General features: G+C 28.2%; 64 protein-coding genes, 4 tRNA genes and 1 pseudogene (2 of these 69 running past the window's edge). 25 read left to right on the plus strand and 44 right to left on the minus strand.

What is annotated here, in order from left to right:
* Positions 1-413, plus strand: the 3' portion of a protein-coding gene (murI, locus tag ACD570_RS01855) for a glutamate racemase (RefSeq protein WP_200282504.1). 331 nt of this gene lie to the left of the window's left edge; only the last 413 of its 744 coding nucleotides appear in the window; the start codon falls outside the window, past its left edge; the stop codon is at positions 411-413.
* A 9-nt stretch (positions 414-422) separates the two neighbouring features.
* Positions 423-1,181, plus strand: coding sequence for a type I methionyl aminopeptidase (gene map / locus ACD570_RS01860; protein WP_239820153.1), 759 nt, complete (start codon positions 423-425; stop codon positions 1,179-1,181).
* 5 nt (positions 1,182-1,186) lie between these two features.
* Here the strand turns inward: map and ACD570_RS01865 are convergent, their stop codons facing one another.
* The 13 genes from ACD570_RS01865 to dnaG all read right to left on the minus strand — a co-directional run bounded on the left by ACD570_RS01865 (position 1,187) and on the right by dnaG (position 13,185).
* The gene (locus ACD570_RS01865; protein WP_417904342.1) at positions 1,187-1,687 is read right to left on the minus strand and encodes a flagellar FLiS export co-chaperone; all 501 of its coding nucleotides are present in this window, start codon (positions 1,685-1,687) and stop codon (positions 1,187-1,189) included.
* 57 nt (positions 1,688-1,744) lie between these two features.
* Positions 1,745-2,338: an ABC-type transport auxiliary lipoprotein family protein gene (locus ACD570_RS01870; protein ID WP_337206821.1), complete on the minus strand. Its 594-nt coding sequence runs from the start codon at positions 2,336-2,338 to the stop codon at positions 1,745-1,747.
* Positions 2,338-3,228, minus strand: a complete 891-nt coding sequence (locus ACD570_RS01875; protein WP_337207013.1) for an MlaD family protein — start codon at positions 3,226-3,228, stop codon at positions 2,338-2,340. Before ACD570_RS01875 ends, ACD570_RS01870 begins: the two co-directional genes overlap by 1 nt.
* A 2-nt stretch (positions 3,229-3,230) precedes the next feature.
* Positions 3,231-3,953 carry an ABC transporter ATP-binding protein gene (locus ACD570_RS01880; RefSeq protein ID WP_200282492.1) on the minus strand — a complete coding sequence of 241 codons (723 nt, stop codon included), beginning with the start codon at positions 3,951-3,953 and terminating at the stop codon, positions 3,231-3,233.
* Complete coding sequence (locus ACD570_RS01885) at positions 3,953-5,065, minus strand: ABC transporter permease (protein ID WP_200282490.1); 1,113 nt, start codon at positions 5,063-5,065, stop codon at positions 3,953-3,955. The genes ACD570_RS01880 and ACD570_RS01885 overlap by 1 nt, the downstream gene beginning before the upstream one ends.
* A gap of 2 nt (positions 5,066-5,067) precedes the next feature.
* Entirely contained in the window at positions 5,068-6,966 is a 1,899-nt protein-coding gene (tkt, locus tag ACD570_RS01890) for a transketolase (RefSeq protein ID WP_337204916.1), read from the minus strand.
* Positions 6,967-6,976: 10 nt separating this feature from the next.
* A complete protein-coding gene (locus ACD570_RS01895) occupies positions 6,977-7,816 on the minus strand; it encodes a polyprenyl synthetase family protein (RefSeq protein ID WP_200282486.1) in 840 nt (279 codons plus the stop codon).
* Entirely contained in the window at positions 7,813-8,907 is a 1,095-nt protein-coding gene (locus ACD570_RS01900) for a PDZ domain-containing protein (protein WP_337207019.1), read from the minus strand. Before ACD570_RS01900 ends, ACD570_RS01895 begins: the two co-directional genes overlap by 4 nt.
* Positions 8,904-9,209 carry a YbaB/EbfC family nucleoid-associated protein gene (locus ACD570_RS01905; protein ID WP_200282481.1) on the minus strand — a complete coding sequence of 102 codons (306 nt, stop codon included), beginning with the start codon at positions 9,207-9,209 and terminating at the stop codon, positions 8,904-8,906. Before ACD570_RS01905 ends, ACD570_RS01900 begins: the two co-directional genes overlap by 4 nt.
* On the minus strand, positions 9,209-10,489 hold the full coding sequence (locus tag ACD570_RS01910) for a UDP-N-acetylmuramoyl-L-alanyl-D-glutamate--2,6-diaminopimelate ligase (protein ID WP_337209525.1): 1,281 nt from the start codon (positions 10,487-10,489) through the stop codon (positions 9,209-9,211). Before ACD570_RS01910 ends, ACD570_RS01905 begins: the two co-directional genes overlap by 1 nt.
* On the minus strand, positions 10,473-11,027 hold the full coding sequence (locus tag ACD570_RS01915) for a histidine kinase (RefSeq protein ID WP_239820146.1): 555 nt from the start codon (positions 11,025-11,027) through the stop codon (positions 10,473-10,475). The genes ACD570_RS01910 and ACD570_RS01915 overlap by 17 nt, the downstream gene beginning before the upstream one ends.
* Complete coding sequence (locus tag ACD570_RS01920; protein WP_200282472.1) at positions 11,014-11,286, minus strand: NifU family protein; 273 nt, start codon at positions 11,284-11,286, stop codon at positions 11,014-11,016. The genes ACD570_RS01915 and ACD570_RS01920 overlap by 14 nt, the downstream gene beginning before the upstream one ends.
* Before the next feature lie 84 nt (positions 11,287-11,370).
* Complete coding sequence (gene dnaG, locus ACD570_RS01925; protein WP_337207024.1) at positions 11,371-13,185, minus strand: DNA primase; 1,815 nt, start codon at positions 13,183-13,185, stop codon at positions 11,371-11,373.
* 70 nt (positions 13,186-13,255) lie between these two features.
* Here dnaG and ACD570_RS01930 point away from each other — a divergent pair, with 70 nt between their 5' ends.
* The 4 genes from ACD570_RS01930 to aroC are packed head-to-tail and all read left to right on the plus strand — an operon-like array spanning position 13,256 to position 16,418.
* Positions 13,256-14,242, plus strand: a complete 987-nt coding sequence (locus ACD570_RS01930) for a CDC27 family protein (protein WP_337207026.1) — start codon at positions 13,256-13,258, stop codon at positions 14,240-14,242.
* Positions 14,229-14,669: a ribonuclease HI gene (gene rnhA / locus ACD570_RS01935; protein WP_200281260.1), complete on the plus strand. Its 441-nt coding sequence runs from the start codon at positions 14,229-14,231 to the stop codon at positions 14,667-14,669. Before ACD570_RS01930 ends, rnhA begins: the two co-directional genes overlap by 14 nt.
* A complete protein-coding gene (gene rnc, locus ACD570_RS01940) occupies positions 14,656-15,333 on the plus strand; it encodes a ribonuclease III (RefSeq protein WP_337202157.1) in 678 nt (225 codons plus the stop codon). The genes rnhA and rnc overlap by 14 nt, the downstream gene beginning before the upstream one ends.
* The gene (gene aroC / locus ACD570_RS01945; protein ID WP_337207028.1) at positions 15,330-16,418 is read left to right on the plus strand and encodes a chorismate synthase; all 1,089 of its coding nucleotides are present in this window, start codon (positions 15,330-15,332) and stop codon (positions 16,416-16,418) included. Before rnc ends, aroC begins: the two co-directional genes overlap by 4 nt.
* Positions 16,419-16,503: 85 nt before the next feature.
* Here the strand turns inward: aroC and ACD570_RS01950 are convergent, their stop codons facing one another.
* Positions 16,504-17,487 carry an MnmA/TRMU family protein gene (locus ACD570_RS01950; RefSeq protein WP_337196715.1) on the minus strand — a complete coding sequence of 328 codons (984 nt, stop codon included), beginning with the start codon at positions 17,485-17,487 and terminating at the stop codon, positions 16,504-16,506.
* Positions 17,488-17,613: 126 nt separating this feature from the next.
* Here ACD570_RS01950 and ACD570_RS01955 point away from each other — a divergent pair, with 126 nt between their 5' ends.
* The gene (locus tag ACD570_RS01955) at positions 17,614-17,814 is read left to right on the plus strand and encodes a hypothetical protein (protein WP_337198416.1); all 201 of its coding nucleotides are present in this window, start codon (positions 17,614-17,616) and stop codon (positions 17,812-17,814) included.
* A gap of 46 nt (positions 17,815-17,860) precedes the next feature.
* On the plus strand, positions 17,861-18,742 hold the full coding sequence (locus ACD570_RS01960) for a hypothetical protein (RefSeq protein ID WP_337196711.1): 882 nt from the start codon (positions 17,861-17,863) through the stop codon (positions 18,740-18,742).
* 20 nt (positions 18,743-18,762) lie between these two features.
* Here the strand turns inward: ACD570_RS01960 and ACD570_RS01965 are convergent, their stop codons facing one another.
* The 3 genes from ACD570_RS01965 to exbB are packed head-to-tail and all read right to left on the minus strand — an operon-like array spanning position 18,763 to position 20,208.
* Entirely contained in the window at positions 18,763-19,404 is a 642-nt protein-coding gene (locus tag ACD570_RS01965) for an energy transducer TonB (RefSeq protein WP_337196709.1), read from the minus strand.
* Positions 19,401-19,790: a TonB system transport protein ExbD gene (exbD, locus tag ACD570_RS01970; RefSeq protein ID WP_337196708.1), complete on the minus strand. Its 390-nt coding sequence runs from the start codon at positions 19,788-19,790 to the stop codon at positions 19,401-19,403. Before exbD ends, ACD570_RS01965 begins: the two co-directional genes overlap by 4 nt.
* Positions 19,783-20,208: a TonB-system energizer ExbB gene (gene exbB / locus ACD570_RS01975; RefSeq protein WP_417904343.1), complete on the minus strand. Its 426-nt coding sequence runs from the start codon at positions 20,206-20,208 to the stop codon at positions 19,783-19,785. The genes exbD and exbB overlap by 8 nt, the downstream gene beginning before the upstream one ends.
* A 163-nt stretch (positions 20,209-20,371) precedes the next feature.
* Here exbB and ACD570_RS01980 point away from each other — a divergent pair, with 163 nt between their 5' ends.
* The 4 genes from ACD570_RS01980 to ACD570_RS01995 all read left to right on the plus strand — a co-directional run bounded on the left by ACD570_RS01980 (position 20,372) and on the right by ACD570_RS01995 (position 24,478).
* Complete coding sequence (locus tag ACD570_RS01980) at positions 20,372-21,109, plus strand: DUF4261 domain-containing protein (RefSeq protein WP_200281115.1); 738 nt, start codon at positions 20,372-20,374, stop codon at positions 21,107-21,109.
* A gap of 65 nt (positions 21,110-21,174) precedes the next feature.
* On the plus strand, positions 21,175-21,591 hold the full coding sequence (locus ACD570_RS01985) for a PepSY-like domain-containing protein (protein WP_200281138.1): 417 nt from the start codon (positions 21,175-21,177) through the stop codon (positions 21,589-21,591).
* 241 nt (positions 21,592-21,832) lie between these two features.
* The gene (locus tag ACD570_RS01990; protein WP_200281141.1) at positions 21,833-23,107 is read left to right on the plus strand and encodes an aromatic amino acid transport family protein; all 1,275 of its coding nucleotides are present in this window, start codon (positions 21,833-21,835) and stop codon (positions 23,105-23,107) included.
* 6 nt (positions 23,108-23,113) lie between these two features.
* Positions 23,114-24,478 (plus strand): L-serine ammonia-lyase, encoded by a 1,365-nt coding sequence (locus ACD570_RS01995; RefSeq protein WP_337207032.1) that lies wholly within the window; start codon positions 23,114-23,116, stop codon positions 24,476-24,478.
* 4 nt (positions 24,479-24,482) lie between these two features.
* On the opposite strand, the gene ACD570_RS02000 is transcribed toward ACD570_RS01995, so the two are convergent.
* The 7 genes from ACD570_RS02000 to ACD570_RS02030 form a co-directional block, all read right to left on the minus strand.
* Entirely contained in the window at positions 24,483-24,995 is a 513-nt protein-coding gene (locus ACD570_RS02000) for a hypothetical protein (RefSeq protein ID WP_337207034.1), read from the minus strand.
* Positions 24,973-25,956 (minus strand): bifunctional diaminohydroxyphosphoribosylaminopyrimidine deaminase/5-amino-6-(5-phosphoribosylamino)uracil reductase RibD, encoded by a 984-nt coding sequence (gene ribD / locus ACD570_RS02005; protein ID WP_337202188.1) that lies wholly within the window; start codon positions 25,954-25,956, stop codon positions 24,973-24,975. The genes ACD570_RS02000 and ribD overlap by 23 nt, the downstream gene beginning before the upstream one ends.
* Before the next feature lie 79 nt (positions 25,957-26,035).
* Positions 26,036-26,123, minus strand: a tRNA-Ser gene (locus tag ACD570_RS02010).
* 19 nt (positions 26,124-26,142) lie between these two features.
* A tRNA-Cys gene (locus tag ACD570_RS02015) sits at positions 26,143-26,216 on the minus strand.
* Between the two features lie 18 nt (positions 26,217-26,234).
* Positions 26,235-26,323: transfer RNA gene (locus ACD570_RS02020), tRNA-Leu, on the minus strand.
* A gap of 8 nt (positions 26,324-26,331) precedes the next feature.
* A tRNA-Gly gene (locus ACD570_RS02025) sits at positions 26,332-26,406 on the minus strand.
* A 52-nt stretch (positions 26,407-26,458) separates the two neighbouring features.
* Complete coding sequence (locus ACD570_RS02030; RefSeq protein WP_337196705.1) at positions 26,459-27,211, minus strand: hypothetical protein; 753 nt, start codon at positions 27,209-27,211, stop codon at positions 26,459-26,461.
* Positions 27,212-27,286: 75 nt separating this feature from the next.
* Between ACD570_RS02030 and mutY the strand changes: the two genes are divergently transcribed.
* Positions 27,287-28,306: an A/G-specific adenine glycosylase gene (mutY, locus tag ACD570_RS02035; RefSeq protein WP_239820137.1), complete on the plus strand. Its 1,020-nt coding sequence runs from the start codon at positions 27,287-27,289 to the stop codon at positions 28,304-28,306.
* A 313-nt stretch (positions 28,307-28,619) separates the two neighbouring features.
* Positions 28,620-29,477, plus strand: a complete 858-nt coding sequence (locus ACD570_RS02040; protein ID WP_417904344.1) for an SPASM domain-containing protein — start codon at positions 28,620-28,622, stop codon at positions 29,475-29,477.
* On the opposite strand, the gene ACD570_RS02045 is transcribed toward ACD570_RS02040, so the two are convergent.
* From ACD570_RS02045 to ACD570_RS02060, 4 genes are read right to left on the minus strand one after another with little or no spacing between them, the layout of a single operon-like run.
* Entirely contained in the window at positions 29,455-30,276 is an 822-nt protein-coding gene (locus ACD570_RS02045) for an ABC transporter substrate-binding protein (RefSeq protein ID WP_337207038.1), read from the minus strand. The genes ACD570_RS02040 and ACD570_RS02045 overlap by 23 nt on opposite strands.
* Complete coding sequence (locus tag ACD570_RS02050) at positions 30,273-31,049, minus strand: ABC transporter ATP-binding protein (RefSeq protein ID WP_337206575.1); 777 nt, start codon at positions 31,047-31,049, stop codon at positions 30,273-30,275. Before ACD570_RS02050 ends, ACD570_RS02045 begins: the two co-directional genes overlap by 4 nt.
* Complete coding sequence (locus ACD570_RS02055) at positions 31,049-32,023, minus strand: iron ABC transporter permease (RefSeq protein WP_337199745.1); 975 nt, start codon at positions 32,021-32,023, stop codon at positions 31,049-31,051. Before ACD570_RS02055 ends, ACD570_RS02050 begins: the two co-directional genes overlap by 1 nt.
* Positions 32,013-34,133: a TonB-dependent receptor gene (locus ACD570_RS02060; protein WP_417904345.1), complete on the minus strand. Its 2,121-nt coding sequence runs from the start codon at positions 34,131-34,133 to the stop codon at positions 32,013-32,015. Before ACD570_RS02060 ends, ACD570_RS02055 begins: the two co-directional genes overlap by 11 nt.
* Positions 34,134-34,317: 184 nt before the next feature.
* On the opposite strand from ACD570_RS02060, the gene ACD570_RS02065 reads away from it, so the two are divergent.
* Positions 34,318-35,073 (plus strand): HugZ family heme oxygenase, encoded by a 756-nt coding sequence (locus ACD570_RS02065; protein WP_239820132.1) that lies wholly within the window; start codon positions 34,318-34,320, stop codon positions 35,071-35,073.
* 13 nt (positions 35,074-35,086) lie between these two features.
* Here the strand turns inward: ACD570_RS02065 and prfA are convergent, their stop codons facing one another.
* The 6 genes and pseudogenes from prfA to ACD570_RS02095 form a co-directional block, all read right to left on the minus strand.
* Entirely contained in the window at positions 35,087-36,154 is a 1,068-nt protein-coding gene (gene prfA / locus ACD570_RS02070; RefSeq protein ID WP_239820131.1) for a peptide chain release factor 1, read from the minus strand.
* A 12-nt stretch (positions 36,155-36,166) separates the two neighbouring features.
* Positions 36,167-36,430, minus strand: a complete 264-nt coding sequence (gene rpsT / locus ACD570_RS02075) for a 30S ribosomal protein S20 (RefSeq protein ID WP_137621647.1) — start codon at positions 36,428-36,430, stop codon at positions 36,167-36,169.
* Between the two features lie 78 nt (positions 36,431-36,508).
* Positions 36,509-37,009 (minus strand): phosphatidylglycerophosphatase A, encoded by a 501-nt coding sequence (locus ACD570_RS02080; RefSeq protein WP_200281192.1) that lies wholly within the window; start codon positions 37,007-37,009, stop codon positions 36,509-36,511.
* A 9-nt stretch (positions 37,010-37,018) separates the two neighbouring features.
* Positions 37,019-38,176, minus strand: coding sequence for a sulfate adenylyltransferase (locus ACD570_RS02085; protein ID WP_337207043.1), 1,158 nt, complete (start codon positions 38,174-38,176; stop codon positions 37,019-37,021).
* Positions 38,157-39,041 carry a response regulator transcription factor gene (locus ACD570_RS02090; RefSeq protein WP_200281198.1) on the minus strand — a complete coding sequence of 295 codons (885 nt, stop codon included), beginning with the start codon at positions 39,039-39,041 and terminating at the stop codon, positions 38,157-38,159. The genes ACD570_RS02085 and ACD570_RS02090 overlap by 20 nt, the downstream gene beginning before the upstream one ends.
* Positions 39,038-40,154: pseudogene (locus ACD570_RS02095) on the minus strand (bifunctional 2-C-methyl-D-erythritol 4-phosphate cytidylyltransferase/2-C-methyl-D-erythritol 2,4-cyclodiphosphate synthase). Before ACD570_RS02095 ends, ACD570_RS02090 begins: the two are co-directional and overlap by 4 nt.
* Positions 40,155-40,285: 131 nt before the next feature.
* On the opposite strand from ACD570_RS02095, the gene ACD570_RS02100 reads away from it, so the two are divergent.
* From ACD570_RS02100 to ACD570_RS02110, 3 genes are all read left to right on the plus strand, one after another.
* Positions 40,286-41,392: a P-loop NTPase gene (locus ACD570_RS02100; RefSeq protein ID WP_417904346.1), complete on the plus strand. Its 1,107-nt coding sequence runs from the start codon at positions 40,286-40,288 to the stop codon at positions 41,390-41,392.
* A gap of 133 nt (positions 41,393-41,525) precedes the next feature.
* Positions 41,526-42,539, plus strand: coding sequence for an aldose epimerase family protein (locus ACD570_RS02105; RefSeq protein WP_337198408.1), 1,014 nt, complete (start codon positions 41,526-41,528; stop codon positions 42,537-42,539).
* A 229-nt stretch (positions 42,540-42,768) separates the two neighbouring features.
* Positions 42,769-43,164, plus strand: coding sequence for a hypothetical protein (locus ACD570_RS02110; protein WP_417904347.1), 396 nt, complete (start codon positions 42,769-42,771; stop codon positions 43,162-43,164).
* Positions 43,165-43,179: 15 nt separating this feature from the next.
* Here ACD570_RS02110 and ACD570_RS02115 read toward each other — a convergent pair whose 3' ends face one another.
* A complete protein-coding gene (locus ACD570_RS02115) occupies positions 43,180-43,710 on the minus strand; it encodes a hypothetical protein (RefSeq protein ID WP_417904348.1) in 531 nt (176 codons plus the stop codon).
* A gap of 625 nt (positions 43,711-44,335) precedes the next feature.
* Between ACD570_RS02115 and ACD570_RS02120 the strand changes: the two genes are divergently transcribed.
* Positions 44,336-45,499 carry a tetrahydrodipicolinate N-succinyltransferase N-terminal domain-containing protein gene (locus tag ACD570_RS02120; protein WP_200281215.1) on the plus strand — a complete coding sequence of 388 codons (1,164 nt, stop codon included), beginning with the start codon at positions 44,336-44,338 and terminating at the stop codon, positions 45,497-45,499.
* A 99-nt stretch (positions 45,500-45,598) separates the two neighbouring features.
* On the opposite strand, the gene rplQ is transcribed toward ACD570_RS02120, so the two are convergent.
* The 7 genes from rplQ to infA all read right to left on the minus strand — a co-directional run bounded on the left by rplQ (position 45,599) and on the right by infA (position 48,907).
* A complete protein-coding gene (rplQ, locus tag ACD570_RS02125) occupies positions 45,599-45,952 on the minus strand; it encodes a 50S ribosomal protein L17 (protein WP_134237776.1) in 354 nt (117 codons plus the stop codon).
* Between the two features lie 3 nt (positions 45,953-45,955).
* Positions 45,956-46,969, minus strand: a complete 1,014-nt coding sequence (locus ACD570_RS02130) for a DNA-directed RNA polymerase subunit alpha (protein ID WP_200281219.1) — start codon at positions 46,967-46,969, stop codon at positions 45,956-45,958.
* Positions 46,970-46,981: 12 nt separating this feature from the next.
* Positions 46,982-47,608: a 30S ribosomal protein S4 gene (gene rpsD / locus ACD570_RS02135; protein ID WP_137620237.1), complete on the minus strand. Its 627-nt coding sequence runs from the start codon at positions 47,606-47,608 to the stop codon at positions 46,982-46,984.
* Positions 47,609-47,635: 27 nt separating this feature from the next.
* Positions 47,636-48,028, minus strand: coding sequence for a 30S ribosomal protein S11 (gene rpsK, locus ACD570_RS02140; protein ID WP_002779544.1), 393 nt, complete (start codon positions 48,026-48,028; stop codon positions 47,636-47,638).
* A gap of 9 nt (positions 48,029-48,037) precedes the next feature.
* Positions 48,038-48,403, minus strand: coding sequence for a 30S ribosomal protein S13 (rpsM, locus tag ACD570_RS02145; protein WP_002779545.1), 366 nt, complete (start codon positions 48,401-48,403; stop codon positions 48,038-48,040).
* 2 nt (positions 48,404-48,405) lie between these two features.
* On the minus strand, positions 48,406-48,519 hold the full coding sequence (gene rpmJ / locus ACD570_RS02150; protein WP_002781429.1) for a 50S ribosomal protein L36: 114 nt from the start codon (positions 48,517-48,519) through the stop codon (positions 48,406-48,408).
* Between the two features lie 169 nt (positions 48,520-48,688).
* Complete coding sequence (gene infA, locus ACD570_RS02155) at positions 48,689-48,907, minus strand: translation initiation factor IF-1 (protein WP_002781436.1); 219 nt, start codon at positions 48,905-48,907, stop codon at positions 48,689-48,691.
* Between the two features lie 145 nt (positions 48,908-49,052).
* Here infA and ACD570_RS02160 point away from each other — a divergent pair, with 145 nt between their 5' ends.
* The gene (locus ACD570_RS02160) at positions 49,053-50,129 is read left to right on the plus strand and encodes an NAD(P)-dependent alcohol dehydrogenase (protein WP_337202189.1); all 1,077 of its coding nucleotides are present in this window, start codon (positions 49,053-49,055) and stop codon (positions 50,127-50,129) included.
* Here ACD570_RS02160 and ACD570_RS02165 read toward each other — a convergent pair whose 3' ends face one another.
* Positions 50,130-50,576 (minus strand): lipocalin family protein, encoded by a 447-nt coding sequence (locus ACD570_RS02165; RefSeq protein ID WP_200281222.1) that lies wholly within the window; start codon positions 50,574-50,576, stop codon positions 50,130-50,132.
* A 130-nt stretch (positions 50,577-50,706) separates the two neighbouring features.
* On the opposite strand from ACD570_RS02165, the gene ACD570_RS02170 reads away from it, so the two are divergent.
* A complete protein-coding gene (locus tag ACD570_RS02170; protein WP_200281225.1) occupies positions 50,707-51,294 on the plus strand; it encodes an NAD(P)H-dependent oxidoreductase in 588 nt (195 codons plus the stop codon).
* A 266-nt stretch (positions 51,295-51,560) separates the two neighbouring features.
* Here the strand turns inward: ACD570_RS02170 and tupA are convergent, their stop codons facing one another.
* Positions 51,561-52,370 (minus strand): tungstate ABC transporter substrate-binding protein TupA, encoded by an 810-nt coding sequence (gene tupA, locus ACD570_RS02175; protein WP_200281228.1) that lies wholly within the window; start codon positions 52,368-52,370, stop codon positions 51,561-51,563.
* A gap of 91 nt (positions 52,371-52,461) precedes the next feature.
* Here tupA and tupB point away from each other — a divergent pair, with 91 nt between their 5' ends.
* The 4 genes from tupB to ACD570_RS02195 form a co-directional block, all read left to right on the plus strand.
* Positions 52,462-53,148 (plus strand): tungstate ABC transporter permease TupB, encoded by a 687-nt coding sequence (gene tupB / locus ACD570_RS02180; protein ID WP_200281230.1) that lies wholly within the window; start codon positions 52,462-52,464, stop codon positions 53,146-53,148.
* Complete coding sequence (tupC, locus tag ACD570_RS02185) at positions 53,149-54,129, plus strand: tungstate ABC transporter ATP-binding protein TupC (RefSeq protein WP_337207051.1); 981 nt, start codon at positions 53,149-53,151, stop codon at positions 54,127-54,129.
* Positions 54,130-54,235: 106 nt separating this feature from the next.
* The gene (galU, locus tag ACD570_RS02190; protein WP_200281236.1) at positions 54,236-55,060 is read left to right on the plus strand and encodes a UTP--glucose-1-phosphate uridylyltransferase GalU; all 825 of its coding nucleotides are present in this window, start codon (positions 54,236-54,238) and stop codon (positions 55,058-55,060) included.
* Positions 55,054-56,187, plus strand: partial view of a glucose-6-phosphate isomerase gene (locus tag ACD570_RS02195; RefSeq protein ID WP_200281239.1) — the 5' portion only. 87 nt of this gene lie beyond the right edge of the window; only the first 1,134 of its 1,221 coding nucleotides appear in the window; it begins with the start codon at positions 55,054-55,056; the stop codon falls past the right edge of the window. The genes galU and ACD570_RS02195 overlap by 7 nt, the downstream gene beginning before the upstream one ends.

A 56,187-nucleotide genomic window follows, 5' to 3' on the forward strand; every position in this document is an offset into this window, starting at 1 on the left:
TTTTAGTGATTGCAACAAAAGCAACTATTCAATCACAAGAGTATCAAAAGCGTTTAAGTGAACAAGGTTTTACTCAGATAAAAGCTTTAGCAACTGGACTTTTTGTTCCTATGGTCGAAGAGGGTATTTTTGAGGGAGAATTTTTAAAAAGTGCTATGAAATATTATTTTGAAAAAGTTCAAACTCCAGATGCTTTAATTCTTGCTTGCACCCATTTTCCTTTTTTAATGAAGCCTTTGAGTAGTTATTTCGGTCAAAATACAAAATTAATACATTCAGGTGATGCTATAGTTGATTTTTTAAAAGAAAAACAAAAACTGATTTATAAAAAAGATAAAGCTTTTTTGCATTTTTATGCTTCAAGCGATGTGCAATCTTTAAAAAATACTGCTAAAATTTGGTTAAATTTATAAGGATAGATAATGATAGAATTGAAAAAACCTTCGGAAATAGAAAAACTTAGAAACGCAAATCAAATTGTCGCAAAAACTTTGGATTTTTTAGAAAAAGAAATAAAAATTGGAATGAGTTTAAAACAAATTGATCAAATGGCAGAAGAATATATATTAAGTTTGGGCGCTAAACCTTCTTTTAAAGGACTTTATGGCTTTCCAGGTGCAATTTGCACTTCTTTAAATCAAGTTTGCATTCATGGAATTCCTGATGATAAAATTCTTAAAGAAGGTGATATTTTAGGTATAGATGTTGGCACAATGCTTGATGGATATTATGGGGATGCTGCTAGAACTATTGCTATTGGCAAAATTTCTTCCAAAGATGAAGCTTTAATTGCTTGTGCTAAAGATGCTTTATATTATGCAATTGATATTATTAAAGATGGAATGCGTTTTAAAGAACTTTCAGCTGCTTTGGGTGAATTTATCGCTTCAAGAGGTTTTGTTCCATTGCGTGGATATTGTGGGCATGGGATAGGTCGAAAACCCCATGGAGAACCTGAAATTTTAAATTATTTAGAAAAAGGGGCTAATGCCAAAAGTGGGCCTAAGATAAAAAACGGAATGGTTTTTTGTATAGAGCCTATGATATGCCAAAATGATGGAACTCCAAAACATTTTAATGGAAAATGGGATGCTGGCAGTGTTGATGAGTTAAACACTGCACATTATGAGCATTGTGTTGCAATTATTAATGGACGAGCAGATATTCTTTCTGTTTTATAAAATGATTATCTAAAAAGATTTTTAAAATCCATACTTGAGTCATACATTCCAGCATTGTCTATATTTTGACCCATGATAATTGCATTAGCAAGATCAGCTAAAATGTTTTTTATCTCATCTCTTTTATCTTGAGTATAAGCTAAAACACCTTCATATCCAGCTTTTTCTAAGATTAAAAGAGGATTTGAAATTTCAAATTCAAAAAGTTTTTTGCCAACATAAACATTAAAAATATTTCCAAAAAGGGCAGTTCCCATAAAAGAACAATTTTGAATAAGTTGCGAAGTAGTTGCATCTAAGGTACGTTTTTGTAAATTATCAATTTGATCATCGAGTCTTTGAGTGATACTTTGTTCAATTTTTTTAAGAGTAAGCTCTAATACTTGTAAGGCACCAATAAAATCATTTGCATCGTTTATTTGTGAGCAAATTTGATTTGCTTTAAATTCTCCTATTGCCTCAACTTCCCCTAAGTATTTTTTTAATATATCTAATTCATTTTTCATTTTTTGCCTTTCAAAAAAATATTGCTATTTTTTTAAAAGCAAAAAGTGTTCCTACTTTCAATCAATGTTGGAATTGATCCATAAAATAATATCTTTAGTTAAAGAATTTAAATTTTTTTCAAAAGATTGATAAATATTTGAAATATTATTTTGATTAATATTTTCTTTACAATTAAAAAATTGATGAGCAATAATTTCATTTTTTTTAACATCTATAAGATTAACACTTACAGTAATTTGTGTATAGTTTTGTTTTAAATCAATAATTTGTTCAAAAGAATCAATTCTACTTTCAAGAACATAATCAGCATTTAATGAACTTTGTGATGAAATAACAGTCTTAAATATTTTAGTTTTCTCTAGTTTTGATAAAAGAAAAGATTTGTAAAAATTGCTAGGCAAATCTGCCCAGAAATGATAAGCATAAGTATTGCTTATATTGTTTTTTGTATATATGATTGATTTTGAATTAAGATATAGGGGTAAATAAGCATTTCTAATTTTTAAAATCTTGTTTGTTTTTTTAAAGGAGATATTAGATGAGATTTCATCGTTTTTTAAAATAAACATTTGGGTTTTATCAATTTGATTATTTATAGAACATCCATAAAAAATAAAACTTAAAATAAGTATATACAAATATTTTTTCATTATCTTTCTCCAGGCCCTAGTTGAGGTTTTTCTTGTTTGAATAAAATATCAGAAGGACTTCTTTGTAAATTTTTTATTAAAATATCACTTTCTAATAATACTTTATTGAGAAGTTCTAAATTTTGATCAATATTTTGTTTTAAATCATCATAAGAATCTATTTTTGAATCAGCTTTTTTAACAAAAGAATTCAAAGCAATTGTTGCTTCTTTGACGCTCTTTAAAATTTCATTAAAATTTTTAGCAGTAAAACTTATATTATCCGCCATCTGTCCCAATTTGAAACTAGCATCTGTAATATTTTGACTCATTTTTTGTGAGTTTTTGTTAAGATGGGAACTTATTTGAGCTAAATTATTTAAAATGAGTCCTAAATTTTTTAAATTTTGTTCGTTTAAAAGTTCTTTAGTTTTTAAATCAGCCGTTTTAACCAAAGAAAAAATATGTTCACTTTGCTTGTCTATAGTAGCTAAAAAGCTTTCTTTAAATTGAATTACAGGGAGCTTTTTATTGTGATTAATAAGTTCTGGACTTTCTTTACTTCCTCCTTGAAGTTGTATAAATTTAAGCCCAGTGATTCCTTGAAGTTGTAAAGTCGCGTATGTATCTTGTTTAATAGGAGTATTTTTTTTCACTTTAATTAAAATTTTAACCCCTAAATTATCTCGTTCTTCTATACTTATTTTTTCTACACTTCCTACTTCTACACCTAAAAGTCTTACAGGTGCTTTGATTCCAAGTCCTGCTACAGATTCTTGCGTATAAATTTCATAGTATTTAAAACTTTCTTTTTTGGAGTATCCACCAAGCCAAAGTATAAATACCAAACTAGCAAAAAATAATCCAAATATAAAAATTCCTACAAAAAAATAATTAACTCTATTTTCCACTTTTACTCCATAAATTTTTTAAAAAGTTTTTCATTTTGCATTTTAAGATCTTCATAAGTTCCATAAAAACCTACTTGAGTATTTTCTAAAATGATAAAGCGATCTAGTAAAGTTTTCATGCTATCTTTATCATGAGTTACTAACACAATACTAAGATTAAAAATTTGTTGTAATTCTAAAATAAGTTCATCAAATTCTCGGCTACTATGTGGATCTAATCCTGAAGTAGGTTCATCAAGAAAAAGCAATTTGCTATCCAAGGCTAGTGCTCTTGCAATAGCTACTCTTTTTTGCATACCTCCGCTTAATTGGCTTGGAAATTGCTTTAAAACATTTTCATTTAATCCAACCATTTTAAGTTTCATAAAAACTAATTCTTTGATAGAATTTTCATCTAGTTGAGTATATTCTTTCAAAGGAATGGCTATATTTTCATAAACATTTAAAAAACTAAAAAGAGCAGCAAATTGAAAAACTACTCCCCATTGTTTTTGTAAATTTAGAGCATTTTTTTCACTTATATTTTTAAGTTTAAATCCTAAAATTTCATATTCTCCTTCATCAAAATGTTCTAAAAGCAACATTTGTTTTAATAAAACAGATTTACCGCTTCCGCTTCCACCTAAAATACCAAAAATTTCATTTTTTTTAACTTCAAAATTTATATTATTGTGGATTATTTTTTGATCAAATTTAGTTATGATATTGCGTGCCTTAATAATCATTAAATTCCAGCCATAGTTAAAATAATTGAAAATAAAGCATCAAATGCTATTACCCAAAAAATAGTACTTACAACACTTTTTGTGGTATAAATTCCTATGCTTTGTGTAGTATTTTTTACTTTAAAGCCATTAAAACAAGCAATCGCGCCAATTAAAAAACCAAACATTGGAGCTTTTGCAAGACCTATAATGATTTGTTTTAATTCTACTGCTTCTTTAAAGCGTCTTATAAATTCTGAAAAAGAAATATCAAGGTTTATTTTTGCTATTATCATTCCACCTAAAATACTTACGGCATCACTTAAGGCAACTATCAAAGGCATGGAGATAATTAAAGCCATAACGCGAGGAATGATAATAAAATCAAAAGATCTAAATCCCATTGTATTCATTGCAGCAATTTCATCTGTTATTTTCATAACTCCAATTTGAGCTGTATAAGAACTCGCACTTCTTCCAGCTATTATAATAGCTGTAATTAAAGGAGCGAGTTCTCTTGTGGCTGAAATTCCTATTAGATCAACAATAAAAATATTAGCTCCAAATTGTGCTAATTGATAAGCTGCTTGATAAGCAAGAACGATTCCAATTAGCATTGCAGTGAGAATAACAATAGGTAAAGCGTTAAATGCCGAATTTTCTATATGATACAAAAAAGATACAAAACGAAAATTTTTAGGATTTTTAAAACATAATATAAGAGCGACAAAAAAAGCACCTATAAAATTGATAAAATCTTTTAAAATTATAAGAAAATTAATACTAAGAATTCCTAAGGATATAAATATTTTTTTAAAATCAAATGAGTTTTGCTTTATATTATTCTCTATTCTTTGATAATTTTTTTCACAAAGTTGAAATAGCTTTTCAAAGCGAGAATTTAATCCCTGTTTTAATACAGAGATATTATTTTTTTTAAGGTCAAATTCTAAAGCAAGAAAGAATCTTACTCCAGCCATATCAATTTCTTCTAGATCGCTAAAATCAAAAACACACTGTGTATTTGAAATTTTAGATAAAAAATCGTGAGTTTTTAATTTTGTAATACTTGTTTTATTCCAAATTCCAAAAATCAATATCTTATCTTTTTGAAATTTGAAATTTGCATTCATTTTTATTGATTAATTATAAAATTTAAAAGTTTAGAAACGCTAAAACCAAAATGTTCAAATACATCCTTATCTTTTCCACTTTCTCCAAAACTTTCTATGCCATAAACTCTGTGGCAAAATTTATAAAGCTCATTAGAATTTGCTGCTTCAACTCCTATAACTTCACCTTGTAAAATTCTTTTTTTATAGTCATTTTCTTGCTGATTGAAGAGTTCAAAACAAGGCATTGAAGCAACATTACAAGTAATATTTTGTTTTGCAAGCTCATTGGCAACATCTAAACAAAGCGAAACTTCGCTACCGCTAGAAAGTAAAGTGAATTTAGGATTGTCATTTTCTTTTAATAAATAAGCTCCATTTTCAACATCTCCAAAAACAGGTTCACTTAAAGCTTTAAGTTTTTGACGTGAAAGCACAAAAGCACTTGGCATTTGTTTATTTAAAGCTATTTTCCAAGCTTTAACATTTTCAACCCCATCAGCAGGTCTAAAGGTTAAGAAATCAGGCATAGCTCGAAAAGTGCTTAATTGTTCAATAGGTTGGTGAGTAGGACCATCTTCTCCAACTCCAATGCTATCGTGAGTAAAAATAAAAAAGTGTTTTATTTTCATCAAAGCAGCAATTCTAGCAGCAGGTTTTAAATATTCACTAAAAATAAAAAAGGTTGCCGAAAATGGTAAAAATAAGCCATAACGAGCAAAGGCATTATTAATTGCTACCATTGCATGTTCTCTTATACCAAAATGGATATTTTTTCCTTCTACAAAGTCTCCCATATTATGGAGTTCGGTTTTATTTGAAGGGCCTAAATCAGCACTTCCACCTAAAAATCCTTCTAAATTTTTGGCTAAGATATTTAAAATTTCTCCATTGCTATCTCTTGTAGCAAGGTCCTTGCCTTTAAAATCAGGATATTGTATTTTGCTAAAATCAGGTTGTAAAAGTTTTTCTAAGAGTTCTTTTTTATTTGAATTTTTAAGTTTTTCTTTCCATTTTGCTTCTTCTAAATCTCCAATTTCTATAGCACTTTCAAAGCGAATTTTTGCTTCTAATGGAATTTGAAAGGTTAAATTCTTATCAAAACCCATTTTTTCTTTAGCTTCTTTAATGATATCTTCTCCCAAAGGTGCACCATGGCTTTTGTGACTTCCTTCTAGCTTTCCAGCACCTTTAGCAATAGTTGTTTTTGCAATAATAAGACTTGGCTGTTTAGAATTTTTTGCTTTTTCTAGAGCTTTGTTGATTTCTTCAAAATTGTGCCCATCAATATTTTGAACTTCAAAGCCTTGAGATTTAAAACGTAAAGCAACATCTTCATTGAATGCAAGACCTACATCTCCTTCTATAGAGATATTATTGCTATCATAAATAAGTATTAAATTATCAAGTTTATGAAGTCCTGCTAAAGAACAAGCTTCATAAGAAATTCCTTCTTGTAAATCCCCATCACCGCAAAGACAATATACTTTATGATCAATTAAATCATTTCCTAACATTTTTTGAGCTTTTTTAGCAGCCATAGCAAATCCAACAGCATTGGCTACACCTTGTCCTAATGGACCTGTTGCAATTTCAATACCTGGTGTTGTGATTTCTGGATGACCAGGGGTTTTAGAATGAAGTTGTCTGAATTTTTTTAAATCATCTAAACTTAAGTCATAACCACTTAAATGTAAAAAACTATAGATTAAAGCACTTGCGTGACCCCCTGAAAAAATTAATCTATCGCGATTTAGCCAGTTTGGATTTTTAGGATTATGCTTTAAATGATAGCTTAAAACACTTAAAATATCAGCTAAACCTAAAGGTGCACCAGGGTGACCAGAATTTGCCTTTTCGATCATATCTGCGCTTAAAAATCTTAAAGTATCTGCTTGAATTTTTAAAAATTTTGTATCCATTCTCAACCTTTTATAAATATTGTATCATAAGATTTTCGATCATTTTTGATATTTTTTCATCTAAATCAATCAAATCATTTTTGCAATTTTGAATCAAATCATTTTTGCAATTTATAGCTTTTTGAAGTCCTAATAAATTTACAAAAGAATTTTTATGTGTATCGTGTTTAGCAGGTTTTCCACTTTGTTCTTCGCTTGCGGTTGCATCGATAATATCATCATTGATTTGAAAAATTAAACCTAATTTTAAACCAATATTGTAAAATTTTTCATTCTCTTTTTCATCTAATTCGCAAATTTCACAACCCATTTTTAAAGATGCGGCTATAAGTTTCGCAGTTTTATGGATATGTAAAAATTTGAGTTCTTCTAAATTAAGTTTTTTATTTTCAAAATAACAATCAATCGCTTGACCTATAATCATTCCATTAATACCTGCATTATAGGCCAAAGTACGGATTAAATTGATTTTAATCTTTTCTTGTAAATTTAAGTTGCTTAGCAATAAAAAAGCTTCAGTATTTAAAGCATCTCCAACTAAAATAGCTGTAGTTTCATCATAGCTTTTATGCAGAGTAGGAGAACCTCGTCTAAGATCAGCATTATCCATAGCAGGTAAATCATCATGAATAAGGGAGTAGGTATGGATAAATTCTAGAGCTAAGGCTGCATCTAAAGCATTTGAAATTAGTTGTGGTGCTTTACACTCAACAACCCCTAAAAGTAATTGTGCACGAAAGTGCTTTCCACCAGCTTTTAACATGGCTTGCAAAGCTTCATTAAAAAAAGGATGAAAACTTTTTATATAAGGTAAATTTTCATTTAAATGCTTGATAAAAAGTTCTTTCACTTTTTAAGCCTAATAAAAAATTGAAAATTTCCATCTCCGCCTGCATCGATATCCCCAATTAATCCATTATCAAAATTATGTAAAGGCAGTTTAGAACTTTTTCTTTGGATCAAAATATTAAAATCATTTCCATTCGCAAGTATAGTTTGTAAATTTTTAAAATCTTTTAAAATGATATTATTAACACGTAAAATTTTATCGCCTACCATAAATCCAGCTAAATCGGCCTTAGATTTTGGATCAACTTTTGTTACAACTAATGATGAATTAACACTTAAGCCCAAATTACTTCTAAAATTTGTTGGCTTTGGCTTTGGTTTAGTATTTGGGAGATTAAATTTGCTAATATCTTTAGCAAAAACTTGAGTTGATATATTTAAATCCATATTATCTCTTAAAACTTCAAAATAAAGGGTGCTACTAGGATCAGCAAAAAGAATTTTTTCATTTAATTTTCTCAAATCTTTAATAGGAACGCCATCAACACTAATAACTTCATCATTGACCAAAAATTGACCATTTTTTCGTACTTTATTGACGTAAAACTTGTTTTCTCGCTCAACAAAATCAACCCCAATATCACCCCAATAAACATCGTTATATTTCATAAAATGTTTTAAATATCTATTTCCTATAAAAGAACCATTGTTTAATGCTATACCAAGCATTTCGCAACAAGGAGTTCCTAGGAGTCCTATTTTTGTGTTAAAATCAAGTTGATCTCTTTCATTAATATTTTGAGCTAAATATTTAATATGACCTATATAAGGTTTATCCGGATCCCAAATTCCTACCCAATCATTACGAGTTAATTTTTCTTCATCGCCCATAGGAGCAGGGATAAGTGAAAAATCTGTTCGTACAAGATAAAGATTTAAAAAAGGATCATATTTTACGTATTTATTTAATTTTGTATTAGGTTGTTTTAAAACAGCAAGTAAATTTTCGCTTAAAGCAAAAGCTGGCATTCCTTCATAGTTAAACATACTTGCTTTATTTCTTTCATAACCTGCGGCAAAATCTTCAAAAGTGGGACGTTCAATAGCCTTTCCAATAACCAAAAATGCAATTATACAAAATAAAAATCTCATAATTTTCCAAAGCCTCCTAAAATATCACTGCTTATACTGTTGCGATTTTGTGCTACCATAGTTAAAACATCATTGATAGCAGATATTAACAAAATTTGCATCGATTCTTTATCCTCAAGCAAGGAATCATCAATACTTACATCAATAATTTCTCCTTTGCCATTTGCACTGACTTTAACAAGTCCTGCGCCACTTTTTGCACTAAATTCTTTATTTGCAAGTTCTAATTCTATGTTTTTTGCTTTTTCTTGAACTTGATTTAAAATTTCTCCCATTTTAGAAAAGTCTATATTATCAAACATCAATTTATCCTTAAAATTTCATTTACAACTAATTTATCGCTAAAAGGATATTTTACCCCTTTAATTTCTTGAGTTTCTTCATCCCCTTTTCCTAAGATTACTACTAGATCATTTTCTTCTTTAAGTTCCAAAGCTTTTTTTATGGCCTCTTTTCTATCTTCAATCATTAAAGCTTTTTTGGGTTCTTTAAAACCATTTGCGATTTCTTCGATTATAGTTTTTGGATCTTCATCGCGTGGATTATCGCTTGTAATAATAGCAGTTTTTGCAAAATGCTCTACAACTTTACCCATTAAAGGTCGTTTAGTGCGATCTCTATTGCCTCCTGCTCCAAAAACTACGATTAATTTTTTATTTTTAAGAGCATCAAGAACTTTTTCTATACCATCTGGTGTATGAGCGAAGTCGATAATAACTCCATCGGCAACTTGCTCCACTCTTCCACAAACTCCTCCAAATTGATTGATAGCTTTTTCCAAATCATTTAAATTTGGTTTAATAAGTTCATTTACGCAAGCACTTGCAGCAAGAAGATTATAAAGATTGAAAAGTCCCAACATAGGAGATTCTATGTGAAAGGTTGTATTTTTAATCATGGCGATCGCATTAATACCATTTTCTAAAGAATAGGCTTTGATTTGATATAAGGAAGGATTTTCTATCCCATAAGTAAAAGCATTTTTTACATTAAATTTAATTGCCAGAGCGTCTTTATTAATAAATTTCAAGCTTTCATCTGTAAAAAAAAGTTCTTTGGCTTGTTTATAATTTTCAAAATTTTGATGAAAATCTAAATGATCTTGAGTGATATTAGTAAAAATTTTTGCTGCAAATTTTAAACCTTCAATCCTATTTTGTACTAAAGCATGTGAACTTACTTCCATAACGAAAAATTCACATCCTTTTTGTGTTGCTATTTTTAGGTACTCTAATGTTTTTAAAATTGCTGATGTTGTAAGGGATTTTTTATCGATTTGTTCATCATTTATAAAGGCACCGCGAGTTCCACAAAGGCCGCATTTGTATCCTAAATCAAGTAATATAGAATAAATTGCTGCTGCAGTTGTTGTTTTTCCGTTTGTTCCGGTAATACCAATAATTTTAATGTTTTCGTCGATATTAAGTATTTTTTTGCATTCTTTAACATCAATAATCTTACATTCTTGTTTTAAGGCTTCATTTTCAAATTGTTTATTTTGCTCTGTTTTTAGAAAAAAACAACCTTTTTCGCATTCTAAAGTATTATCTGTGATAAATGTATTTTCAAGCTTTATTTTCACTTTTAAACCCTATAAGTTTTTCTTGGATTTTTATAAATCTTTCATTAGCCCAAAAATGAGATATAACGCTTTCTATATAATTTAAAGTCATATCTTTATAACCATGTTCAAGAAGTTTTTCTAAAAAATCTAAGAAATCATCACGATTGTCAATGACTAATTTTGCACTATGTATAATATTTTCAAAACTTTTTTCAAAACCAATTTGTTCCTCGCTTTTTAAAAAATCTTGATAATTTAAAGCATAGCCATCTTCTAATTCATCTTTGTACTGAGATTTTTGTTCATGTTGAGTTTCTATTGTTTTTAAAATTTCTTCAAAATCTTTATCAATCTTTTCTATGGTGTAGTGTTCTAAATAAAATTCAAAGAGTAAAATTGATTCTTTTGGAAATTTTAGAGCCAAATCACAAAGTAAAATAAAATTAAATAAACGTTTATTTTTACGTTTTTCATAGGCTAAAGAAAAATATATTTTTGCAGTTTTAAAATCTTTTTTTAAAAAATGCTTAATACCGAGTTTTTTATAATTTTGCAAATTCTTCTGCTCCGCCATTTAAATTTACAATAGTAATTTCTGGATGAATATCGATTTTAAGTTGTCTTTCAAGTCCATATTTTAAAGTTGTTCCACTTGATGCACAACCTTTGCAAGCACCAATTAAATGCACATAAACTATTCCATTTTTAATTCCTAAAAATTCAAGTCCTCCCCCATCACGTTCTAACATGGGAATACTTTTTTTTAAACTTGATTTTACAGGATTTATAAGTTCTTCATCACTAAAAGGCATCATCAAATCAATCCTTAAAAAAATTTCTATACTTTAGCGTGATTGTGTTTAAAAAAAGGTAAATTAGACACTTTTTTATAATTTATCTTAAAAAGGTTCTTCATTGTGCTCTTGTGTAAAATTTATATTTAACTCTTTTGCGTTGAAATTTTTTAAAGAAAAAATTTTATTTAAGCTTTTAAATAATTGTTCTAGTTTTATTTCATCTTTTTCATTTTTTAAAAGCAATAAATATTCTTTTAAAAAGTGCAAACATTCTTCTTGTGTTAAATTTTTATTTAAAATATGAAAATTCTTATCGATTAGGGTAAAAAGTTGTTTTTTTAAAGCTAAAACAGAATTTATGGTATCAATATGGTTTAAAAAAGCTAAATTAATCTTACAAATACCAAATAAAAATTCATTTTGATTTAATTTTTTATGGATATTTTTTTCTTCAAATTCTCTTATATCAACATCTTCATAATCTTTTTTTTCTAAAATTTTTTCTAATAAATTTTTATGTTTAAAACAAACACTATCGCTAATTTGTTTAAAAAATTCGTGCATATTAGGATTGTTTTTTAAAAAATTAAGAATTTCAAGTTCCATAATATGTGTTTTTGTATTTGGAATTTTTAAGGAGATGGAATTTAAATTTTTATAAGATTTAATTTTTTTTGTTAAAATAACCAATTTTTCTTCCACGCCTAAAAGTTTAGAAACTAATTGTACATAAGAGTTGGCAACTAAGGGTTCAAGGGTAAAGGTATATTTTTGTATACTTTCTAAAGCTTTTTGTTTATCAAGCGCTGAATCAAGTGTAAAATCAGCTATAATGCGTCTAATATAAAATTCTCCAAGTTCCATACCCTTTTCGAGTATATTGTAAAGTTTTGCATTTTGATTATTAGCAACTAATTCCGCAGGATCTTTTCCTCCTTCTAAGAGAGCAACTTTGCCATCAATTTTATGAGTGCTAAGTAAAAAAGCTGATCTAGTAGCAGCTCTTAATCCCGCTTCGTCATTATCAAAACAGAGTATAACTTTAGCTTCGTAGCGACGTATTAAAGGTAAATGATGTTCAGTTAGCGCAGTACCAAGAACAGCTACAGCGTTGTTAAAACCCGCTTTATGAAAAGCAATTGCATCCATATAGCCTTCGCAAATAATCATTTCTTTTTTTGCATTAATAGCATCTTTGGCTAAATGAAAAGCGTAAAAAATTCTGCTTTTATCAAAAAATATATTTTGAGGAGAATTGACATATTTTGCCATTACGTTTGGATTTATAGTTCTTCCACCAAAACCTACAAGTGTATTTTTTTGATCATAAATTGGAAAGGTAATACGCCATATAAAACTTGCATAAATTTCACCTTTTTCATCTTTCTTTAGAGCTCCAACCGCTAAAGCATCTTCAATAGATATATTTTCATTTTGCAACAATCTTACACTTTCTTCGCTTGATTTTGCAAAACCTAATTCAAATTTAGCGATATCTTTGTCATCTAATTTTCTTGAGTAAAGATAGTCTAAAATTTCTTTATGATGGGAAAGATTATTTTTAAAATAAGCGTTTAGCTTAGGTAAGATGATTTTTAGATCTTTTTTATTTTCATTTTTTTCTTTAGTATAATTTAGGGTAAAATTGCAAAGATTGGCAACTTTTTCTACGGCATCATAAAAACTTAATTTTTCATAATCCATTACAAATTTAAAAGCATCTCCACCTGCCTTACACGCAAAACAATGATAAAAACCTTTTTGGACATTAATATGCATAGAAGGATTTTTATCGGCATGAAATGGGCATACGCAAACAAAGCTAGAGCCCTGTTTTTTTACTTCAATGTAGTTTTCAATTATATCAACGATATTAAGTCTTTGGGATAAATTTTCTATACTTTCTTTAGATATCATTTTAAAAACCTTAAATAAAATTATACAAAGATTTAGCTATAATTTTGCATAAAATTTTTAAAGAGAGTTTATGGATTTTTTCTTTGTTGAATATAGAGACCCTTTAGTAGGGCTTATTATTTTAACTGTTTTAATTTTTGTTGTTTCTGTGGCTAATCATGCTTGGAAATTGTTCGCAAATAAAGATAAAGAACAAAAGCTTGAAAAATTCATTAAAAAATTTGAAATAGATAATATTTATAAGGACTTATTAAAAAATGAGAGATTAAATTTTGGAAATTTGAGCTTTTTAGCTGATATTTTTACAAAAAGTGGAGAATTTGAAAAGGCTACTCAAATTTATTTAATAGCACTTGAAAAAAGTAAAGATAAAAATGAGCAAGAATTTATTTTTATCGCTTTAGCAAATATTTATTTTAAGGCAGGATTTTTAGAACGTGCTAAAGAAGTGTTGCTTCAAGCTTTAAAACTTCGTCCAAGAAATATAGAGGCTTTAAAACTTCTTAAAATTGTGTATTTAAAATTAAAAGCTTATAAAGAAAATTTAGAAATTTTAGAGTGTTTGTTTGAGCTTGGAGAAGAAGTAGAGAAAGAGCAAGAATTTATAAAAGCTTTAAACTTGTATGCTTCAAATTTAAATAATGAAGAAAAAAAACAAAAATTATTAGAGCTAAAAATATCAAATAATCCTATGCTAGGGCGTTTTATTTTTGAAAAATATTCTTTATTCTTAGAGCAAAATTTTAGTGATATTTGTGATCTACTTTATAAACAAGATCAAATTTTTAATTTGGAAAATCAAGAGTTTTTAGAATTTTTTTATGCTTTAGGCTATATTGGCAAAGATCAAATTCCAAGTCATTTTGCTTTTAAAAATTCAAATTTAAAAATGTTAAAAATTTTACGCGAAAACTCTTTCAAAGCAAGACTTGAATTTTCTTATCGTTGTTCAGAATGTAAAAACATAATGCCTTTATTTTTTTATCATTGTCCAATGTGCTATGAATTTAATACTTGTAAGATTATTTGTGAAGTGAAAAATGATGAAATGTGTTGAAATTTATACCGATGGCTCTTGTCTTAATAATCCAGGTTTTGGGGGATGGGCGTATATAGTGTGCTATAAAGGACATCAAAAAGAAGGTTTTGGATCGGAAAAAAATACTACTAATAATCGTATGGAATTAATGGCTATCATTGAGGCTTTAAAAATTCTAAAAGAGCCTTGTGAAATTAAAATTTTTACTGATTCAAATTTGATGGTTCAAAGTATTAATGAATGGCTTGATGATTGGATTAAAAAGGATTTTAAAGGTAAAAAAAATGTAGATTTGTGGAAAGAATATTTAAAAGTATCAAAATCGCATCAAATTCAAGCTTTTTGGATCAAAGCGCATAATGGACATGAGGAAAATGAAAGATGTGATTTTTTAGCAAGAGAAGCTGCTTTAAAATTGCAAAAGGAAAATGATGAAAAATATTGAGATTTTGGAACAAAGTTTAGGTTATCAATTTAAAGATAAAAATCTTCTTATACAAGCACTTACTCATAAAAGTTGTAAAAAATCTTATAATAACGAGCGTTTGGAATTTTTAGGGGATGCGGTTCTTGATTTGATTGTAGGGGAGTATTTATTTCATAAATTTGGAAAAGATGCTGAAGGAGATTTGTCAAAATTAAGAGCTGCTTTAGTCAATGAAAAATCTTTTGCAAAAATCGCCAATAGTTTAAATTTGGGTGATTTTATTTTTATGAGTATATCTGAAGAAAATAATGGAGGAAGAGAAAAACCTTCTATTCTTTCTGATGCTTTAGAGGCGATTATTGGTTCTATTCACCTAGAATCAGGTTTTGAATATGCAAAAAATATTGCTCTAAATCTCATAGAAAGTAATTTTCCAAAAATCGATGCAAAAAATCTGATCAAAGATTATAAAACAAAATTGCAAGAGATTACTCAAGGTGTCATAGGAAAAACTCCAGAATACGAAACACTGCGTGCTTTTGGTCCTGATCATTTAAAACAATTTGAAATTGCTTTAAAACTAGAAGGTAAGGAAATCGCAAGAGCTATTGCAAAAAGCAAAAAAGAGGCGCAACAAATGGCTGCAAAAATTGCGCTTGAAAAATTAGAAAATTTATCATGAATACTTTTGGTACAAGATTAAAATTTACAAGCTTTGGGGAGTCTCACGGGGTGGCTGTGGGTTGTGTGGTAGATGGGATGCCTGCTGGAGTTAAATTTGATGAAGAATTTTTACAAAATGAACTTGATAAACGCAAAGGTGGGAATCAATTTTCAACTCCAAGAAAAGAGAGTGATAAAGCACAAGTTTTAAGCGGAGTTTTTGAGGGATACACCACAGGCCATCCTATTGCCATAGTTGTTTTTAATGAAAATATACGCTCTAAAGATTATGATGATTTTAAAGATGTATTTCGCCCTGCACACGCTGATTTTACTTATTTTCATAAATATGGCTTAAGAGATTATAGAGGTGGTGGAAGATCAAGTGCTAGAGAAAGTGTTGCTAGGGTAGCTGGGGGTGCTGTATGTGCTATGCTTTTGAATGAATTTGATATTTGTGTTCAAAGTGGAGTTTTTAGAGTAGGAAATTTAAAATCAAATTTAGATGAGAGTCAATTTGATTTTCAATGGGCGCAAAAAAGTGAAATTTTTTGTCTTGATCCTAATTTAGAGGATTGTTTTAAAGCAGAAATTTTAAATGCTAAAAATTCAAAAGATAGTATAGGTGCATCTGTTTTTACAAGAGTTACCGGGATGATAAAAGGATTTGGGGAAGTTCTTTATGATAAGTTAGATTCTAAATTAGCTCATGCTCTAATGGGTATTAATGCCGTTAAAGCAGTAGAAATAGGTGAGGGTGTTAATGCAAGTAAAATGTATGGATCTGAAAATAATGATGTTTTAAAGGATAATAAATTCTTAAGTAATCATAGTGGAGGAATTTTAGGTGGAATTTCAAATGGAGAAGATCTTATTTTAAAAACTCATTTTAAACCTACACCTTCGATTTTTAGGAAACAAGAAAGTATCGATCAGTTTGGAAATAATGTAGAGTTAAAAATAAAAGGTAGGCATGACCCTTGTGTTGGTATACGCGGAAGTGTTGTAGTTAATGCTATGATACGTTTAGTTTTAGCTGATTGTTTGCTTTTGAATGCAAGCTCAAATTTGAATAATTTGAAAAAAATTTATAGCATAAAATAAAAAAAGCCCATTTTCATGGGCTTTTTATAGCAATATTTTGAAAAGATTCAATCACTATATCGTTCTTTTTTTAAATTAGTTTATACTAACTTATAAAAAATTTACTAATTTGCGTTTTATCTTCAAAAGCTGAAGCAATAAATTGTTGATTTTTAAATTCTAATTTATAATTGGTATTTATATCGCATTTAGTATAGGTTAAAGCAATTTTTACTGCTAATTCTATATCTTGATTGCTTGCATTTGAACTAAGTAAAGAATAAGCTCCAATCAAATCTCCAAGTCCTATTACTTCGTATTTTGGAGTTTTCAAATTTCTTAAAAGTTCATTTTCTAATTCATTACGCCCTATAATCATTTTAGCGCCCATAGGTAATCTTAAATGACGCCCGTATTTTAAAAGTTGTGCATCATTTACTTGCATATCTTTATCAAATTCTATAAAGTCACGAATTTTTTTGGCAAAACTATCAAGAGTTAATAAACATCCACCACCTGGGCTTTCAAAATCTTCTAAACCAAATTTAGCCGCAAGTTCAAGTTGTCTTTTGCGACTTCTTCCGCTAATGCCTTCAAGTTTTTCCCTATCTACCCAACCTTCTCTTTCAGGTTTTGTTAAAGGTAAATTTTTCGCACACATAGGACGTAAGATAAGATCCTCTTCATCAAGTGCTAGTTTTTTAACTTTTGCCATTGCATCGCTTCTTTGGCTCATTGGACGTTGTCCTAAAACTTCACCAGTAATGATAAAGCTTGCGTTTTCTTCTTTTAACATTGCAAGTGCAGTTTTAAACATAAAAGCATGACAATCTATGCAAGGATTAAAATGTTTTCCATAACCATATTGTGGATTAAAAAGCACTTCTTGCAAATAAGAATTTCTTACATCAATCATCTCAAAATCTGCACCCACCATTGCAGCTCTTTTTTTCATAATTTCACTTTTATCACTTGTGCTTCCAAAACCTATATTGATATTTAGAGCTTTAACTTCTATACCTTGTGAAGTGATAAGTTTCATCGCGAGCATACTATCAAGTCCGCCACTAAAAAGGGCCAATGCTTTCATTTACATTCCTTTTTAAAAATTGAATTTTTGGTATAAATTAATTAACTTTTTGTCGATATTAAAATTGCAATTGTATCAAATAATTTTAAGATTATAATTATAAAATATTTTATTTTTTGGTTTACTATGAGAAAATTACTCTCTGTTGCACTAGTTGCTTGTTTTATTGGTTCTTTTGCTTATGGCAAAACTGAGAACAATAATAAAAGTCCACAAGCGAGAAGTTTTTGCGTTGATTATGAGATAAGATTGAAACAATGCAATTCTTTACCTACTCAATATCAAAGACAAATGTGTCGTTTAGGCTTATTTGCGGCTTGTAAATAAAATAAATAAGCCCAAGTTAATGCTTTAAAATTTCTAAGGAGTTATTATGGATATAACAATCAATGATTTTAATGTTTCTTTACCAAGTTCTCAAAATGTTACAAATCGTAAAGAAATTTTAGAATTAAAAAAAGAAGAGCAAGAAAAAGTCAAAGTAAATGATGTTTCAGATAATCAAACTTCAGGTTTTAAAGTGGTTTTTGAAAGCAAACAAGGCGAACTTATGGCTTTAAAAATCAGTGATGAAAATTATAAAAATTTGCAAAGTCATTTTGGCTCTTTTACGAATTATATCGCTAGAGATGATGGAACTATAAGGCTTAATGGCGAAGCTAATGAGTTTATTGCTAATTGGTTTGAAAAAATAAGCAGCGAGTTTTTTAATCCAAATTCATTAAATAATAAAGAAGAATCAAATCATATCAATGTGAAATTTCATAAAAATACCTTATTTGAAAGTATGCAAAATTTAGCTTTTAAGGGCGAAGATGAATTAAGTCAAACCACAGATTTGCAAACTAGGCTTAATTTTGCTATGGAAAAAGATGTGAATTTTGATGGAAATGTCAATGAATTTGACGTGAAAAAAGAAAGCTTGACGGAAATTTTAAAAGATATCAAGAATGCATCGGGTGGAAGTGCAGATGCTACTAAAATCACAGATCCACAAAAAAGTGATGAAAATGATGAGGTAAAAGTCAAAAAGAAAAAAGATGAAAAAGACGATAAAGACTTACTTGAAATTGCCAAAGAAAAAGGACTAAGCGCTTTAAATGCAGATGAGCAAGCTAAACTTAAAGCAAGTAATCCGCAAATTTTTGAAGAACTTCAAAATAAGTCTTTAGAGAATTTAGGGCAAAATTTAAAAAAAGATTTAATGGTACAAATAAGTAACAATGAAGCTATATTTGTTGATAAAAGAGTGTAAATAAAAATATTTGGCGAATTTTATCCTTTTAAGCTATATATAATAGGGAGTATAATTCTTAAATCATTTTTATAGTAAGGAAAATTGACTGAAGCCTTACGAATGCTTTCTAGAGCATTTTTATCCAAGAGAGTGTATCCAGAACTTTGGACTATCTTTAATTCTGCTAAAGTTTTATTTTCTTTCCATAAAAATTCTACTTTAACAATTCCTTGTATACCCATTCTTTGAGCTTGTCTAGGATAGTTTTGGGCTTTTTGAATTGCTTTTTGAATTTCTTCAAGCAATGGATGTTTGTCTTTGCCTTGTATGAGTTGAGTTATCTGAGATGAAGGATTTATAACTGCTTGATTTGTTGTCGGTTTTGACTCAATTGTGTTTAACTTTTGTTCTATTTTTTTGATTTTTTTTGTATCTTTTTTTATAGGCTTTGGTTGAATTTTATTAATTTTAGGTGTGATTTTTTCTATAATTTTATTTTCTTGCATGGGTGCTGGATTGATTTGAGCAAATTGTTTCATTGATAAGGTAAAAATTTCTTCATTTTTAAATTTTATCTTAAAAAAATCAGCGGAATTAAAGATTAAAAAAAATACAGGTAAAAAGATCACAAAAGATAGATAAAAAGCTTGATATTTGTGATTTAAAAATAAGTTTTTCACTTATTTTTCTCCGTTATGATTTGAAAATTTTCATGCTCTTTGTTTTTTAGCAGATCAATAATTTGTATAAAACTTTCAAATTTAGCATTCCTATCGCTTTTTAATTCTACGATGGTTTTTTGATCAAGTTGAGATATCGCATCTTTTATTTGTTCTAAATTTACTATTTTATCATCTAAATAAAAAATATTTTTTCCATCAATGGTAATGAGAAGTTTTTTTTCATGATTATTAAGACTTGTAGAACTCTCACTTTTTGGAAGATTAATTTGAATTTTACCTTGCACAATAAAGGTTGAAATGCTAAGAACAATAGCAAGCAAAACAAGCATAATATCTATAAAAGGAACGATATTTAACCCTTCATTTTTTGGCAATTTAATCATTTTGATTTATCCTATAAGTACTACTTAAAAGAGAAATTTTACGTAATAAAGCATTATAAGCTATAAGAGTTGGAATTGCAACTAAAAGACCCAAAGCTGTAGCTTTAAGAGCTAAAGAAAGTCCTATAACTATAGATTTTACATCTATATTACCTGCTAAACCCATTTCATAAAAAGTAACCATAATCCCAATAACAGTTCCTAAAAGACCAATATATGGGGCATTAGAATAAATAATATATATGGTAGTTAAATTTTCACTAATTGCATTATCAAATTCTTCTTGATTTTTATAATTTGTAAAATTAATTTTTCTAAAAAATAATAATCTTTCAATAACACACCAAAGTACTATAAAAGCCATTATTCCTAAAATTAAAAAAATGATTAAATCAATATAGTTTCTTAAAAATTCCATACAAAATCCCATTAAATATTTGTTAAAATCGTACGATTATACTACAAGAAAAATAAAACTATAATTAATAGTAATTATCATAATTTTTAAAAATTTAAACCTTAAAAAATGGATGATTTAAGGTATAATAAAAATTAAATAATAAATTTCTAAGGAAAATAGTATGCAGCAAAATCATAATTTTACTTCCTTTGTGCTTTTAGGTAATGAAGAGTTTGATTTTTTAAAATTACAAAATTTGCTCAATAATGAATTTGATATTTTAATTCCAGATGAGAATTTTAATCAAGATGGAGTTATTTTTTATCATAAGAATATGCTAGTAACTTTAAGCTTGATTAAAAATCCTATACCTAATAAAGAAGCTGAATATTATGCGAATTTTAATTTTATGTGGAAAGACGCTTTAAAAGAAACAAAAAAGCATAAAGCTCATCTTTTAATTGCTGTACTTAGTCAAAGTGAAAGCAAGCTTGAACAAGCTAAGCTTTTTACTCAAGTTTCATCAGTATGCTTACAAGATAGAAATGCTTTAGGATTTTATACAGGTGGAGTTGTTTTAGAACCTAAATTCTATATCGAAAATGCTAATATGTTAAAAGAAAATCGTTTGCCAGTTTATAATTGGGTTTATGTAAGCGTATATCCTTGTGAGAATGGTGTTAATGCTTATACTTATGGATTAAGAAATTTTAATCGTTTGGAATTTGAAGTTTGCGAAAGTAAAATGGAGGAAAAGGAATTGTTTTTTTCTTTATATGATATTATTTTGCATATTTTAACTTATGATATTGAGTTAAAAGATTTAGATACTTTAAAATTTGAAAATGGCAAAAATATTAGTTTCTCAAAAAGTAAAGGAGTAAGTGTTGAAGGAGATAGCTTAAAAATAAATTTTTAAGCTTCACACTTGCTTCACAAAAATTAGATTTAATTCTTGCAACCAAAATAAAATAAGGAGAATTAATGAAAATAAAATTAGGTTTAGTAGCTTTATTGGGAGCTACAGTACTTTTAGCTAAAGATATTATCGTTCCTGCTAGTACTCTTCCAAAAAATGCACAAGATTTTATTGCCGCAAATTTTAAAAATGCTCAAATTGCTTTAGTTAAAAAAGATATTGATTCTTTTGATGTAACTTTAAGCAATGGAACTGAGATAGATTTTATGATTAATGGAGAATGGAAAGAAGTAGATGGAAAATATCAAGCATTGCCTAATAGTATTTTGCCAAGCATTATGTCTAAAATAAGCACTTCTTCAAACGCACAAATTTTAGAAGTGAGCAAAGAAATAAATGGATATAAATTTGAATTAAATAATTATATGAAAGTATATACAGATATGCAAGGTAATATCTTAGGGCAGAAAATGGATCATTAATTATAAAGTGTTAAAAAATAATTAAAATATTTGAATTTTTCAAATATTTTAATTAAAACTGAAATAATATTTTATTTATAGTTTTATAATACTTCCTTATATCATAAAATTTTACATATTTATTAATTTTTAATTTATAAAATATTTCACAAAAATTAATTATATAATAAAAATATCTACAATATTTACAAAAATTTTGATATAATAATTTGCTTATTTTATTGTTAAAAAGGAAAAACAGATGGATACTTCTAATAATAAATGGACCAGCCACGATATAAGGTGGGTGTTATCTCTTTTTGGAACGGCAATTGGTGCAGGTGTCTTGTTGCTGCCTATAAGTGCAGGGCTTGGCGGATTAATTCCCTTGCTAGTAATACTTGTTTTAGCTTTTCCTATGACTTATTTAGCTCATAGAAATTTATGTCGCTTTGTTCTTTCAAGTTCTAATCCAAAAGATGATATTACTTTTGTTGCAGAAAGTTATTTTGGCAAAGGTGGTGGTTTTTTAATTACCGTATTGTATTTTTTTGCTATATTACCCATTTTACTTGTTTATAGTGCAAATCTTACAACTACTTTGATTGAATTTTTAATCAATCAATTTCATTTTGATGCAACAACACTTCATGGAGCTCGTATATGGATAAGCTTTTTAGTAGTAGGTGCTTTAGTTCTTGTTTCAATTTTTGGTGAAGGTGTAGTTACTAGGGCTATGAGTTTTCTTGTTTTCCCTTTCATTATATTTTTATTTATTCTTTCATTGCTTTTAATCCCTCAATGGAATGCAGCTCTTTTTACAAATATAGATTTTTCAGTATTTCAAACAAGTAATTTTTGGGTGACTTTATGGCTTGTGATTCCTGTCATGGTATTTAGTTTTAATCATTCTCCTATTATTTCATCTTTAGCTTGTTTTTGTAAAAAAGAATATGGCGACAATGCAGAATTTCGTGCTAGAAGAATTATTTCTTCAGCTGTAGTTTTAATGGTATTTGTGGTAATGTTTTTTATCTTTTCTTGTGCTTTGACTTTCACTCCTGAAGAATTTGCATCTGCTAAAGATCAAAATGTTAATATTTTAACTTTTATCGCAAATAAATTTCCCCAAGTAGCTATTTTAACTTATGTTGGACCTATTGTTGCTCTTGTTGCGATTAGTAAAAGCTTTTTAGGACATTATTTAGGTTCTCAAGAAGGTTTAAATGGTATTTTATATAAAGCAAGTAATGGAAAAATTCAAGGTAAATTAGCACAAACTTTAACAGCTATTATTACTTTTATTGTTGCTTGGTATGTGGCTTATAAAAATCCAAGTGTTATAGGTATTATTGAAACTATAGGTGGTCCTGTTTTAGCAATATTACTTTTTTTAATGCCGATTTATTGTATCTATCGTTTTGATATTTTGGCAAAGTTCCGCAATAAAATTTTAGATATTTTTATTGCTATCATGGGGATTGTAGCTATTTCAGCTGTTGTACATAATTTAATTTTAGAATATTTTGTAAAGTAGTATATGATGAGTAATTTAAGTATTTTTAAAATAGGAGTAGGTCCTTCATCTTCGCATACTTTAGGACCTATGCTTGCTGGAAATTTATTTTGTAAGAAGATTATTAAAAGAATTGATGAAATAACTAAAATAGAAGTTATTCTTTATGGTTCTTTGTCTTTAACGGGCAAAGGACATTTAAGTGATAAGGCAGTAATTTGGGGTTTAAATGGTTTAGAGGCTAAAAATTTAAGTGCTTCTATACAAGAAGAAGCCAATAAAAACGCCTTAGAAAAAGGTAAAATTAATCTATGTGGACAAAAAGAATTAAATTTTAATTATGAAAGAGATTTAATTTTTTCTAAAGATTTTTTACCTTTGCATGAAAATGGAATGCAAATTAAAGCTTTTAATGAAAAAGGTGAGCTTATCGATGAAGAAACTTATTATTCTGTAGGCGGTGGATTTGTTTTAACTGCTGCAGAATTAGAAAAAAGAAATAAAAATTCAAGTCAAAACTTATCAAGCAAAAATGAAATTGAACTCAATAACGCCAAAGAAGTTCTTGAATTTTGCGAGAAAAATAATTGGAATTTGGCGGAATTATCGTATCAATATGAATTGCAGTTTCACACAAAAGAAGAAATCAGATCTTATTGTCTTGAAATTTGGGAAGTGATGCAAGAAGTTTATTATAATGGAATTCATCCTACTGAGGAGTATTTACCTGGTAAACTCAATTTAAAACGTAGAGCCAAGGGCTTACATGAACGTATATCTATGACAGCTGATCCTATGGGAATTATTGATTTTATCTCATTATATGCTCTTGCAGTTGCAGAAGAAAACGCAAGTGGTGCTAGAGTGGTTACAGCTCCTACAAATGGAGCTTGCGCAGTTGTTCCTGCTGTAATGCTTTATCTTAAAAATCATACTGTAGGTTTTAATGATGATGAAGCGGTAAATTTCTTATTAGCAGCTATGCTCATTGGTTCATTATATAAGAAAAATGCAAGCATTAGTGGGGCTGAAGCTGGATGTCAAGCTGAAATTGGTAGTGCAAGTTCTATGGCTGCTGCTGCAATGGCTACAGTTTTAGGCGCAAATGCTTTTAAGGCTTGCAACGCTGCTGAAGTGGCAATGGAACATCATTTAGGTTTAACTTGCGATCCTGTTGCAGGACTTGTTCAAATTCCTTGTATTGAAAGAAATGCTTTTGGAGCAATTAAAGCTATCAGTGCAGCAAGGATGGCTATGACTCGACAATCAACTCCTAAAGTTGGTCTTGATGAGGTGATAGAAACGATGTATGAAACCGGCAAAGATATGAATTATAAATATAAAGAAACTTCTTTGGGTGGTCTTGCTACAAATTTAAAAACAGTATGTTAAAGCATTATGCTTTAACATTTTTTCTTTTTTTTAAAAATTCTTTTATTTCGTCTTTTGAAAATTTTTTTAATAAATTAATATGTCTAAAAAGTAAATTAGTACTAATAGAGCTTGCAATTAATACTATAATACATAGAATTAAAAACAATAAGTCAAGAATGCTAAATTCCATTAAAAACAAGCTAGCAAAAAATAAACTTCCAAAAAATAAAAAAGACAAAAGTAGGCTTTGTTTTGTTTGAATTTCTCCAAGATTATCTGAATTTTGTGTTAAATTTTTAAAAAATATGATTTTTCTACTAATGCTTAAAACAAGAATTTCATCATTTTCTTTAAAAATCTGTTCTTTTATTCCTTGATAGATAAAAGTTTCTCCATTTGGATTAATTTCATCTTTGTAAGATTTTAAAATATAATCTTTTAAAATGATATTTTTAATACTACTTTTCTTTTCAATTTTAAGGAAATTAAAATCATATTTTATGTGAAAGAAATTATTCAGATTCATAAATGCCATAAGTATCATTTCCTAAAAAATTTTTATAAAGAGGTTTTAAATTTAAAGATATTGTAACATTTTTTTGATTATTTAAAATGGAACTTTGAAAAATTAAAAATAAATCTATTTCATTTTTTAAACTTTTTAAAAAATTTTCTCCCCCTTCATACATTAAAAATTTAGCTTTTTCTGGAATTTTGGTATAAATTTTACGATTTGGAATTTGAAATAAAGGAATATTATGATCAAAATTTTCTAATTTTTTATGACTTAAAATACAAAGATCAGGCGCTTTTCCTTGACAAAGTCTTGCATCTAAAGTTGGCTTATCTATTCTTATGGTATTGCCTCCTATGACTAAAAGATCAATAATTGATCGGATTTTATGAGCATAAGTTCTACTTAATTTATTGCTTACGATTTTTCCTAAAGTTGATCCATTCATAGAAAGGGCTAATTTAAAAAGTTTAAATTGTCCCTTTTGCCATTTTAAAAAAGGTTTTAAGAGATCTTTTCCTTCTTTTTCAAGTATACCAAATTCTATTTCTATACCTTGATTTCTTAGAAAATCTGCTCCCCCTTTTGCAATATCATTTTCATCTTTAACGCTGATAAAAATTTTTTTAAAACCAAGTTCGCTAAAAAGCTTTGCACAAGGAGGAGTTTTGCCTTGATGAGAACAAGGCTCTAAAGTAACAAAAGCTATAGCTCCTTTAAATATATTTTGATGATTTTTGCAAATAAAATCATGCAAAGCATTGGCATCTTTAGGTAAAAGAATTTCAGGTCTTATTTTTTCTAAAGCATTAGCGATTGCATTTAATTCTGCATGTGCTAAACCCGCTTTTTCATGTGCTTTTATAGCTAATATTTTTCCATTTTTGTCTAAGATGACACAGCCTACTGCTGGATTGGGATAGGTTAAAAATTGATATTTCCAAGCCTCATTTAAGGCTAATTGCATATAAAATTCTTTCATTGTTTCCATTAAAATTTCTTTTTTTAGTAATGATTATATAATATTATTATTTTTTTGTATAGTATATTTAAGAAGTTAGTGGCCGGGAGAAAGGGATTCGAACCCCTGGAGGTGTTACCCTCAACGGTTTTCAAGACCGCCGCTTTCGACCACTCAGCCATCTCCCGATTATAATCTTGTGCCTTTTGGAGGCGACATCCGGATTCGAACCGGAGATCAAGGCTTTGCAGGCCCATGCCTTACCGCTTGGCTATGTCGCCCTGATAAATTTTAGAAAGTGGTGCCCGAGGCCGGACTTGAACCGGCACGGAAGAAAAATTCCGAGGGATTTTAAGTCCCTTGTGTCTACCAATTCCACCACCCGGGCGGGTGATATGGAGCGGGAAACGAGATTCGAACTCGCGACCCCAACCTTGGCAAGGTTGTGCTCTACCCCTGAGCTATTCCCGCAAAGTTTAAAGATGAAATTCTAGCAAAATAAACTTAAAATGAGTTTATTTTGCTATTTACATATAAATAATGCTTTAGCGCTTAAGCTTTGTTCTGTATTTTTAACAACAGGTAAGGATAGTTGCATATTATTGGATTTTGTAGCAAAAAATCTTGGTGATATATTTGCATTTAAATTTGTATCTAGAGTTTTTAATATACAAGTTTTATTTAAATCTTTAGAGTAAATTTCTTCATAAGAATATGCTTTTTGTAAAAGTTGATTATAGAGTTTTTCTTTATTTTCTTGTAAAAGTTTTTTTGAAAATCTAGGCTCTAAAGAGGGTATGGAAACTCCTATAAAAGAGCTTTTTTTAACTATAGTATTTAAATCATTTACAAAATGGTTAAAATTTTCAAGATCATTTTCTTTAATAATACATTCTAAATTCGCATTTAATTTTTGTCCTTTTATAGTTTGTATGCCATCTTTGTAAGAAAAATTAGGCTCTAAAGAAAAACTTCCTCCGCTACAAAAATTATCTTTTTGGGTGCGTTGTATGATTTGATTAAAAGTTTCGGCAATTTGTTTTTTTTCATCATCGCTTAGAGTGATTTTAGTGTCAAGATTTTCATTAGCCCAAAAATTAATATTTGTATAAAATTCATCAGGTTTTAAGTGGGTGCCAATTTCAATATTTCTTGAAAAATTTAAAGCTTGATTTGGATATTTTTTTTCTAAAAATTCAACATTAAAAACTACTCCGGCAACAAAAAGCAAAAGACATAAAAATCCTATACCTAAGCCTTTGAAAAAAGCCAACATATTTACTCCTTTTTAAAGAATCATTTTTTATTATTTTATCAAAAAAATCTAAAATTTTTTGATATACTTTGATTTATGCAAAAACAAATCATTGAAAAACTCCAAAAGAAATTGCTTCTTTGGTATGAGGAAAAAGGGCGCAAAGATTTACCTTGGAGAAATTTACAAAGCATTCATTGTGATGATAGATTAAGACAGATTGATAGGGCTTATGGGGTTTATATTAGTGAAATTATGCTTCAACAAACTCAAGTAAAATCTGTTTTAGAAAAATTTTATTTTCCATTTTTACAAAAATTTCCTACCTTACAAAGTTTGGCTAATGCTAATGAAGATGATCTTTTAAAGGCTTGGCAGGGACTTGGTTATTATAATCGTGCTAGAAATTTAAAAAAAGCAGCTTTAGAATGTATGGAAAAATTTAGCGGTATTTTACCAAAAGAACTTAAGAAATTAAAAAGTTTAAGTGGCATAGGAGCCTATACAGCAGGTGCAATTGCTTGTTTTGCTTATGATCAAAAAGTGGCTTTTGTTGATGGTAATATACGTCGTGTTCTTTCTCGTCTTTTTGCCTTAAAAAATGCAAGCATGAAAGAACTTGAGTTAAAAGCATATGAAATCTTAAATTTAAATGATACTTTTAATCATAACCAAGCTTTACTTGACATAGGTGCTTTAATTTGTTTGCCAAAAAATCCAAAATGTGGAGTTTGTCCTTTTTATGATTTTTGTAAAGCTAAATTTAATCCAAATTCTTATCCAGAAAATAAAAAAATTCTTTATGAAAAGTTAAATTTATTTCTTATTTTTATGGAGTATAAAGAACAAATTGCAATTAAAAAAAGTCAAGAAAAACTTTATAAAGGTATGTATAATTTTCCTTTATTTAAAGAAGATGAATTTAAAAAGCAAAAAAATATGATATTTTTAGGGGAGTTTAAACATAGCTATACTAAATATAAAATCAATATTCAAGTCTATCATCAAATTTTAAAAATCAAAACTAAAGATTATGAATTTAAAAATTTTAAAGAATTAAAACATATTCCACTATCAATACTTTCTTTAAAAGCTTTAAATTTAATCAAGTTTTGATTTTTATATTGTAATAAAGTTTTTATTATTGTTATTTGAAAAAAGTAAATTCAATGTAAAAAACGATCTATGCTAAATTTATAAGTTGTGTTGCTATTAAGATTTTTGTTATTGTAAAAGAATTTAAAATCGTCAAAACAAAGATAAGATTAAAAGTTTATAGGCTATACAAAGTCAAACTATACTTATTAAATTTTTAAGAACGAATTTTTATCAAATTTTCTAACTTAAATATTTAATATTTATAAAAAAATGAAAATTAATGCTACTATTTTACTTGAAAATTAATAAAATAATTATTTTTGGAATAAAAATGAAATTTAAAAAAATTTATATAGAATTAAGTGATATTTGTGGTTTAAAATGTGATTTTTGTCCTTCAAAAAAAGCAATTCGAAAAATAATGTCTAAGGAAAATTTTATCACTTTGTCAAAGCAAATTTACAATCAATCTAAGCTTTTTACCTTGCATCTTTTAGGAGACCCTTTGCTTTTATCAGATTTAAAAAGTTATTTAGAAATTGCTAAAGATTATAATATGAAACTTGAAATCACTACAAGTGGTTTTTATTTTGATGATAAAAATTGTGATTTGTTGCTAAATTATGAAAATATTCATCAAATTAATATTTCCTTGATGGCTTTTTTAAGTCAAAGTAAACTTCCTTTAAAGCAATATTTTAAACCTATTATAAATTTTTGCAAAGAACATATAAAATATAAAAAAACAAGTTTTATTAATTTTAGACTTTGGAATTTGGACGTTAATTTTAAAGCACCTAGGGAAAATTTTATTATTTATGAATTTTTGTCTAAAGAATTTCAAAAAGATATTGATCCTACTTTGACAAAAAATTATTTAGCAAGGCATATTATTCTTCATCAAAATAAACTTTTTAAATGGCCAAATCTTAATGATAAATCCCTATATCTTCATGGAAAATGTCATGCTTTAAAAGATCAAATTGGAATTTTAAGTGATGGGACTTTAGTCCCTTGTTGCTTAGATGCCAAAGGAGATATTAATTTAGGAAATATTTTTAAAGACGGTTTTGCAAACCTTTTAAATTCTGAACGTTTAATAAAAATGAAAAAAGCTTTTGAGGAAAACAAACGCATCGAAAAACTTTGTCAAAGTTGTGAATTTTTTAAGACGAGGTTGCAGAATTAGCTTTTTCTAATTCTGCTTTAAATTCTTCAATTCTATCTATAATTTTAGGACTTAGGCGTAACAGCAAATAAGTATTTTTATAGGTATAGATTTGATTTTTTTTAACTGCTTTAGTATTTTTTAATAAAGAGTTGTTATTTAGTAGATTTTTTTCAGTTGCATTGATTCCAAAAATAAGCAAATCAGGATTTTGCTTCAGTATGTATTCTTCTGATATTATCGGACGTGCTATATTGCTTTTTGGGCTTAAATTTTTTATTCCAATAAGTTTTAAAATATCAGCAATTAAAGAATTATTGCTAAAAGCCATCAAAGGATTACTAGAATAAAGATAAATTGCACTTTTATTTAAAGGATTTTTTTCTAAATTTTTTAATTTATTTTCGAAATTTTTTAAAATTTTATCCCCTTCTTTTTCTTTTTGTGTTATTTTTGCAAGAATTTTTATATTATCTTTTATATCATTAAGATGTTGCGCCTTTAAAACCATAGTTTTGATACCAAAATTATCAAGCTTTTGTTTCAAGTTGAGAGAATAAGAGCTTAAAATTACCAAAGTTGGATTAAGAGAAATAATTTTTTCAACCGATGGATTTGTAAATGTTCCAACACTTGCGATTTTAGAAGTTTTTTCTTTTGGATAAATATCTGAATGTGTCAAAGAGGCAATGCCTATGATTTGATCATCTGCTTTTAACATAAAAAGTGTTTCAACACTTGCTGGATCAAGAGATATGATACGTTCTTTTGCTTGGAGTATTATTATAAATGTGAAACACAAGATTAGTATTTTTTTCATTTTATTTCCTTTAAAGCTAAAATATAAGGTTTTGAATTTTCATAAATGATTTTGCAATTTAAATTATAAATTTCTTTTAAAATTTCTTGTTTTAAAAGTTCTTTAGTGGTACCAAAATATCGCACTTTTCCTTTTTTTAAAAAAAGTAGTTTATTGCAAAAAAGTGATGCAAGATTTAAATCGTGCAGTATTGCTATAATAGTAATTTTTTGTTTTTGGATTAAAGTTTCACAAAAATTTAAAAGCTCTATAGCATGATTTAAATCAAGTGCTGATGTAGGTTCATCTAAGAATAGAATTTTTGGTTGCTTCAATAAAGCTCTAGCTAATAATATTTTTTGAAATTCTCCACCACTTAAAGATAATACATCTCTTTGTAATAATTCATCTATTTTTATCATTTGGGCTAATTCTTGAATTTCTAATATATCTTTTTTGGAGTATGTATTAAAAGAATTTTTTAAATGAATATATTTACTCATTAAAAGTACATCTAAAACTTTTAATGGTGTTTTAAGTTCCGAATTTTGTGGAACAAATCCGCAAATTTTAGCAAATTCTTTAAGTTGAAAATCTTTAATATTTTTATTAAAAAGTATTATTTCACCAGTTTTTGGAGCTAAATTTTTAAGCATAAGTTTTAAAAGAGTGCTTTTGCCTGATCCATTAGGACCTAAAATTCCTACAAATGTTTGGCTTTCAATATTTATATTAATATTTTTTAGCAATATTTTTTCATTATAGGAAAAATTTAAATTTTTTATTTCAAGCATTATAATAACCTTTTAGCTTTCAAAGTTAAGTATAAAAATATTGGTGATCCAATAAAAGCGGTTAAAATTCCTATAGGAATTTGTATAGGTGCTATAATTGTTCTAGCTAGAGTATCGCAAATAAGCAAAAAAAGTCCCCCAAAAACTGTACAAAAAGGTATTATTAATATATTATTATAATTTTTAAATAGAATTCTTACTCCATGAGGAATAATAAGGCCTACAAAGCCGATTAATCCTGTAAAAGATATAGCAAAAGATACAGATAAAGAAGAAATTATAAGCAGGTTAATTTTAAGTTTTCTTGCATCTACTCCTAAATTTCTAGCTTCATCATCACCACTTAAGATAATATTAAGTTCATTTCTGTGTATATAAAAATATAATAAAGATAAAAATAGTGGAGGTATCAAAATGGCAACCTCATGCCAAGAGGCTGATCCAATATTTCCCATTAACCAAGCAACTATTTTAAAAGAATCTTCTCCTATAAGATAGGTAAAAAATGAAGTAAAGGCTCCTAAAAAAGATGATGTTGCTATTCCTATGATAAGTAAAGTGGCTATGGAAGATTTTGAGGAAATTTTAAAGATTATTAAGGTGAAAAAAGCAGAGCAAAAAAATCCTAAAATTCCATAAAAATAATCTGGTAATTTTAATAAATAAGCCAAGACCGCGCCAAAGGTTGCTGCTGAAGCTATGCCAATAATATAAGGATCAGCTATGGGATTTGAAAAGACATTTTGAGTTATAGCTCCACTACTTGCTAAAAGCATTCCGATTAAAATAGCCATTATAATTCTTGGTAAACGTCCATCGATTATAATTTGGCGTAAAATTTCATTTTCTGAAATAAGATGAGAAATAAGTTGTATAGGGCTTAAATTTTCATCTCCTAAACAAAGAGAGATAAAAATAACCCCTAAATAAGTAATAAAAATACTAATACTCCAAATGAAATTTTTAAAAAACATATTTTAACTCTAAATAATAATTTCTACCGCTTCCAGCTAAATATTCATCATTAAGACTATCTTGATAGGTGTAGTATTGTTTATTAAAAAGATTTCTAATTCCACTAGAAATTTGTAATTTTTTATAATAATAACTTAAGCCTATATCGGTTAGAGTATAATCTTTTATCCAAGTATTCTTGCTCATTTTTCCAGTTTTTTCATCTATCATTCCACCATCTTTAGCACGAGAATAATAAGTCAGATCTAAAAAAGTGCTAAAATTTGAATTGATAGCATATTCAATACCCACACTAGCTTTAATTTTTGAAACATAAGGAATTCTTTTTCCTTTATTGATTCCTTTTGAAATTTTAGCATCTATATAAGCTATACTTTGTCTTAAAATAAGTTCATCATCTAAAAAACTTTGATCTAAATTTAATTCTGTGCCAATGCGATGTGTTTGGTCGATATTGTAATATTTCCAAAAAGCACCCGCTTCAGAATGCGGATTTCCAAGATAAGAAATTTCATCTTTGCTCAAGGTATAAAATAAAGTTAAATTAAATCCATAAAAATCCCACCAAAGATCATTTATTCCTAGTTCAAAAGTATTAAAAATTTCAGAATCTAAATTTGAAGAATAATATTTTTGCGTTGTTTGATCTTTATTAACAAATTGTGCTGGTGATGGAGATATAAAACCTCTTTCATATTTAAGATATAAGCTTCCTGTATTTGAATATTTAAAATTTGGAGTGATTTCAAAGGCGAAATTATTACCTTGGTTATCGGTATTGAAGGTTTCTGCATTATTCTTAGGCTTTTGGGTAATAAGCATTTTGCTTATATAATTTCTATTAGTTTTATAAAAACTACGTTCATATCTTAATCCGCTAGAAATGCTAAATATATCATTAAATTCATGTGAGTCAAGAGCAAATAAAGAATGGCTTTGTTTTTTCATATCCATAAGGGTTGTCATGGTGTGATTGATTGAAAAATTAGGTATATTTACATCATAATGGATAATGCTTTTTCTTTTGGCATCATGATTAGCAAATTCATAACCAAAGATAAGATAAGAATTGTCTTTATAGTTATATCTGCTTTTGAGATTTATTCCTGTGAGAGTATCTTCAAAACTACTTCCATTTTGATATACAGGCAAGGTTATATTCATAACAGTCATCGTAGAAATATCTTTGAGATAATTGATTTTTTGATTTTGCCAGAAAGTTCCTAGATCAACTTCTAAAGCATCATCAAGATAATAATGATAATCTAGAGTGATTTCAGGTCTATTAATAGAGGTGATATTTTCTCCATTGCCTTTTTGTTTAGGATTGTCTTGAATTTGTGTTTTTGTTAAATATCCACTTCCTGTATTTTTGCTTTTAAAATAATTATATCCTAAAATTAAATCACTTTGTTCATTAGGATTGATATAAGTTTTAGTGTTTATAAAATAGCCTTTTTCGTTATAGCCATCTTGATAGCCATCTTGATTAAAACCTTCTATATTAAAACTAAAAGCTAGATTTTCGTTGATTTTTTTAGCTCCATTAACTTCTAAATTGCCTCCTAATTTGTGTTGATTGTATCCATTCCCTTTTATCGCCATAGAAAATAAATTTTCTTTTTGTTTTTTTGTAATGATATTAATTACACCTCCGCGAGTGCCATTTCCATAAAGCACGGAACCACCACCAGGGATAATTTCTATACGTTCGATATTATCAAGATTAATACTATTTAATGGAGTTATTCCGTGAGAATTATCAAGCATATTAATAGATTTTCCATCAATCATAACTTTAACAGCAACATTAGATTTGTCTCCTTGACCTCGCATATCGATATTTCTTCCTAATCCAAAATTAACAAAGTTAATTTCAGCGGTTCTTTCTAGAGCTTGTTCTATAGAGTTAAAGCCTTTTTTTTGCAAATCAGATCCATTAATAACGATGACATTTCTTAAACTATTATCAAATTCCTGATTATTTGCAGAAACAACGACTTCATTAAGTTTAACTTTAGTTTCTTCGTTATTTTCTTGCGCATTAATATCAATGAGTAAAAAATTAAATAAAGTAAAGAATTTTATCAACGTTATTTTTTTATACAAGATTGACTCCTTAAGATTATAATGATAATGTATATCATAATATGAAGTAAGAAATTTATCGTTTATTATCTTAAAAATAAATAAAATTTTTGATTTTAAAAATATTGGATTAGTCTTTAAGATTTATTTAATTTGATAATTGATATCATTTTAAAATTAAAATTTTTCAATAAAAGGAATGAAAATGAATTTAGAAAGCATTATTTCTCATATGAATGAGCATCATCAATCAAATTTAATTGATCTTTGCAAAAAATTTGGAGGTGTAAAAGATATTAGAAATGTAAAATTAAATCATGTTGATTTTGAGGGTTTGGATATAATTTATAATGAACATGAAATTTTACGTATTGAATTTCCAAAAAAAGCAAATGAAGAGACTTTAAAAGATACAATTATCTCTCTTTGTATGAGTGCAAAAGCTGAGGAGAATTTTAATGGAGTAGCTAAAGAAATTGAAGAATTTAAATCAAGTTTTAATTCTGTATGTTTAGCCACTTTAAGTGAAAACAATGAAGTCGTTTGTTCTTATGCTCCTTTTGTGGCAACAAATGAGGGTAATTATATTTATATTAGTGAAGTTAGTGAACATTTTGATAATATCAAAAAGAATCCATACAATATAGAAATAATGTTTTTAGAGGATGAAAGCAAAGCTGCCTCTGTGATACTTCGCAAAAGATTACGCTATAGAGTTGATGCAAGTTTTATAGAAAGAGGGGAGCAATTTGATAAAATTTATGATGAATTTGAGAGACAAACAGGTGCTGAGGGCGGCATAAAAACTATAAGAAAAATGCTTGATTTTCATTTAGTTAAACTTGAATTTAAAAAAGGAAGATTTGTTAAAGGTTTTGGGCAAGCTTATGATATTAATCAAGGCGTGATAAGCTTTGCAGGAGCTAGTGGAAATCCACATAAATTTCCACATAAACATTAAAAAAAGAGCAAAATTATAAATTTTGCTCTTGCAAAGACTCAGCTTGATAATGAGCTATTAAAGGTTCAATAATTTCATCAAAAAGTCCATCTTGCATGATGGAGTCTAAACGATATAAAGTTAAATTTATACGATGATCGCTAATGCGATTTTGAGGAAAATTATAAGTGCGTATACGTTCACTTCTATCTCCACTTCCTACTTGAGATTTTCTCGCTTCACTTTCTTGTGCTAAACGTTCACTTTCTTGCATTTCAAAAAGTCTAGCTTTTAAAACTTTCATAGCACTTTCTTTATTTTTATGCTGACTTTTTCCATCTTGATTAACAACAACAATACCAGTAGGAATATGTGTGATGCGAACAGCTGAATCAGTAGTATTAACGCTTTGTCCACCATGACCTGAAGAACGCATCACATCGATTTTAAGATCATTAGGATTAATTTGTATTTCAATATCATCAACTTCTGGCATAACAGCTACAGTGATGGCAGAAGTATGCACTCTTCCTTGAGATTCTGTTTGAGGGACTCTTTGAACTCTATGAGTTCCTCCTTCATATTTGAGCCTAGAATAAGCCCCTATGCCTTTAACCAGCATTATAATTTCTTTAAATCCTCCAACGCTTCCTTCGCTTGAACTGACTATTTCTAATTTATAATTGCGATTTTCTGCGTATCTTGAATATGCTTTTACAAGATCTCCTACAAATAAAGAGGCTTCATCCCCACCAGTACCGGCACGAATTTCTAAAAAAATATTTCTTTCATCGTTAGGATCTTTAGGTAAGAGTAAAATTTTAAGCTCTTCTTCAAGTTTTGGTTTAGAATCTTCTAGAATTTTTAATTCTTCTTTGGCAAGTTCCCCAAGTTCACAATCGTTAAGTAAGGCTTTATTCTCCTCTATGCTTTCTAAAGTTTTTAAATATTCTTTAGCCTTTAAAACAATAGGTTCTAAATTTTTTTGTTCTTTAGAGAGAGAAGTCATCTTTTCGATATCATTAACGATATCAGAGCTACTAAGAAGAGAATTTAACTCTTCATAGCGTTTTAAAAAAGGGTCTAGTTTATCAGCTAACATTAAAAAATAAAATTATGCAATTTTATTAACTAAAAGAGCTAAGCGACTTACACGGCGTGAAGCAGTTTGTTTTTTAAGAAAACCACGACTAACCATAGCATGAATACTTTTATTAGCTATTTTAAAAGCTTCATTTGCAGCATTTTTATCGTTTTTAGCAGCTGCTTCTCTTACAGCTTTTGTAATGTTTTTAAGTCTTGTTCTATAAAATCTATTTCTTTCTGTTTTTTTAATAGTCTGTCTTGCTCTTTTCTCAGCAGATTTATGGTTTGCCATTAAATATTCCTTTTTTGAAATTTTAAGGGTTAATTATATAAGAATAAAATTTAAAATTTCATTAATTTAAGAAAAATTTCAAAATAAATCAATTAATTTTTTATCCCAAAATAAAAGATTAAATTTAATTAAAATTCCATAGATTACAGCACTTAAAAGCCCAGCAAATAAGCCTGCTATCATATCATCTAACATCACTCCTAAGCCGCCTTTAACTTTTTTATCAATTTTTCCTATAATAGAAGGTTTGGTGATATCAAACAAACGAAAAAATATAAAAGCCATGATAAAATTTAATAAAGAATTTGATGTATTAGCTGCTATGGCACAAGCTAAAAAAACTCCTGCTACTTCATCAATAACAATGTGTTTATCATCATGAATTCCAGTGGTTTTTTCATAATCATCAATAATGCGTATACTGATCAAAAAAATCAAAAGGCTAAGTAGTATTAATGTGGAACTTCCTAAATATTTTAAAATAAAAAAAGCAGGGATTAAAGCAGCAATAGTTCCAAAAGTCCCAGATGCTTTTGGAGTGCAACCTGAATAAAAAAAAGTTAAGAAAATTTTTTGCATTATTACCTTTCAAACAATATAAGACATTTGATATGCTTCTAAAAGTTTTTTATAAAATTCTTCATCTTCTTTATCCTCTAAAATGCCATCTGTGGCAAAAAGATCGTTATATATTTTTTGAAAATTTTTAAAACGCTTTGGAAAAATTGAAGATAAAATCATACTTGAAATTTCTTTTCGCATAAAAAGCGCAGGTGGAATAATACCTAATCTTAATAAATTTTTCAAAGATTGAGAATTATAATGTAAATGATGATGAAATCCATGAGGACAAGATCTAGTGCTTACGATCATATGGCAAATATTGCAAAAGACAAATTCAGGTAAAATAATCACTTCTATATCATAATCTTTGGAAAATTCATCCAAAATCGACTTGGGTTGATTTTCATCATAAAACATTCCAAGGCCTGTATGATTTTGTCCTACTACAAGTTTGGTGCAGCCTAAATTTTTGGCTACTATGCTTTCAAGTGCAGGATTTAAATGAGAATGAAAAAGATCAATATTTTTTAAAGGAAAGATGAAAATTTTATCAGGTGGTAAATAGTTTTGTATGAGTTTTTGTAAATATTTTTCTTTTAAGTCAAATTCAAAGCCATTTTCATCAAAAGATTCCACTAAAAATATCACAACTAAATCTGCTTTATCTATAGTCCAGCGTAACATTCTTTCATGTGCTCTATGTAAAGGATCAAGATTTGCAACTAAGGCCGTTATTTTTTGAGCATTGAGTTTTTCTTTTACAAGTTGAAATTGTTGTTTGATAGTTTTTATAGCAGAATCATAAATTTTTATTTTTCCACTGATGCAAATTTTTCCATTATTTTCTAAAGAGCAAGTTCTAGAGCTAAAAATACTTGAAAAATTTTTATCATTTTTAAATTTATTTTTAAATTCTATATGTCCTACTATTTTTTCATCACAAATGAGTTCAATTTTATCTTTTTCTTTGATATTTGCTAAGATTTTTTCTGCATTTTTAGGGGCAAAGATGAAAGGATAAGGAAAATTTTCTCCTTTTAATTTTCCAGTTTTTAAAATTTCTTTACTTTCATTTTCATCCATTAAATGATCGCAATTTCCTAATAAACCTTCTTCTATAAGAGATAAAATACCTAATTCGTTTTCGTCAATTATGATTGTTTTATTTTTTTTTGAGGTCATATTTTTTCCTTTTTTGCCATAAGGATTTTCGAGAGATTCCTATTTTTTTAGAAAGATCTGTATCAGAGAGCACATTTTGATAGTTTAAGACAATGTATCTTATATATTCATCAATAGTTAAAATTTCATCGCTAATGATACCTTTTTGATCATCATTTAGATCTATTTGATTGAATTTTGTATTTTCTATTTGAGAATTAGTATGTAAAATCACAGGTTTATTTTTAACAAAATTAAGTAAAATTTCTTTTTCTGATGTTTTTAAAATTTGAAGATTGTTTAAAAATAAAAGAGTATTTTCAAAATGAAATTTCATCACTTTTTCGATAGCATTAGTAGCTGCTAAGTCAATATAAGCAAATGTCATATTGTGTTCATAAAGATATTTAAAAACAAAAGCATCGGCTGAATTTTGAAGATTGGATTTTAAAATAAGTGGGAGTTTTATTTTTTTATAGTTATATTCTGGAATTCTTATCATCTTTATACGAGATTTTATGTAACTCTCATAGGTTTTATTTGCTGCTAAAAGTTTTCTAAAATCTTGATGATGTTTTATTTTTCTTATTAATTCTTCTATCATAAAAGGTTTTTGTATATAATCACTTGCACCCATTTTTAGAGGTGTTGAAACCACATCAGTGCTTATATAAGAAATCAACAAAATAATAATATTATTTTTAAAATGCTCTACGGCTTTTAAAAAATTACTAGTGTTAGCTGAAAGCAATATAATATCATAGCGTTTTTCTTCATTGTACTCATCAAAAGAATTGATAATAGTGCAATCATAACCTATATTATTAAGCTTTATACCGATACTTTGTGCTAAGTAAATTTCATTTTCTATGATTAAAACTTTCATAATTTTGTCCAATCAAAATATTTTAAATTTGCATTGCTTAAAACCGCTATACCTTCTTTGCGACCAATAAATCCTAATTGCTCTGTAGTAGTAGCTTTTACATTAATTTTATGTTCGCTAATATTAAGAGTTGAGGCTATATTGGCTCTAATTTCTTCTTTAAATTTATGTAATTTTGGAGCTTGTGCAATGACGCAAATATCAGCATTAATAAGTTCTAAGCCGATTTCTTTGACTTTTTGATAAGCTTTTTTTAAAAGTTCCATAGAATTGGCGGTTTTTAAATTTTATATCAGTATCTGGATAAAGTTCCCCTATATCGCCTAAACCAGCCGCGCCTAAAATTGCATCAGTTAAAGAATGTGCTAAAACATCGCCGTCTGAATGTGCTTTTAAGCCCATGCTAGGATGAATTTCAATACCGCCTAAGATTAAAGGTCTTGTTTGACCAAATTCATGCACATCAAAACCATTTCCACAAAAGATTTCGTGACTAGGTCTAGGGAGATTTAATTTAATCAAATCTTCTTTAAAGGTTAATTTTCTAGCATTTTCTTCACCTTCTATAAACCAAATTTTACCTCCTAAAGCCGCAATAGCAGTGCTATCATCTGTAAAATCAGAATTTTGCTCTAAGGCTTTTTTGAGTAAATTTGTACGTGAAATTTGTGGTGTTTGAATCAATTTTATTTTTTCTCTTTGTATGGCTTGTTCATCAAAAAGAGTAGTATCGCAAACTTTTAAAGCAGGGGTAATGCAATCTGCTTTATCAATATTTTCAAGCAAACGATCAAATAAATTTTTGCTGATAAAAACTCGTGCAACATCACTAACCATAACAAATTCTGTTTCGATTAATTCTAAAGCTTTTTTTAAAGATTGTGCTCTTGTTTCACCACCTTCTATAATTTCATAATTTTTTGTAAATTTTTTCATATAAGAAACATTACCAGAGGTAACAACTATCTTTTTAAATGGATAAAAAGAGCTTAAATTTTTTGTTGCGTAAAGCCACAAAGGATCTTCTCCTATGCGTAAAAATTGTTTTTTAACTTCCATATTTAAACGTGTAGAATTTCCAGCTGCTAGCATAATTAGACTTAATTCTCGCACTTTTTATCCTTAAAATTTATAATTTTATCTTACATATATAATGTTACCATATTATACACTTACAAAAAGCTAAATTTTAGATTTTTATTAGTAAAATTAATTTTTTAATTTTTTAAGGAAAGATTAGAATTATGAAAGAGCAAATTTTAGAAAAACTTAAAAGTGTTAAATATCCTGGCTTTGAAAAAGATATAGTTAGCTTTAATTTTGTTAAAGACGTAAAAGTAGAAAACAATGAAGCTTTAATTAATATAGAAATTGCTTCATCAAATCCTGAAGTTTCTAATGAAATTCGCAAAAATATTAATGAAGTTCTATCAGCTTTAAATTTAAAAAATATAGAAATTAATATTATTACACCAAAAATTCCTGAAGAAAAAAGCAATTCAAGAAGTGGTAAAAATATCATTCCTCAGGTAAAAAATTTCATCATGATTTCAAGTGGTAAAGGTGGTGTGGGTAAATCAACTACAACTGTAAATTTAGCTATTTCTATGGCAAAAATGGGTAAAAAAGTAGGAATTTTAGATGCGGATATTTATGGACCAAATATCCCAAGAATGCTTGGAGAAACCAAAACTCAACCTGAAGTAGTTGGACAAAGACTAAAACCTATTTTAACTCATGGAATTTATATGATGAGTATGGGAGTTTTGATCGAAGAAGGGCAAGGGCTTATGTGGCGCGGTGCGATGATTATGAAAGCTATGGAACAATTGCTTGCTGATGTGATTTGGCCTGAACTTGATGTTTTATTTTTAGATATGCCTCCAGGAACTGGCGATGCGCAAATCACTTCTGCACAAAGTATTCCAATCACTGCAGGTATTTGTGTAAGTACTCCACAAACTGTTTCTTTAGATGATAGTAAAAGAGCGCTTGATATGTTTAATAAACTTCATATTCCAATAGCAGGTATTGTAGAAAACATGAGCGGATTTTTATGTCCTGATAATGGTAAAGAATATGATATTTTCGGCAAAGGAACCACTGAAGAAATGGCGAAAGCTTACAAAAGCGAAGTTCTAGCACAAATTCCTATTGAAATGATCGTTAGAGAAGGTGGAGATGAGGGCAAACCAGTAAGTTTTTACCATCCTGGAAGTGTAAGTTCAAAACGCTATTTAATGGCTGCTGAAAAAATTTGGAATTTTATAGAAAAGATTAATAATGAAGGCGGTGCGGATAATTCCGCAATACAACCTATTATGAATGGAAAAAGTGCTTGCTCTCATTAATTATTTAGGGTTTATCCCTAAATATTATTTTTACTTCTTATTTTTTTAATCGCTTTTAAATTTTTATTACTTCTTATAAAGTATTTATGGAATTAGTGTCAAACTTATATTAAGATTTTTTTGGAGTGCAAAAATGAAGATATTGCAAGAAGCATTTGGTGAATATAATGATGAAAAAGTAACGAGAATTCGTTTGATCAATGACAATAATATAGAAATTTCTTGCCTTAGTATGGGGGCAATTTGGCATCAGTTTTTAGTTCCCACTAAGGATAAAGAGCATCAAAATTTATTATTGAGTTTTGATAACATTAACGATTATTACTCAAATCCTCAAAATATTTGCAAATCAATCGGCAGGGTTGCTGGAAGGATCAAAAACGCATCTTATAAACATTATAAATTGCCACAAAATGATCATGGTAATACTCTTCATGGTGGGCCACACGGCTTTTCAACTTGGAATTGGAAATATTCAACTTCGGTTGATGAAAATAGGGCGAGTGTGACTTTTCAAAAAAAGATCGATGAAAGTATAGATGGCTTTTTTGGAGAGATACAAGCTAGTATTGTTTATACCTTGGATAATCAAAATAAAGTAAGCATTGCATATAGTGCGATAGCTGGCGAAGAAGATACCTTGTTTAATCCAACCTGCCATGTTTATTTTAATTTGAGCAATCGTCGCGATTTGACAACGCATGAATTACAAATCAATAGCAATCATATTTTAGAAACTGATGAGTATTTAATCCCTACTGGAAAATTTATCGCTGTTGATAATACACCTTATGATTTTCGTCATTTTAAAAATATAGAATCCGCGCTTAAAGAAATTAAAGGACTAGATACAGCTTATGTGCTTAAAACAAATTTGGCTGCCATTTTAAAAGATAAAGAAAGCAAGCGTCAAATTATCGTGCATTCTGATCGTAATGGACTTGTTGTTTATACGCCTGAAAAGATCGAAGGACAAAATATTTCATTTAGCCGAGATAAAGGCACTTTGGCAAATAAAAATGAAGGCATTGCATTAGAGGCACAGACTTTACCTGATGCGATTCATCATGAAAATTTTGGTGATATTATATTGCCACGCCATAGTAGGCAAAGCTACTATATATCATTTACATTTAAAAATGATTAAATTTTTAAACAAAAAGATAAAAAATGTATATAAATCAAAAATAGATGTAGATGACTTAGAATTTTTATGTCAATGATGTTGTTGAGCTTTTAAAGATCTTAATGGAGAATTTAAAAGCGATAAAAAGTGGTAAGAAATTATTAAAATATAAATAAATAATGAAACAAATAATAAACATTTTTTTAATCTTAAAAAGCTATAATTTAAAACATTTTAAGAAAGGAAAAAAATGAAAACAATTTTAAAAGGAATTTTAGCCTTAGGGCTAATCAGTTTTTTAGCGGGGTGCGGTGGCGATAGCTTAACAAAAGCAGAAAACAAGGACAACTCTCCTTTTTTTAATCCAGCAATTGAAAAAATCAAAAGTAAATATCCAAATTGTGAAATTTATGATTACACTTCAATTAAAAACTTAAGTCATGTTGATTCTAAAATTAGAAATTCACTTATCCAATTTTATACAAGAGAAAGTCAAGAAAAGCCACTTTCTGATTATAGTAAATATTTTTTAATTAAGACCAATGAAAATAAATACAAGATAATCGGTATTGACTGCTATAAAGAAAAAAACAATTCTATAAATTGCGACCCTGTTGAAACAAAAGATAGTAAATACCTTAATTAATGCGGATAATCCGCATTAATCATAACTTTTATTGTTTAAATCATTTAAATTTTCATTTTGCTTATTATTAACCTTACCAAAATAACTAGAATTATTATTTTTATTGATTATATTTAAATCATCTTTGATATTTAAAATTTCACAACCTTTCTGATACTCTTTAATCAAAAAAGGATTAATCTTTTTAGTGTTTTTATTTGAAAGTTCTAATTTTAAATTTTTAAATCTCAAGGAAATATTATCTTTTAAGAAGTCCTTATTGCTTTCTAAAGTTTTAAGGTAGTTTTCGTATTCCCATACTTCAGAATTTGATTTTTTAAGCAAATAAATTGCATTATCTAAGCTTTGTATTTTCTTTTCTAAACTAAAAATATTTTGTTTTTTGCCATTAAAGAGACTTAAAGAGATTAAATTTGCCTCCAAATTCTTTTTAATGGTATCATCTAAATTTTGATTATTTTTAGAAATAGAACTTCTAACTTTTAAGAATTCTTGATAATCTTTTTTTGATGAAATTTTTACATTTTTTATACTATCTGAAAACATTAAACACTAAGCGTTTTTAGTATTTTTTGATTTAGAAAAATCTTTTTTAATCTTTTAAAGGTTACTTAATAAAAATTCTCTGCTTTGCCTGAGACTTACTTTGTTTGTTAATCAAGTAAGGAATATCGTTATTGTTTTAAATATATTCCATTTTCTTTTTATGCTAGTATTAGACAAATCGTCTAAAAGTTTTGTAAGGATTTGTTTTAAAAAAGGATTTATTGAAATTATTGATATTATTTTTATGGGAAAACTTGTCTTTTTAATTTTTTTGTCTTTTCAAGTGGTTTTTCAATCTTTTTTCTAAAAAAGTTAGTAATTTCATATTGAAAAATTAGAGTAAGGTATAAATTTATAAAATGGTTATTTTAAAAAATTCATGAAAAGTATAAAAATAGCATTTTATATTATGGTTTCAAAAATTTTCAATCTAATAAAAAATACTAAAAAATTAATATTATTTTTTAGTATTGCTATTTATAAGATTTTAGCATAAGCTTAAAATATTTATTATTTAATTATTATTTGTAAAAATTTTTAGCTTTTAATTTAAAATAAGATTTCAAGTTTTATTTGATATAATCATTTGTCTAAAATTATAAAACAAATAACAAAAAGGAAGAAAATGTCGGTAAATACCAAAGAAGATTTTTTACTTTTAATCAAACAAATAGAACAAAAAAGTGGATATAAACAACCTAAAGCTTTTGGTATAGCAAGACTTGATAGAGGGCAAATTAATAAAAATAAAATCTTACAAGCAAGTTTTGCTTTGATAAATTATGAGCAGAATTTTAGCTCAGCTGCAGTTATGCTTGAATCTTTTATGCAAAGAGGAATCGAGATTGATTTTAATGCGAGTGAATTCACTCAAGTTTTAAAAATGGAAGATATTGAATTTGCTTTGTCTTGTTTTAAACCTTTTTTAGAGGAAGAAGGGCATAAAAATATTGACTTATTAAAATTAATTAAAGAAAAATTTAAAGATGATGAATTTGCCTTTGTATGTCTTTTTGAAGATAAAGAGCCTTTGAGTGTTGAAAGTGTTTATCTTAAGCTTTATTTACTTTCCACAAAAAAAGTACCTTTAAGGAGTATCAATTTAAATGGTGCTTTTGGACTTTTAAGTAATGTTGCTTGGAGTGATGATAAGCCTATAGAGCTTGATTATTTAAGAGAAAATGAAATGCGTTTAAAAATGACTAATCAATATCCAAAAATTGATTTTGTCGATAAATTTCCAAGATTTTTAGCACATATCATACCTGAAGATAACACAAGAATTTTAGAAAGTTCAAAAGTGAGAATGGGTGCTTCTTTAGCAGCTGGAACAACGATTATGCCAGGTGCTTCTTATGTGAATTTTAATGCTGGAACAACAGGAGCTTGCATGGTAGAGGGTCGTATAAGCTCAAGTGTAGTTGTAGGAGAAGGATCTGATATAGGCGGAGGAGCTTCTATTTTAGGAGTATTAAGCGGCACAAGTGGAAATGCTATTAGCATAGGTAAAGCTTGTCTTTTAGGTGCTAATTCTGTTACAGGTGTTCCTTTGGGTGATAATTGTATCGTTGATGCAGGAATTGCAGTACTAGAGGGAACTAAATTTTTATTAAAAGATGCGCAAGAACTCGCAAAGCTTAATCCAAATTTCACTTTTGATAAAGAAATATACAAAGGTTTAGAACTTCAAGGCTTAAATGGACTCCATTTCCGTCAAGACTCTACAACTGGAGTAATGATCGTTGCTTTAAATAAAAAAGCAGTCAAACTCAACGAAGCTTTACATTAAGATAAATTCTCAAGCTTGGCTTGGGATTTTTATGATAAAATTTTTTAGATTATTGTTTTAAGATAAGAAGTAAATCCTAGCTAAGAAGCTAGGATTTTATTAAGCTACAAATTCAATAAAAGCCATTTCAGCAGCATCACCACGACGAATTCTTGTTTTGATAATTCTAGTATAGCCACCATTTCTTTCTTTAAATTTTGGAGCAATTTCTGTTACTAATTTATTAGTAGCATTTTTATCTTGCAATGAAGCAAAAACAGCTCTATGTGCATTAAAATCGCCCAATCTTGCTCTTGTGATAAGTCTTTCTACATATCCTCTTAATTCTTTAGCTTTTGGTAAAGTTGTTTCTATTTTGCCACTATTAACTAAAGCTATCGTTAAATTTTTTAACAAAGCAGCACGATGAGATGAAGTTCTGCCAAGTTTTCTATATCCGTGTTTATGTCTCATTTTTTATCCTTCATTTTGTGCTTTTAATTCAGTGATTTTTTTGCTTAATATATCTCTGTTATCACTTAGTTTAGAAGTTCCTACAGGGAAACCTATACTTTCCATGATATTTTTGATTTCATCAAGTGATTTTTTACCTAAATTTTTAAGTCCTGCAAGTTCATTTACACTCATTAAAGCAAGTTCACCTATATAAACAACTCCTGCTTTTTCAAGGCAATTATAGCTTCTTGCACTTAAATTTAAGTCAGTAATATTTTGCAATAATTTAGTATTTTCTAACTCATTGCTAGTTGCTTGATTTTTAATAATGCTTCTAACATTAGTGATTTTATCAAATACTGATAATTGTTTATACATAGCTTCTAAAGCATTTTGAAAAGCTTCATTTGGAGTAATTTGTCCATCTGTAGTTATAGTTAAAACTACTTTTTCATAATCAGGATTATCTTCAAATAGAACTTTTTCAATATCATAAGTCGCTTCTCTTACAGGTGTAAAGAAAGCATCCAATGCGATAAATTTAGGATCATTTAAAAATTCTTTGATTTCTTCGCTTGGAACATAGCCAATACCCTTTTCTATAATCAAAGTAAATTTAAGATCTGCATCTTCATTGATAGTTGCTAAATATGCATCAGCATTTACCACTTCAACTTGATCATTGTTTAAATCTTTGCCATAAATTTCTTTAGGGCCTTTGAAACTAAATTCTACGATTTCTTTATCAGAATCATTTTTAATCTTAAAACGTAATTTTTTTAAATTAAGAATAAAAAGCGCAATGTCCTCAAACATACCACGCATACTATCAAACTCGTGTGATATTCCATCGATATGAATCGCGGTTGGAGCATAACCTACAGTGCTTGTATAAAGCAAGCGACGTAAAGGATGGGCTAGGGTAATCCCGTAGCCAATTTCAAAAGGCCAAGCGCTAATTTTAGCCACAGTATCGCTAATATTTTCTATTGTAAATTCTGTTGGCGTATAAGCGGATGTTGTAATTTTTCTCATATTTAGCCCCTATTATTTAGAGTAAAGCTCAACGATAAATCTTTCCTCTACCGGAATGACAACTTCTTCTCTTTCAGGTTTTCTTGTAAAAATTCCAAATCTCTTATCTTTTTCTACATCAACCCAAGCTACTATACCGGTTTGTGCTGTAAGCTCTATTGCTCTTGTAATTTGAGGATTATTTTTGCTTTTTTCTATAATTTCGATTTTAGCACCTGCTTCTACTCTAAAGCTTGGAATATCAACTCTTTTACCATTAACTAAAATGTGTCCATGAGTTACGAGTTGTCTTGCAAAACGACGAGTAGTTGCAAAACCCATTCTATAAACTACATTGTCTAATCTTTGCTCTAAAAGCTGGATAAGTAAAACCCCTGTATTTCCATCTTTTCTAGCTGCCTCTGCAAAAAGTCTTCTAAATTGCTTTTCGCTAACTCCATACATAAATTTAGCTTTTTGTTTTTCTCTTAATTGAAGTCCATATTCGCTAATTTTACCTTTTCTTGCTCCGTGTTGTCCTGGTGCATAAGGGCGTTTATCTAATGCACTTTTTCCTGCTAATCTTCTTTCTCCTTTTAATGCCAAGCTAACACCAAAGCGTCTTTCTAATTTTTCTACTGGTCCTCTATATCTTGCCATAATAATCTCCTAAATTTTTCTTATATCTTAGACACGACGACGCTTAGGCGGTCTACAACCATTGTGAGCTAATGGAGTGATATCCTTTAAGAAAGTAACTTTGATTCCTTCCATAGCGCCTACACTTTTTACAGCAGTTTCTCTACCGCTTCCAGGTCCTTGAACTTTTATGCCCACTTCTTTAATTCCGTGTTCTTTTGCTTTATTTAAAGCATCCTCTACTGCTTGTTGTGCTGCATAAGGGGTTGATTTTTTAGAACCTTTAAATCCTAAACCACCTGCACTACTCCAAGCAATTGCATTTCCCATTTCATCAGTTACTGTTACCATAGTATTGTTAAAAGTTGCACTAATATATACAATACCTTTTGCTATATTTTTTTTAACTACTTTTTTCTTTACAATTTTTCTTTTAGCCATTTTTTATCCTTATGATTTTGCACCAACGGTTTTTCTTTTACCCTTGCGAGTTCTAGCATTTGTTTTTGTTTTTTGACCACGAACAGGTAAACCTTTTCTGTGTCTTAAACCTCTAAAACTTCCCAAATCCATAAGAGCTTTGATATCCATAGCAACTTGTTTTCTAAGATCCCCTTCAACCATATAGTTTTCTTGGATTTCTTTTCTAATTGCCGCTGCTTCATCTTCGCTAAGTTCATGAACTCTTTTATCGTAAGAAATTCCAGTTTTATCAAGAATTTTTCTTGATGTAAAAAGCCCTATACCATAAATGTAAGTTAGTCCATACTCAATTCTTTTTTTCTTTGGTAAATCAACACCTGCAATACGAGCCATGTTTATCCTTGTCTTTGTTTATGTTTTGGATTTTCGCAAATAATGCGAACTACGCCTTTACGGCGAACTACTTTGCACTTGTCGCACATCTTTTTAACAGATGGTCTCACTTTCATGAGCGTCTCCTTGATTAAGTAAATTCCACTTGATTTACGACTGCATCAGGTTTTATGAATAACCAACTATTTTTAAAATAAGTGGTGAATTTTAAAAATACTTCTTTCATAGTTCGATACGAAATGTCGCAAAAATGGTAATTTTATCGAAAAAAAACTTTTAATTAGCTTATTTATATCTAAAAGTAATACGTCCTTTATCAAGGCTATAAGGTGTGAGTTCTACTTTAACTTTGTCACCAGGCATGATTCTTATATAATGCATACGCATTTTTCCTGCAATATGACAAAGAATAACATGTTTATTGTCTAATTCTACTTTAAAATTTGCATTAGGTAATGCTTCGAGCACTGTTCCGTCTATTTCTATTACATCATCTTTTGCCAAAAGTTTTCTCCTTGTAATTTTTAAAATAATATGAAATATTTTATCAAAAATTATTAAAAATTTTACTTATTTTTCGTTATTTATCATTTGATATTTTTTTGATAGAATAAAAATAATTAATCTTTTAAAAAGGAGACGAATAATGATTGATTACAAAATTTTAGATAATGGAAGAATTTGTAGTAAAGGCTATGCAATGCTTGGTAAAGATACAAAATTTACTCCGTTTGAATTTACGCGTCATGCTATAGACGATAATGATATTTTGATCAAAATTTTATACGCAGGAATTTGTCATAGTGATGTACATACTGCAAAAGGTGAGTGGGGTGCAACTGTTTATCCTTGTGTTCCTGGTCATGAGATCGCTGGAGAAGTTATCGCAGTTGGTAAAAATGTGAATAAATTTAAGGTAGGTGATTATGCAGGTGTAGGTTGCATGATAAATTCTTGTGGAGAATGTGAAGCTTGTAAGCGCTCTCAAGAACAATTTTGTGAAAATGGAAAAACAATTTATACCTATAATAGTAAAGATATTTTTCATAATAATGAAATTACCTATGGCGGTTATTCTAATAATATAGTTGTGAGTGAAAAATTTGCAGTTTGCGTTCCCAAAGATGCTCCTCTTGAAAAGGTTGCTCCTTTGCTTTGTGCAGGTATTACGACTTACTCTCCTTTGAAATTTTCTAAAATTAAAGAAGGATCTTTTGTTGGTATAGCAGGTTTTGGTGGACTTGGAATGATGGCGGTAAAATACGCTATTAAAATGGGTGCAAAAGTGAGTGTTTTTGCAAGAAATGAAAATAAAAAAAATGATGCTTTGGCAATGGGTGTAAGTTCATTTTATACAAGCACGGATAAAGATGTGGTTAAAGAGCGTTTTGACTTAATCATTTCAACTATTCCAACACCTTATGATCCTTCGGTTTATCTTGACTTAATTAAATTTGGAGGAGAAATGGCTATAGTGGGTCTTCCACCTGTTGAGTATAAAATAGGAATTAAAATTAATGATTTAATTCATAAGGCAGGTAAAAGAGTTTATGGATCCTTAATAGGTGGAATAGCTGAAACTCAAGAAATGCTTGATTTTTCACTTAAAAATAAAATTTATCCAGAAACCGAGCTAATCACTCCACAAGAAATCGATAAAGCTTATGAAAATTTAACTTCTGGAAAAGCAAAATTTCGTTATGTAATCGATATGACAAAAGAATAATCAGCGATCAAAAATCAGATCGCTGATATCAAAATTTCTTTCTTTGGCTATTTTTAAAAGTTCTTGCAAAGTTTTTTCATCTAATTTTTCTCTTGCTAAAATCCATAGATATTTTTTATTAGGACTTCCAACAATAGCCACTTTGTATTTTGTATCAATGAAAATAATTTCATAATTGGTTTTATTAAAAAGATTCATAAAGAAGTTAAAACTCACAGCTAATTTGCGATTAGCATTTAGCTTTGCTTTACCTTTGATGCTTGAAATTTCATTTTCTTTTTGGCAAAAATTTTCTATTTCTATATAAGGAGTTTCGCCTTTGTATTTTAATGTGTATTTAGCCTTTGAGTTTTGACAAGTTTTTTGAAAAAAATTTGGCTTTCTGGCGATTTCAAGCCATTCTCCCATATAATTTTGCAAATTAATATCGCCAATAAGTTCTATCATGGTTTATCCTTTTTTGTGATTTTTATCTCATTCATACATAGTTTCTAGGATAAGACTTTATTTTTTGCATTGACTATTGTTTATAGTTAAAATATAATTTTAGCATAAAAATTAATTAAAAGGAGTGAATATGAAGACGATATTATTACTTAATGGAGCAAAGGAATTTGGGCATTCAAAAGGAAAACTTAATCTTACTTTGCACAATCATGCTGCTAAAATTTTAAATGATTTAGGATTTGAAATTTTACAAACGCATATTGATCAGGGTTATAATGCACAAGAGGAATTGGAAAAATTTTTAAAATCTGATGTGATTATTTATCAAATGCCAGCTTGGTGGATGGGTGAACCTTGGATTGTAAAAAAATACATCGATGAGGTTTTTACCGCAGGGCATGGCAAACTTTATGCCAATGATGGAAGAAGTCATGAAAATCCTGCAAAAAATTATGGAAAAGGTGGTTTAGCTAAAGATAAAAAATATATGTTTAGCCTAACTTGGAATGCACCTATTGAAGCTTTTGATGATAAAAATGAATTTTTCGAAGGTAAGGGCGTGGATATGGTGTATTGGCACTTGCATAAGGCTCATGAATTTTTAGGTATGAAGGCTTTAGAAACTTTTATATGCAATGATGTTATAAAAAATCCACAAGTTGAAAAATACTTAAGTGATTATGAAGTACATTTAAAAAGAGTTTTTAATAAAGACTAAGATATTAAAACTGATTATTTTTAAAAAAAGTTTGCAAAATTTAAAATATCAAAATTTAAATTTTGCAATATCAATCATAATTATTCTTTGAATTTTTAGCAAATATTTGCATAAGTAAAATTTGTTTAATTTATTGAAACAAAAAGATTGTTTTTGTTGAGATTTTTGGTTTTGTAAGGTTTGGTTAAATTTTTATAGAAATATTTTATTTTTATAGTTTGAAAATTTGTTAACTTTTTACTTAAGCAAGGATTTCCTTGCTTAGTTTATTCTTTTCTTGTTTTAGCATCTACTATAAATAGAGGTTTATAAAGCAATTTAAATCCGCCAATAAAACTTAAAGTATCATCACTTGTAAGCCAATTGATAAATTTTTTTGCTTGAGTGTAATTAACATTTTTACAATGTTTTGGATTTACTGCAATCACAGAATAAAAATTTTTCAATCTATCATCACCTTCATTGACAATAACTAAATTTGGTTTTCCTTTTTCATTAAATTCATACTTGATATAAGTGCCACGATCGGTTAAAATCACTCCTTTTTTCTCTTCAGCGATTTTAATACTTGCAAGCATTCCTTGTCCGCTTTGTTGATACCAGCTTTCTTTTTCTGGAACTTTGCCTATACTTTTCCATAAGCTTTTTTCTTTATTATCAGTACCTGATTTGTCCCCTCTTGAAATAAAAGTTAATTTTTCATCTCTTATAAGCTTTAGGCTTTCTTCTAAATTTTTACCTTTAAATTTTGGCGCTAAAGATTTATCTGCAATAATGATAAAATCATTATACATTACAGGAGTTCTATCAATGCCAAATCCTTTTTTTATAAATTTCTTTTCAGCTTCTGGAGAATGAACAAAAAGTACATCTGCATTACAATCTTCACCCATTTTTAAAGCTGCTCCTGTGCCAACAGCAACCCATTTTAAGGTATTGCCAGTTTCTTGCTTATAAAGAGGCTCTAAAGCATCAAGTAAACCAGTATTATCGGTACTTGTTGTAGTTGCCATCCTTAATTCTGCTGCTTGAATATTTAAAGCCAAAAACAATCCTAAAAATATCGTTTTTTTCATTTTTTTCCTTTAAGAATTTTTAAAAATCAATGTAGAAATATTTTAACATAAATTATGCTAAAATTTCTTAATTTATTTTTTGGGTTGCGTTTTGGAATATATTTTTGATGGTTTTAAACAAGCTTTATTATTGTTGTTAAATGCTGATGATAGTGTAATTTCGGCTATAAAAACAACTATGTTAAGTTCTAGTGTATCTATTGTTTTGGCTTTATTGGTTGGCTTTCCTTTGGGTTTTGTTTTGGGATTTTTTAATTTTAAATTAAAACGTTTTTTAAGACTTATAGTGGATACCAGTCTTTCTTTTCCAACGGTAGCTGTGGGATTGATTTTATATGCTTTGATTTCAAATCGTGGTCCCTTTGGTGAATTTGGCCTACTTTTTACTATAAAAGCTTTAATTTTAGGCCAATTTATACTGGCTTTACCTATAGCAATAGCTCTTTTTGCCAATTTGGTTGAAAGCATTAGTAAAAAACAATTATTGCTTATTAAATCGTTTCATTTAAATTCTATAAAACTTATCATGATTATCATCCATGAGTTAAGGTTTTCTCTTATTAGTGTTATAGCTTTAGTTTATGGGCGTATTGTGGCTGAAGTTGGTGTAGCTATGATAGTAGGTGGAAATATCAAATACGACACAAGAACAATTACAACAGCAATTTCTTTAGAAACTAATAAAGGCGAATTTGCTAGCGGCATTGCCCTTGCTTTGGTTTTAATCTCAATTGCTTTTATTTTAAACTGTATTATTTATAAATTAAAAAGGCGTTGAGTGATAGAACTTAATAATTTTAATTTTAATTATGATCAAAAAAATATTTTAAATATTAAAAAATTAGTTTTAGATACTAATAAAATCAGCATTTTAATGGGTTTAAATGGAAGTGGTAAATCCACGCTTTTAAGAATTCTTAAATTTCTTGAGGGAGATTTTGAAAATATTTCTTATTTTGGAAAGACATATTTAAATTCAGATGAAAAGCGTCAAATTTATCTTCTTTTTCCAGAGCCTGTATTCCTTAATCGTAGTATTGAAAAAAACTTTTTATTTCTTTTAAAAACTTATAAAATTGACTTAAAAGAAATAAAAAATCGTATTGATGAAACTTTTAATTTACTTGAGATTGATAAAAACTTGCTTAAAAAACACCCTAATGAGCTTTCCTCAGGACAAAGTCAAAAACTTGCTTTTGCTTTAGCTTTAAGTGTTCGTGCGAAGTATTATTTATTAGATGAGCCTAGTGCTTTTTTAGATCAAAAAACAGCTATTTTATTCAAAAAAGCAATTTTATTTATGCAAAAAACTTATAAAAGTGGTTTTTTAATTGCAAGCCATGATAAAGTTTTTTTAGATTCTTTAGCACAAAAAAGATATTATTTACATTCTGGTGAAATTTTAGAATTTGAAAATACTAATGTTTTTGATCTTGAAAATAAAGGAATTTATTTTGATCGTTTGATAGATTTTAGTTCTTATATGAAAAAAAATTCAAGTAAAATAGCAATAAATCCCTATAAGATTTTTTTTATAAAAGAAAAAAATAATTTAAACCATGATTTTGATTTTATAATTTATCAATGTTTAATTATAGCTTTGAGAACTAGAAAAGATTTTGTTTTTGTGCGTATTAAAATTCAAGATAAAATTTTAGAATTTGCCTTAAGTCAAGATCAATTTAGCAAGAGTGATTTAAATTTATATGATGAAATTATTTTAACATTTAATCAAGATGCTATTTATTTTTTAGATTAACATAATTTTTGTAAAATCGCTTTTTAAGATTGGAATTCAATTTTAATTTAAAAAATATTTAATAGAAAATCATTGTTGATTTTAATTTAAAATAAAAAGGATTGTTATGCTTCAAACTTGTATTTTTCCTGCGGCTGGTTATGGGACTAGATTTTTACCTGCTACAAAAAGTTTACCCAAGGAAATGTTGCCTATACTCACTAAACCTTTAATCCATTATGGAGTTGATGAGGCTTTAGAAGCTGGAATGGATAATATGGGTTTTGTTACAGGAAGAGGTAAAAGAGCTTTAGAAGATTATTTTGATATTTCTTATGAATTAGAACATCAAATTTCTGGAACAAAAAAAGAATATTTACTTAAAGATATTAGATCTTTGATTGATCAATGTACTTTTACTTTTACACGCCAAAATGAAATGCGTGGTTTAGGAGACGCTGTGCTTAAAGGTAAGCCTTTAGCAGGGGATGAAGCTTTTGGAGTTATTTTGGCTGATGATTTATGTGTAAATGAAAATGGTTTAAATGTGATGGCACAAATGGTTAAGATTTATGAAAAATATCGTTGTACTATTATCGCTGTTATGGAAGTACCAAGAGAACAAGTTTGCAATTACGGAGTCATAGCTGGTAATACAGTAGAAGAGAATTTAATCATGGTAAATTCTATGATAGAAAAGCCTGATCCTGATGAAGCTCCAAGCAATTTAGCTATTATTGGGAGATATATTTTAACTCCAGATATTTTTGGAATTTTAGAAAATACTCAAGCAGGTAAAAATGGAGAAATTCAACTCACTGATGCGCTTTTAACTCAAGCAACCAATGGTATGGTTTTAGCTTATAAATTTGAAGGAAAACGTTTTGATTGCGGTAGCGTTGAAGGCTTTGTCGAAGCGACAAATTATTTTTATGAGAAGAGTAAATGTTAAAAAATTCAATTTTTTTTAAAAAGGTAGAAGTTTCTACCATTACCTCTTATGCATATCGTATTAATGATGAAGTTCAAAGTGGTGAAATAGGATATTATCATCTTTTTAATACTAGTTTACCGCTTATCGAGGAAAGTTTAGAATTTATTAAAAAGCAAGATCATATTAGAAATATTATTTTAATTGGAATGGGCGGATCAAGTTGCGGGGTTAAAGCTTTAAAAGATATGCTTTTAAATCAAAAAAGTAAAGATAAAGAACTTTTTATACTTGATAATACGAGTACTTATTCTTTATTTTCTATATTAGAAAAATTAAATTTGGAAGAAAGTTTATTTTTAATTACAAGTAAAACAGGCAGTACTATAGAAGTTGTTTCACTTTTTAAATTAATTATTGATTATTTTAAGATCGAATTTTCTAATTTAAAAAAATATTTTATCTTTGTTACAGATGAAAATTCTAAACTTCATCAAGAAGGTGAAAATTTAGGCATTAAAAGTTTTTTTATCCCTTCAAATGTCGGCGGACGTTTTAGTATTCTTTCAGCTGTTGGCATAGTGCCACTTTGTTTTTGTGGTTATGATGTGAAAGCTCTTTTAGAAGGTGCCAAGGCTTGTTTTGATGATTTTTTTATTTATAAAAAAGAAGAAATTTTACAAAAAGCTTATCATTATTGTACGCATAAAAATGCAAATATAAATGTGCTTTTTTCTTATGATGATATTTTTAAAGGTTTTAATGAATGGTATATCCAATTGATTGCAGAGAGTCTTGGAAAAAAACAAGGTTATAAGCGTATAGGTCTTACTCCTATTGCTTTAATAGGCGCAAGAGATCAACATAGTTTTTTGCAATTAATCATGGATGGTCCTAAGAATAAAACCATCACTTTTTTAAAAGTAAAAGATAGTGAAAAATCGCCTATAATTCCTGATATTCATTTTAAATTTTTAGATTCTTTAAGCAATAAAGTCAATTTACATGATCTTTTAAATGCGCAATGTGATGCTACAATGCATGCTTTAATTTCTGAGAATTTAAGCGTAGATGTTATAGAAATAGAAAAACTTGATGCTTGGCATGCAGGTTATTTGATGTATTATTATGAACTTTTTACTTCAGCT

Source organism: Campylobacter sp. LH-2024, assembly GCF_048270605.1.
GTDB classification, from domain to species: Bacteria; Campylobacterota; Campylobacteria; order Campylobacterales; family Campylobacteraceae; genus Campylobacter_D; species Campylobacter_D molothri.

What these genes read in the sequence shown, in the direction of transcription:
- map (WP_239820153.1), top strand. Translation starts at nt 423, where the DNA reads ATGATAGAATTGAAAAAACCTTCGGAAATAGAAAAACTTAGAAACGCA.
- ACD570_RS01865 (WP_417904342.1), bottom strand. Translation starts at nt 1,687, where the DNA reads ATGAAAAATGAATTAGATATATTAAAAAAATACTTAGGGGAAGTTGAG.
- ACD570_RS01870 (WP_337206821.1), bottom strand. Translation starts at nt 2,338, where the DNA reads ATGAAAAAATATTTGTATATACTTATTTTAAGTTTTATTTTTTATGGA.
- ACD570_RS01880 (WP_200282492.1), bottom strand. Translation starts at nt 3,953, where the DNA reads ATGATTATTAAGGCACGCAATATCATAACTAAATTTGATCAAAAAATA.
- ACD570_RS01885 (WP_200282490.1), bottom strand. Translation starts at nt 5,065, where the DNA reads ATGAATGCAAATTTCAAATTTCAAAAAGATAAGATATTGATTTTTGGA.
- tkt (WP_337204916.1), bottom strand. Translation starts at nt 6,966, where the DNA reads ATGGATACAAAATTTTTAAAAATTCAAGCAGATACTTTAAGATTTTTA.
- ACD570_RS01900 (WP_337207019.1), bottom strand. Translation starts at nt 8,907, where the DNA reads ATGAGATTTTTATTTTGTATAATTGCATTTTTGGTTATTGGAAAGGCT.
- ACD570_RS01905 (WP_200282481.1), bottom strand. Translation starts at nt 9,209, where the DNA reads ATGTTTGATAATATAGACTTTTCTAAAATGGGAGAAATTTTAAATCAA.
- ACD570_RS01920 (WP_200282472.1), bottom strand. Translation starts at nt 11,286, where the DNA reads ATGATGCCTTTTAGTGATGAAGAACTTATAAATCCTGTAAAATCAAGT.
- dnaG (WP_337207024.1), bottom strand. Translation starts at nt 13,185, where the DNA reads ATGATATCTAAAGAAAGTATAGAAAATTTATCCCAAAGACTTAATATC.
- ACD570_RS01930 (WP_337207026.1), top strand. Translation starts at nt 13,256, where the DNA reads ATGGATTTTTTCTTTGTTGAATATAGAGACCCTTTAGTAGGGCTTATT.
- rnhA (WP_200281260.1), top strand. Translation starts at nt 14,229, where the DNA reads ATGAAATGTGTTGAAATTTATACCGATGGCTCTTGTCTTAATAATCCA.
- rnc (WP_337202157.1), top strand. Translation starts at nt 14,656, where the DNA reads ATGAAAAATATTGAGATTTTGGAACAAAGTTTAGGTTATCAATTTAAA.
- aroC (WP_337207028.1), top strand. Translation starts at nt 15,330, where the DNA reads ATGAATACTTTTGGTACAAGATTAAAATTTACAAGCTTTGGGGAGTCT.
- ACD570_RS01950 (WP_337196715.1), bottom strand. Translation starts at nt 17,487, where the DNA reads ATGAAAGCATTGGCCCTTTTTAGTGGCGGACTTGATAGTATGCTCGCG.
- ACD570_RS01955 (WP_337198416.1), top strand. Translation starts at nt 17,614, where the DNA reads ATGAGAAAATTACTCTCTGTTGCACTAGTTGCTTGTTTTATTGGTTCT.
- ACD570_RS01960 (WP_337196711.1), top strand. Translation starts at nt 17,861, where the DNA reads ATGGATATAACAATCAATGATTTTAATGTTTCTTTACCAAGTTCTCAA.
- exbD (WP_337196708.1), bottom strand. Translation starts at nt 19,790, where the DNA reads ATGATTAAATTGCCAAAAAATGAAGGGTTAAATATCGTTCCTTTTATA.
- exbB (WP_417904343.1), bottom strand. Translation starts at nt 20,208, where the DNA reads ATGGAATTTTTAAGAAACTATATTGATTTAATCATTTTTTTAATTTTA.
- ACD570_RS01980 (WP_200281115.1), top strand. Translation starts at nt 20,372, where the DNA reads ATGCAGCAAAATCATAATTTTACTTCCTTTGTGCTTTTAGGTAATGAA.
- ACD570_RS01985 (WP_200281138.1), top strand. Translation starts at nt 21,175, where the DNA reads ATGAAAATAAAATTAGGTTTAGTAGCTTTATTGGGAGCTACAGTACTT.
- ACD570_RS01990 (WP_200281141.1), top strand. Translation starts at nt 21,833, where the DNA reads ATGGATACTTCTAATAATAAATGGACCAGCCACGATATAAGGTGGGTG.
- ACD570_RS01995 (WP_337207032.1), top strand. Translation starts at nt 23,114, where the DNA reads ATGAGTAATTTAAGTATTTTTAAAATAGGAGTAGGTCCTTCATCTTCG.
- ACD570_RS02000 (WP_337207034.1), bottom strand. Translation starts at nt 24,995, where the DNA reads ATGGCATTTATGAATCTGAATAATTTCTTTCACATAAAATATGATTTT.
- ribD (WP_337202188.1), bottom strand. Translation starts at nt 25,956, where the DNA reads ATGAAAGAATTTTATATGCAATTAGCCTTAAATGAGGCTTGGAAATAT.
- ACD570_RS02030 (WP_337196705.1), bottom strand. Translation starts at nt 27,211, where the DNA reads ATGTTGGCTTTTTTCAAAGGCTTAGGTATAGGATTTTTATGTCTTTTG.
- mutY (WP_239820137.1), top strand. Translation starts at nt 27,287, where the DNA reads ATGCAAAAACAAATCATTGAAAAACTCCAAAAGAAATTGCTTCTTTGG.
- ACD570_RS02040 (WP_417904344.1), top strand. Translation starts at nt 28,620, where the DNA reads ATGAAATTTAAAAAAATTTATATAGAATTAAGTGATATTTGTGGTTTA.
- ACD570_RS02045 (WP_337207038.1), bottom strand. Translation starts at nt 30,276, where the DNA reads ATGAAAAAAATACTAATCTTGTGTTTCACATTTATAATAATACTCCAA.
- ACD570_RS02050 (WP_337206575.1), bottom strand. Translation starts at nt 31,049, where the DNA reads ATGCTTGAAATAAAAAATTTAAATTTTTCCTATAATGAAAAAATATTG.
- ACD570_RS02055 (WP_337199745.1), bottom strand. Translation starts at nt 32,023, where the DNA reads ATGTTTTTTAAAAATTTCATTTGGAGTATTAGTATTTTTATTACTTAT.
- ACD570_RS02065 (WP_239820132.1), top strand. Translation starts at nt 34,318, where the DNA reads ATGAATTTAGAAAGCATTATTTCTCATATGAATGAGCATCATCAATCA.
- prfA (WP_239820131.1), bottom strand. Translation starts at nt 36,154, where the DNA reads ATGTTAGCTGATAAACTAGACCCTTTTTTAAAACGCTATGAAGAGTTA.
- rpsT (WP_137621647.1), bottom strand. Translation starts at nt 36,430, where the DNA reads ATGGCAAACCATAAATCTGCTGAGAAAAGAGCAAGACAGACTATTAAA.
- ACD570_RS02080 (WP_200281192.1), bottom strand. Translation starts at nt 37,009, where the DNA reads ATGCAAAAAATTTTCTTAACTTTTTTTTATTCAGGTTGCACTCCAAAA.
- ACD570_RS02085 (WP_337207043.1), bottom strand. Translation starts at nt 38,176, where the DNA reads ATGACCTCAAAAAAAAATAAAACAATCATAATTGACGAAAACGAATTA.
- ACD570_RS02090 (WP_200281198.1), bottom strand. Translation starts at nt 39,041, where the DNA reads ATGAAAGTTTTAATCATAGAAAATGAAATTTACTTAGCACAAAGTATC.
- ACD570_RS02100 (WP_417904346.1), top strand. Translation starts at nt 40,286, where the DNA reads ATGAAAGAGCAAATTTTAGAAAAACTTAAAAGTGTTAAATATCCTGGC.
- ACD570_RS02105 (WP_337198408.1), top strand. Translation starts at nt 41,526, where the DNA reads ATGAAGATATTGCAAGAAGCATTTGGTGAATATAATGATGAAAAAGTA.
- ACD570_RS02110 (WP_417904347.1), top strand. Translation starts at nt 42,769, where the DNA reads ATGAAAACAATTTTAAAAGGAATTTTAGCCTTAGGGCTAATCAGTTTT.
- ACD570_RS02115 (WP_417904348.1), bottom strand. Translation starts at nt 43,710, where the DNA reads ATGTTTTCAGATAGTATAAAAAATGTAAAAATTTCATCAAAAAAAGAT.
- ACD570_RS02120 (WP_200281215.1), top strand. Translation starts at nt 44,336, where the DNA reads ATGTCGGTAAATACCAAAGAAGATTTTTTACTTTTAATCAAACAAATA.
- rplQ (WP_134237776.1), bottom strand. Translation starts at nt 45,952, where the DNA reads ATGAGACATAAACACGGATATAGAAAACTTGGCAGAACTTCATCTCAT.
- ACD570_RS02130 (WP_200281219.1), bottom strand. Translation starts at nt 46,969, where the DNA reads ATGAGAAAAATTACAACATCCGCTTATACGCCAACAGAATTTACAATA.
- rpsD (WP_137620237.1), bottom strand. Translation starts at nt 47,608, where the DNA reads ATGGCAAGATATAGAGGACCAGTAGAAAAATTAGAAAGACGCTTTGGT.
- rpsK (WP_002779544.1), bottom strand. Translation starts at nt 48,028, where the DNA reads ATGGCTAAAAGAAAAATTGTAAAGAAAAAAGTAGTTAAAAAAAATATA.
- rpsM (WP_002779545.1), bottom strand. Translation starts at nt 48,403, where the DNA reads ATGGCTCGTATTGCAGGTGTTGATTTACCAAAGAAAAAAAGAATTGAG.
- rpmJ (WP_002781429.1), bottom strand. Translation starts at nt 48,519, where the DNA reads ATGAAAGTGAGACCATCTGTTAAAAAGATGTGCGACAAGTGCAAAGTA.
- ACD570_RS02165 (WP_200281222.1), bottom strand. Translation starts at nt 50,576, where the DNA reads ATGATAGAACTTATTGGCGATATTAATTTGCAAAATTATATGGGAGAA.
- ACD570_RS02170 (WP_200281225.1), top strand. Translation starts at nt 50,707, where the DNA reads ATGAAGACGATATTATTACTTAATGGAGCAAAGGAATTTGGGCATTCA.
- tupA (WP_200281228.1), bottom strand. Translation starts at nt 52,370, where the DNA reads ATGAAAAAAACGATATTTTTAGGATTGTTTTTGGCTTTAAATATTCAA.
- galU (WP_200281236.1), top strand. Translation starts at nt 54,236, where the DNA reads ATGCTTCAAACTTGTATTTTTCCTGCGGCTGGTTATGGGACTAGATTT.